General features: G+C 72.5%; 57 protein-coding genes and 3 pseudogenes (1 of these 60 only partly in view). 35 read left to right on the top strand and 25 right to left on the bottom strand.

What is annotated here, in order from left to right; all coding sequences use genetic code 11:
* A protein-coding gene (locus tag IE99_RS0127185) for an EAL and HDOD domain-containing protein (protein ID WP_051713376.1) crosses the window boundary here: on the top strand, positions 1-970 show its 3' portion. It extends 278 nt beyond the left edge of the window; only the last 970 of its 1248 coding nucleotides appear in the window; its start codon lies beyond the left edge, outside the window; it ends in the stop codon at positions 968-970.
* Positions 971-1223: 253 nt separating this feature from the next.
* On the top strand, positions 1224-1577 hold the full coding sequence (locus IE99_RS0127180; RefSeq protein WP_157610512.1) for a hypothetical protein: 354 nt from the start codon (positions 1224-1226) through the stop codon (positions 1575-1577).
* 94 nt (positions 1578-1671) lie between these two features.
* Here IE99_RS0127180 and IE99_RS0127175 read toward each other — a convergent pair whose 3' ends face one another.
* Positions 1672-2274, bottom strand: coding sequence for a DUF305 domain-containing protein (locus IE99_RS0127175; RefSeq protein WP_030176975.1), 603 nt, complete (start codon positions 2272-2274; stop codon positions 1672-1674).
* Positions 2271-3068 (bottom strand): lytic polysaccharide monooxygenase, encoded by a 798-nt coding sequence (locus IE99_RS0127170; RefSeq protein ID WP_030176973.1) that lies wholly within the window; start codon positions 3066-3068, stop codon positions 2271-2273. The genes IE99_RS0127175 and IE99_RS0127170 overlap by 4 nt, the downstream gene beginning before the upstream one ends.
* Before the next feature lie 163 nt (positions 3069-3231).
* Between IE99_RS0127170 and IE99_RS0127165 the strand changes: the two genes are divergently transcribed.
* A complete protein-coding gene (locus tag IE99_RS0127165; RefSeq protein WP_030176971.1) occupies positions 3232-3894 on the top strand; it encodes a sulfotransferase family protein in 663 nt (220 codons plus the stop codon).
* Positions 3895-3898: 4 nt separating this feature from the next.
* On the opposite strand, the gene IE99_RS0127160 is transcribed toward IE99_RS0127165, so the two are convergent.
* Positions 3899-6280 (bottom strand): putative bifunctional diguanylate cyclase/phosphodiesterase, encoded by a 2382-nt coding sequence (locus tag IE99_RS0127160; RefSeq protein WP_051713374.1) that lies wholly within the window; start codon positions 6278-6280, stop codon positions 3899-3901.
* 129 nt (positions 6281-6409) lie between these two features.
* Between IE99_RS0127160 and IE99_RS0127155 the strand changes: the two genes are divergently transcribed.
* Entirely contained in the window at positions 6410-6829 is a 420-nt protein-coding gene (locus IE99_RS0127155) for a CBS domain-containing protein (protein WP_030176967.1), read from the top strand.
* Position 6830: 1 nt separating this feature from the next.
* On the opposite strand, the gene IE99_RS0127150 is transcribed toward IE99_RS0127155, so the two are convergent.
* A complete protein-coding gene (locus tag IE99_RS0127150) occupies positions 6831-7073 on the bottom strand; it encodes a DUF7455 domain-containing protein (RefSeq protein ID WP_245623358.1) in 243 nt (80 codons plus the stop codon).
* A 73-nt stretch (positions 7074-7146) separates the two neighbouring features.
* On the bottom strand, positions 7147-8040 hold the full coding sequence (locus IE99_RS0127145; protein WP_169744494.1) for a class II glutamine amidotransferase: 894 nt from the start codon (positions 8038-8040) through the stop codon (positions 7147-7149).
* Positions 8041-8272: 232 nt separating this feature from the next.
* Here IE99_RS0127145 and IE99_RS0127140 point away from each other — a divergent pair, with 232 nt between their 5' ends.
* The gene (locus IE99_RS0127140; RefSeq protein WP_030176962.1) at positions 8273-8776 is read left to right on the top strand and encodes an FBP domain-containing protein; all 504 of its coding nucleotides are present in this window, start codon (positions 8273-8275) and stop codon (positions 8774-8776) included.
* Between the two features lie 7 nt (positions 8777-8783).
* On the opposite strand, the gene IE99_RS0127135 is transcribed toward IE99_RS0127140, so the two are convergent.
* The 5 genes from IE99_RS0127135 to IE99_RS0127115 form a co-directional block, all read right to left on the bottom strand.
* Positions 8784-9413, bottom strand: coding sequence for a class I SAM-dependent methyltransferase (locus IE99_RS0127135; RefSeq protein WP_030176960.1), 630 nt, complete (start codon positions 9411-9413; stop codon positions 8784-8786).
* The gene (locus tag IE99_RS0127130) at positions 9410-10069 is read right to left on the bottom strand and encodes an ArsR/SmtB family transcription factor (protein ID WP_030176958.1); all 660 of its coding nucleotides are present in this window, start codon (positions 10067-10069) and stop codon (positions 9410-9412) included. The genes IE99_RS0127135 and IE99_RS0127130 overlap by 4 nt, the downstream gene beginning before the upstream one ends.
* 231 nt (positions 10070-10300) lie before the next feature.
* Positions 10301-11917 carry a methyl-accepting chemotaxis protein gene (locus tag IE99_RS0127125; RefSeq protein WP_030176957.1) on the bottom strand — a complete coding sequence of 539 codons (1617 nt, stop codon included), beginning with the start codon at positions 11915-11917 and terminating at the stop codon, positions 10301-10303.
* 189 nt (positions 11918-12106) lie between these two features.
* Positions 12107-12541 (bottom strand): ATP-binding protein, encoded by a 435-nt coding sequence (locus IE99_RS0127120; protein ID WP_030176955.1) that lies wholly within the window; start codon positions 12539-12541, stop codon positions 12107-12109.
* Between the two features lie 50 nt (positions 12542-12591).
* Positions 12592-12786, bottom strand: a complete 195-nt coding sequence (locus IE99_RS0127115) for a hypothetical protein (protein ID WP_030176953.1) — start codon at positions 12784-12786, stop codon at positions 12592-12594.
* 313 nt (positions 12787-13099) lie between these two features.
* On the opposite strand from IE99_RS0127115, the gene IE99_RS0127110 reads away from it, so the two are divergent.
* The 11 genes from IE99_RS0127110 to IE99_RS0127060 are packed head-to-tail and all read left to right on the top strand — an operon-like array spanning position 13100 to position 23349.
* Positions 13100-13462, top strand: a complete 363-nt coding sequence (locus IE99_RS0127110) for a response regulator (protein ID WP_169744493.1) — start codon at positions 13100-13102, stop codon at positions 13460-13462.
* Between the two features lie 2 nt (positions 13463-13464).
* A complete protein-coding gene (locus tag IE99_RS0127105) occupies positions 13465-13839 on the top strand; it encodes a response regulator transcription factor (RefSeq protein WP_030176949.1) in 375 nt (124 codons plus the stop codon).
* A 20-nt stretch (positions 13840-13859) separates the two neighbouring features.
* Complete coding sequence (locus IE99_RS0127100) at positions 13860-14978, top strand: HEAT repeat domain-containing protein (protein ID WP_157610511.1); 1119 nt, start codon at positions 13860-13862, stop codon at positions 14976-14978.
* On the top strand, positions 14975-16447 hold the full coding sequence (locus tag IE99_RS0127095; protein WP_211258939.1) for a glycosyltransferase family 2 protein: 1473 nt from the start codon (positions 14975-14977) through the stop codon (positions 16445-16447). The genes IE99_RS0127100 and IE99_RS0127095 overlap by 4 nt, the downstream gene beginning before the upstream one ends.
* Complete coding sequence (locus IE99_RS30805) at positions 16444-18504, top strand: ATP-binding protein (protein ID WP_051713370.1); 2061 nt, start codon at positions 16444-16446, stop codon at positions 18502-18504. The genes IE99_RS0127095 and IE99_RS30805 overlap by 4 nt, the downstream gene beginning before the upstream one ends.
* Positions 18501-20531 carry a HAMP domain-containing sensor histidine kinase gene (locus IE99_RS30800; RefSeq protein ID WP_051713368.1) on the top strand — a complete coding sequence of 677 codons (2031 nt, stop codon included), beginning with the start codon at positions 18501-18503 and terminating at the stop codon, positions 20529-20531. The genes IE99_RS30805 and IE99_RS30800 overlap by 4 nt, the downstream gene beginning before the upstream one ends.
* A 58-nt stretch (positions 20532-20589) precedes the next feature.
* Positions 20590-21072, top strand: a complete 483-nt coding sequence (locus tag IE99_RS0127080) for a cation:proton antiporter regulatory subunit (RefSeq protein WP_030176939.1) — start codon at positions 20590-20592, stop codon at positions 21070-21072.
* A 6-nt stretch (positions 21073-21078) separates the two neighbouring features.
* Positions 21079-22323, top strand: a complete 1245-nt coding sequence (locus tag IE99_RS0127075) for a cation:proton antiporter (RefSeq protein ID WP_051713366.1) — start codon at positions 21079-21081, stop codon at positions 22321-22323.
* A gap of 46 nt (positions 22324-22369) precedes the next feature.
* Positions 22370-22609 (top strand): ribbon-helix-helix domain-containing protein, encoded by a 240-nt coding sequence (locus tag IE99_RS0127070; protein WP_169744492.1) that lies wholly within the window; start codon positions 22370-22372, stop codon positions 22607-22609.
* Positions 22606-22995, top strand: coding sequence for a hypothetical protein (locus IE99_RS0127065; RefSeq protein WP_030176933.1), 390 nt, complete (start codon positions 22606-22608; stop codon positions 22993-22995). The genes IE99_RS0127070 and IE99_RS0127065 overlap by 4 nt, the downstream gene beginning before the upstream one ends.
* 15 nt (positions 22996-23010) lie before the next feature.
* On the top strand, positions 23011-23349 hold the full coding sequence (locus tag IE99_RS0127060; RefSeq protein ID WP_030176931.1) for a hypothetical protein: 339 nt from the start codon (positions 23011-23013) through the stop codon (positions 23347-23349).
* A gap of 127 nt (positions 23350-23476) precedes the next feature.
* On the opposite strand, the gene IE99_RS30795 is transcribed toward IE99_RS0127060, so the two are convergent.
* Complete coding sequence (locus IE99_RS30795; RefSeq protein ID WP_051713360.1) at positions 23477-23770, bottom strand: hypothetical protein; 294 nt, start codon at positions 23768-23770, stop codon at positions 23477-23479.
* A gap of 141 nt (positions 23771-23911) precedes the next feature.
* Here IE99_RS30795 and IE99_RS0127050 point away from each other — a divergent pair, with 141 nt between their 5' ends.
* The 10 genes and pseudogenes from IE99_RS0127050 to IE99_RS0127005 all read left to right on the top strand — a co-directional run bounded on the left by IE99_RS0127050 (position 23912) and on the right by IE99_RS0127005 (position 32671).
* Positions 23912-25210 carry an NsdA family TPR-like regulatory protein gene (locus IE99_RS0127050; protein WP_051713357.1) on the top strand — a complete coding sequence of 433 codons (1299 nt, stop codon included), beginning with the start codon at positions 23912-23914 and terminating at the stop codon, positions 25208-25210.
* Positions 25207-25785 carry a GNAT family N-acetyltransferase gene (locus IE99_RS0127045; protein WP_030176925.1) on the top strand — a complete coding sequence of 193 codons (579 nt, stop codon included), beginning with the start codon at positions 25207-25209 and terminating at the stop codon, positions 25783-25785. The genes IE99_RS0127050 and IE99_RS0127045 overlap by 4 nt, the downstream gene beginning before the upstream one ends.
* 172 nt (positions 25786-25957) lie before the next feature.
* Positions 25958-26563: a dihydrofolate reductase family protein gene (locus IE99_RS0127040; protein WP_030176923.1), complete on the top strand. Its 606-nt coding sequence runs from the start codon at positions 25958-25960 to the stop codon at positions 26561-26563.
* A 205-nt stretch (positions 26564-26768) separates the two neighbouring features.
* Positions 26769-27218, top strand: coding sequence for a DoxX family protein (locus IE99_RS0127035; RefSeq protein ID WP_051713355.1), 450 nt, complete (start codon positions 26769-26771; stop codon positions 27216-27218).
* A gap of 68 nt (positions 27219-27286) precedes the next feature.
* On the top strand, positions 27287-27994 hold the full coding sequence (locus IE99_RS0127030; RefSeq protein ID WP_051713353.1) for a TetR/AcrR family transcriptional regulator: 708 nt from the start codon (positions 27287-27289) through the stop codon (positions 27992-27994).
* 231 nt (positions 27995-28225) lie between these two features.
* Positions 28226-29373, top strand: a pseudogene (locus IE99_RS29840) (FAD-dependent monooxygenase).
* A 94-nt stretch (positions 29374-29467) separates the two neighbouring features.
* On the top strand, positions 29468-30451 hold the full coding sequence (locus tag IE99_RS0127020) for an NAD(P)-dependent alcohol dehydrogenase (protein ID WP_030176916.1): 984 nt from the start codon (positions 29468-29470) through the stop codon (positions 30449-30451).
* A 50-nt stretch (positions 30452-30501) separates the two neighbouring features.
* A pseudogene (locus IE99_RS31515) lies at positions 30502-30609 on the top strand (DUF3073 domain-containing protein); the annotation flags it as partial.
* A 53-nt stretch (positions 30610-30662) separates the two neighbouring features.
* Positions 30663-30992 carry an ArsR/SmtB family transcription factor gene (locus IE99_RS0127010; RefSeq protein WP_030176914.1) on the top strand — a complete coding sequence of 110 codons (330 nt, stop codon included), beginning with the start codon at positions 30663-30665 and terminating at the stop codon, positions 30990-30992.
* A complete protein-coding gene (locus tag IE99_RS0127005; RefSeq protein WP_037560159.1) occupies positions 30989-32671 on the top strand; it encodes a SulP family inorganic anion transporter in 1683 nt (560 codons plus the stop codon). Before IE99_RS0127010 ends, IE99_RS0127005 begins: the two co-directional genes overlap by 4 nt.
* 13 nt (positions 32672-32684) lie before the next feature.
* Here IE99_RS0127005 and IE99_RS0127000 read toward each other — a convergent pair whose 3' ends face one another.
* Positions 32685-33410: a response regulator transcription factor gene (locus IE99_RS0127000; protein WP_030176910.1), complete on the bottom strand. Its 726-nt coding sequence runs from the start codon at positions 33408-33410 to the stop codon at positions 32685-32687.
* The gene (locus tag IE99_RS0126995; protein WP_030176908.1) at positions 33407-34486 is read right to left on the bottom strand and encodes a sensor histidine kinase; all 1080 of its coding nucleotides are present in this window, start codon (positions 34484-34486) and stop codon (positions 33407-33409) included. Before IE99_RS0126995 ends, IE99_RS0127000 begins: the two co-directional genes overlap by 4 nt.
* Before the next feature lie 213 nt (positions 34487-34699).
* Between IE99_RS0126995 and gsmA the strand changes: the two genes are divergently transcribed.
* The 3 genes from gsmA to IE99_RS0126980 all read left to right on the top strand — a co-directional run bounded on the left by gsmA (position 34700) and on the right by IE99_RS0126980 (position 38597).
* Positions 34700-35602 carry a sporangiospore maturation cell wall hydrolase GsmA gene (gene gsmA / locus IE99_RS30790; protein WP_169744491.1) on the top strand — a complete coding sequence of 301 codons (903 nt, stop codon included), beginning with the start codon at positions 34700-34702 and terminating at the stop codon, positions 35600-35602.
* A 52-nt stretch (positions 35603-35654) separates the two neighbouring features.
* Entirely contained in the window at positions 35655-38039 is a 2385-nt protein-coding gene (locus tag IE99_RS0126985; RefSeq protein ID WP_051713349.1) for a putative bifunctional diguanylate cyclase/phosphodiesterase, read from the top strand.
* A gap of 111 nt (positions 38040-38150) precedes the next feature.
* A complete protein-coding gene (locus IE99_RS0126980; protein ID WP_030176903.1) occupies positions 38151-38597 on the top strand; it encodes a GyrI-like domain-containing protein in 447 nt (148 codons plus the stop codon).
* Between the two features lie 24 nt (positions 38598-38621).
* Here IE99_RS0126980 and IE99_RS0126975 read toward each other — a convergent pair whose 3' ends face one another.
* Positions 38622-39608, bottom strand: a complete 987-nt coding sequence (locus IE99_RS0126975) for an endonuclease/exonuclease/phosphatase family protein (RefSeq protein ID WP_030176901.1) — start codon at positions 39606-39608, stop codon at positions 38622-38624.
* A 146-nt stretch (positions 39609-39754) separates the two neighbouring features.
* Here IE99_RS0126975 and IE99_RS0126970 point away from each other — a divergent pair, with 146 nt between their 5' ends.
* Together IE99_RS0126970 and IE99_RS30785 are read left to right on the top strand one after the other, a co-directional pair.
* Positions 39755-40450, top strand: coding sequence for a response regulator transcription factor (locus IE99_RS0126970; RefSeq protein WP_030176899.1), 696 nt, complete (start codon positions 39755-39757; stop codon positions 40448-40450).
* Positions 40451-40536: 86 nt separating this feature from the next.
* The gene (locus IE99_RS30785) at positions 40537-41832 is read left to right on the top strand and encodes a sensor domain-containing protein (protein ID WP_084219990.1); all 1296 of its coding nucleotides are present in this window, start codon (positions 40537-40539) and stop codon (positions 41830-41832) included.
* 61 nt (positions 41833-41893) lie between these two features.
* Here IE99_RS30785 and IE99_RS0126960 read toward each other — a convergent pair whose 3' ends face one another.
* Together IE99_RS0126960 and IE99_RS0126955 are read right to left on the bottom strand one after the other, a co-directional pair.
* Positions 41894-42778: a hypothetical protein gene (locus IE99_RS0126960; protein WP_030176894.1), complete on the bottom strand. Its 885-nt coding sequence runs from the start codon at positions 42776-42778 to the stop codon at positions 41894-41896.
* A 90-nt stretch (positions 42779-42868) separates the two neighbouring features.
* Positions 42869-43630, bottom strand: a complete 762-nt coding sequence (locus tag IE99_RS0126955) for an AfsR/SARP family transcriptional regulator (protein WP_030176892.1) — start codon at positions 43628-43630, stop codon at positions 42869-42871.
* A 60-nt stretch (positions 43631-43690) separates the two neighbouring features.
* Between IE99_RS0126955 and IE99_RS32190 the strand changes: the two genes are divergently transcribed.
* Positions 43691-43855: a DUF1059 domain-containing protein gene (locus IE99_RS32190; protein ID WP_157610509.1), complete on the top strand. Its 165-nt coding sequence runs from the start codon at positions 43691-43693 to the stop codon at positions 43853-43855.
* A gap of 83 nt (positions 43856-43938) precedes the next feature.
* Here IE99_RS32190 and IE99_RS0126940 read toward each other — a convergent pair whose 3' ends face one another.
* Positions 43939-44532 (bottom strand): TetR family transcriptional regulator, encoded by a 594-nt coding sequence (locus tag IE99_RS0126940; RefSeq protein ID WP_051713344.1) that lies wholly within the window; start codon positions 44530-44532, stop codon positions 43939-43941.
* Between the two features lie 75 nt (positions 44533-44607).
* On the opposite strand from IE99_RS0126940, the gene IE99_RS0126935 reads away from it, so the two are divergent.
* Positions 44608-45324 (top strand): molybdopterin-dependent oxidoreductase, encoded by a 717-nt coding sequence (locus tag IE99_RS0126935; RefSeq protein WP_084219988.1) that lies wholly within the window; start codon positions 44608-44610, stop codon positions 45322-45324.
* On the opposite strand, the gene IE99_RS0126930 is transcribed toward IE99_RS0126935, so the two are convergent.
* The 4 genes from IE99_RS0126930 to IE99_RS0126915 all read right to left on the bottom strand — a co-directional run bounded on the left by IE99_RS0126930 (position 45321) and on the right by IE99_RS0126915 (position 48334).
* Positions 45321-45527, bottom strand: coding sequence for a hypothetical protein (locus IE99_RS0126930; protein WP_030176885.1), 207 nt, complete (start codon positions 45525-45527; stop codon positions 45321-45323). The genes IE99_RS0126935 and IE99_RS0126930 overlap by 4 nt on opposite strands.
* A gap of 250 nt (positions 45528-45777) precedes the next feature.
* A complete protein-coding gene (locus tag IE99_RS0126925; protein WP_084219986.1) occupies positions 45778-46167 on the bottom strand; it encodes a dihydrofolate reductase family protein in 390 nt (129 codons plus the stop codon).
* A 230-nt stretch (positions 46168-46397) separates the two neighbouring features.
* Positions 46398-47075 carry a response regulator transcription factor gene (locus IE99_RS0126920; RefSeq protein ID WP_030176882.1) on the bottom strand — a complete coding sequence of 226 codons (678 nt, stop codon included), beginning with the start codon at positions 47073-47075 and terminating at the stop codon, positions 46398-46400.
* Positions 47072-48334 (bottom strand): sensor histidine kinase, encoded by a 1263-nt coding sequence (locus IE99_RS0126915; protein WP_030176879.1) that lies wholly within the window; start codon positions 48332-48334, stop codon positions 47072-47074. The genes IE99_RS0126920 and IE99_RS0126915 overlap by 4 nt, the downstream gene beginning before the upstream one ends.
* A gap of 267 nt (positions 48335-48601) precedes the next feature.
* Between IE99_RS0126915 and IE99_RS0126910 the strand changes: the two genes are divergently transcribed.
* The gene (locus IE99_RS0126910; protein WP_030176877.1) at positions 48602-50764 is read left to right on the top strand and encodes an MMPL family transporter; all 2163 of its coding nucleotides are present in this window, start codon (positions 48602-48604) and stop codon (positions 50762-50764) included.
* A 42-nt stretch (positions 50765-50806) separates the two neighbouring features.
* Here the strand turns inward: IE99_RS0126910 and IE99_RS0126905 are convergent, their stop codons facing one another.
* Both IE99_RS0126905 and IE99_RS32510 read right to left on the bottom strand, forming a co-directional pair.
* The gene (locus IE99_RS0126905; RefSeq protein ID WP_051713342.1) at positions 50807-51859 is read right to left on the bottom strand and encodes a GGDEF domain-containing protein; all 1053 of its coding nucleotides are present in this window, start codon (positions 51857-51859) and stop codon (positions 50807-50809) included.
* A 123-nt stretch (positions 51860-51982) separates the two neighbouring features.
* The gene (locus IE99_RS32510) at positions 51983-52120 is read right to left on the bottom strand and encodes a hypothetical protein (RefSeq protein WP_211258937.1); all 138 of its coding nucleotides are present in this window, start codon (positions 52118-52120) and stop codon (positions 51983-51985) included.
* A 12-nt stretch (positions 52121-52132) separates the two neighbouring features.
* On the opposite strand from IE99_RS32510, the gene IE99_RS32185 reads away from it, so the two are divergent.
* Positions 52133-52489 (top strand): hypothetical protein, encoded by a 357-nt coding sequence (locus tag IE99_RS32185; protein WP_157610508.1) that lies wholly within the window; start codon positions 52133-52135, stop codon positions 52487-52489.
* A gap of 433 nt (positions 52490-52922) precedes the next feature.
* On the opposite strand, the pseudogene IE99_RS29835 reads toward IE99_RS32185, so the two are convergent.
* Positions 52923-54455 (bottom strand): annotated as a pseudogene (locus tag IE99_RS29835) (ISL3 family transposase).
* Between the two features lie 76 nt (positions 54456-54531).
* A complete protein-coding gene (locus IE99_RS32180; protein ID WP_157610507.1) occupies positions 54532-54744 on the bottom strand; it encodes a hypothetical protein in 213 nt (70 codons plus the stop codon).
* Between the last annotated feature and the right edge of the window lie 114 nt (positions 54745-54858).

The raw sequence follows: 54858 nt of genomic DNA, 5'->3' as shown, positions 1-54858 counted from the left end.
GCCGTTCGACCCCGAGGGCACCGTCCTGGAGATCCTCGAGACCGTCGACGTGACCGACGAGGTGATCGAGGGGGTCCGGGACCTGGTGCGGCGTGGCTTCACGATCGCCCTGGACGACTTCGTCTTCGGCCGCGGCCACGAGCCCCTGCTGGAACTGGCGTCCTACGTGAAGCTGGACGTCCTCGGGGTCGAGCCGACCGACCTGGCCGCGCAGGTGCACGCCTGCCGCCGCCACCCCCACCTGAAGCTGCTCGCGGAGCGCGTGGAGACCCCCGAGGACGTCCGGCTGACCCGCGACCTCGGATTCGACCTGTTCCAGGGGTACGCGTTCGGCCGCTCCCAGGTGCTCTCCCTGGAGACCCTGGCCCCGTCCAGGCTCCGGTACCTGGAGCTCATCGACCGGCTCCTGCGGCCCGACATCGACATCGACGAGGTCACCGCCATGGTGCAGACCGACCCGGCGCTCGCCTACCGGGTGCTGCGGGCCGCGAACTCCGCGTCCGCGGGGCTGCGCCGCAAGGTCTCCTCCATCCACGAGGCCGTCATGCTGATGGGCCTGACCCGGCTGCGGCACTGGCTGATCCTCATGACGGTCAGCGACCTGACCGGCGCCGGCACCGAGACCGTGGTGTCGGTCCTGGTGCGGGCGCGGCTCTGCCAGACCCTCGCGGACCGCGCCGGGGTGGCCGGCGAGCAGGCGTTCACGGCCGGGCTCCTGTCCGGCCTGTCGGACATGCTCGCGGTGTCGCCCGCGTCGCTGGTCGCCCGGCTGTCCCTGGACAACGAGCTGGCGAGCGCCGTCAGCGGAGGGGGCGGCCGGCTCGGCTCGCTGGTCACCGCCGTCCGCGAGTACGACACGGGCGAGGAGCCGGCCGAGGCGCTGCTCCCCGTCGTGGCGGAGGACCTGGCGCGTTCCTATCTGTCGGCCGTCAGCTGGGCCATGCGCGCCACCGCAGCCGTCCGCGACTGACGAGCGCGCACCCTCCCCCGGCACCGCCCGCGGTGCCGGGGTGCCGCCATATCGTCCGCTCCGCAACGGAAAATCCCGGAGCCCTTGTGATGAAGGCGCTCCAGCGATGGCTGATTTTTCAAGGGTTTTGCGAACGAGGGTGGTGGCGGTGACTAATCTCCCTGGCCTATGAAGCCGGGTTGTCCGCACTTGGCGAACGCGGGATTACGTTGAGCATGAAGTACGGACGAACGATTCTCGGGGGGAAAAGATCGTGACTCATACTTCCGTACGCAAACTGGCCGCGGGGACCGTGCTCTGCGCCGCCGGACTCACCATCACCGGGATGACCGGGACGGCGCAGGCCGCCGTCCTCGGCGCGGACCGGGCCGCGGTGGAGCAGAGCACCGCCGCCGCTCCGTGGCCCAGGTGCGGGTTCGGCAACTGGAGCGGGTGCTGGCAGTACCACTCGCGGCACTTCTCGTCCTGGTCCTGCCACAGGACGGGGCGTCGCATCGTCTGGCGGTCCGACCGCTATGACCGCTACTACTGCGAGCGGAACTGGGGCCGCTCCTACTCGCTGTGGCTGTGGAGGGACCGGGGCGGCTGGGACGACCACGACGACTGACCGGAGGTAAGGCCGGGCGCCCGGCACCGCTCGCGGTGCCGGGCGCCGGTGCGTTCCCGTCCGCGTGCGCGGGGAAGGCGGACGGGCCGCGGGCTCAGCGGTTGAGCATGACCAGCATCTGCTTGATCTGGTCCTGGCGGGACGCGGTGAGGCGTGTCGCGAACGCCTTCGTCTCGCCGTTGACGCCCTTGCCCGTCTCCATCTTCGCCATTTCCACCGCCGCGGACTGGTGCCCGATGAACAGGTTGAGGAAGGCGTTCTGGAACCTGGCGCCCTTCGCGACCCGGAGCGCGCCGATCTCCTTGGCGCTCGTCGCGGGCAGGCCGCCGTGGTCGGCGTGGGCGCTCGGCGCGTGGTCGACCGTGAGCGGCTTGTTCCACTTCCTCAGCCAGGACGTCATGAGCTTCACCTCGTCGGTCTGCGTGAGGTGGACGGCCTTGGCGAGCCTGCGGACGTCCGCGCCGGGGGCCTTCCGCGCGGCGAGGCCGGCCATCTGCAGCCCCTGCCGGTGATGCGCGATCATCATCTGCAGGTACATGACGTCGGTGGCGTTGTGGCTGCCCGGCCCGGTCACGGCGGACGGGGCGCCCGTCGCGGCACGCTTGCTGCCCGTCGCCTCGCCGTCGCCGCCGCACGCCGCCGTGAGCAGCAGCGGAGCGGTGGCCAGCAGGGCGATCGCCCGGATGCGGCGGGTCACAGCGGGAGCCAGAGGGCCAGCGTGTACGGCGAGGGCTCCCAGCTGCGGATCGCCGTGTGGGACTGGCGGCAGCGGTACCTGGCGCCGTCGTACGTCACGACGGTGCCGGTCCGGTAGGTGACGCCGGGCGCCCAGGCCGCGCCGGACGCGGGGGTGCCGGCGGTGGGCTTGGCCGTCGGCGCGGTGGTCGGCTTCGCCGTGGGAGCGGTGGTCGGCTTCGGGGCCGTGGTGGGCGCCGTGGTCGGCGCGGTGGTCGGTGCCGGGGCCGGGGTTCCGCCGGAGCCGCCGCCGATGTTCAGGTCGATGCAGCTGTAGAACGCCGCGGCCGTGTCGCCGATGTTCCAGACGGCGAGCACGGTCCGCTTGCCGGGGAACCTGCTGAGGTCGAGCTGGTGGGTGACGACGGACGCGGGCTGCTGGTTGCCGCCGTCGAAGGTGCCGACGAGGGTGCCGCCGACGAAGTACTGCCAGTTGCTCGTGCGGTGCCGGGCGGTGAACGTCCAGCTGAACGGGACGGTCGTGCCGACGGACTTCGCGGGCCAGGCCCGGCTCTCGTCGGCGAGCACGGCGAACTGGCTCAGGCCGCCGTTGCAGCTCTTCAGGCCCTTGGGGCCCTCGACGCTCTGCGGCTCGAACTGGATGGGGCCGCAGTCCTTGACGGCGCCCTGCGCGCACAGCGCCTGGCGGCTCGGGGGGGACGAGACGTAGCCGTGCGCCGAGGCGGGGCCGGCGACGACGACCGTCGACCCGGCGGCCGCGAGGACGGCGAGGGGGTAGGCGACGGACCTGCGCATGGGGGTGCCTTCCTGACGTCGGTACGGCCGCCGGGGCGGCGGCCGCGATCACCGTCGGGACGCTAGTGCGGGCGGCCCTAAGCACTCCTTAAGAACCCGCGAAATGATCATGAAGCTCCGCCGGGGGTGTTCCGGACGGGCCGCGCCGGGAAAGGGGGCGGGCATGATCGAGGTCATCGGAGCGGGGCTCGGCCGGACCGGGACCAGTTCCCTGCGGATCGCGCTGGAGCGCCTCGGATTCGCGCCCTGCTACCACATGTTCGAGGTCGTCGGCAGCCGCGCGCGGATGGAGCAGTGGACGAGGCGCGCGGAGAGCGACGCCCCCGGCTGGGACGAGATCTTCGCCGGATACCGCGCCTGCGTGGACTTCCCGGCGGCGGCGTACTGGCGCGAACTCACCGCCCACTACCCCGAGGCCAAGGTCATCCTCACCCTGCGCGACCCCGACGAGTGGTACGCCAGCGCCCGCCGGACGATCTTCCGGCTGCCGATGCTGCTGCGGCATCCGGTGGCGGGGCCGGGGCTTCGCTTCGTGCTGCCGCTCTGGCCCGCGCTGGCGGAGTTCGTGCGGATGCTGGAGACCCTCAACCGCGACCGCCGCGACATCGATTTCGCGCGGGAGGCGTCCATCGCCTTCTTCGAGCGGCACAACGCGGCCGTGATGAAGGGCGTGGCGGAGGACCGCCTCCTGGTCTACCGGATCCGGGACGGCTGGGACTCCCTGTGCGAGTTCCTGGACGTGGCCGTCCCGCCGGAGCCCTTTCCCTGGGCGAACGACACGGCGACCTTCTGGCGGGACTTCCGCCGGACGCTCCGCACCGCCTGACCGGTCACGCGAGGCGGGCGCCGCCCCCGTCCAGGAAGGCGTCGATCTCGTCGGCGGGGACCGGGCGAGAGAACAGGTACCCCTGGGCCAGCGGGCAGCCCATCTCCCGCAGCGCCTCGGCCTGCTCCCGGGACTCGACGCCTTCGACGACGGCGCGCAGGTCCAGGCTGGACGACAGTGTCAGGATCGCCTTGGTGAACGCCCGCGCCTCCCGCTGCTCCCTGTCCTCGACGCCGGTCGCGAACGCCCGGTCGATCTTCAGGATGTCGACCGGGAGGACCCGCAGGTAGGCGAGGGACGAGTAGCCGGTGCCGAAGTCGTCCAGCGCGATCCGGATGCCCTGCTCGCGCAGCGCGGTCAGGGTCGCGACGACCCGGCGGGTCTCGGCGGGCGTCCCCGCCAGCAGCATGCTCTCGGTGATCTCCAGGATCAGCGCGCGCTCGGGCAGCCGGTGCCGGCGCAGCGCGTCCAGCACCGTTGCGCTGAACGCCGGTTCGCGCAGCTGCCGCCCGGACACGTTCACCGTGACCGAGACGCCGTGCCTGCGGTACCAGCGGCCGACGTCGGCGCAGGCCCGGTCGAGCACCCACGCGCCGATCGGGACGATCAGCCCCGACTCCTCCGCGATCGGGATGAACCGGTCCGGCGGGATGGCGGCCCGGCCGGGCGGCGTCCAGCGCAGCAGCGCCTCGACGGCGTGCGCCTCGCCGGTGTTCAGGTCCACGACCGGCTGGTAGTTCAGCGTGAACTCGTCATGGGTGAGCGCCCGCCGCAGCCCGGTCGTGAGCCGCGTCTGGTCGAGACGCGCCTGCCGCAGCCCCGGTTCGAACCGGACGAACTGGTCCTTGCCCGCGCTCTTCGCCGCGTACAGGGCGAGGTCGGCGTCCCGGAGCGCCTCCGACGCGCTCGCGGCCGGGCTGTCGGCGAGGACGCCCATGCTGACCGTCAGGTAGAACTCCCCGGCGGTGGTCGGATACGGGGCGCGCAGCGCCTCCACGACCCGGTCGGCGACACGGACGGCGCTCGGGGCGTCCGCGCGGGGCAGCATCAGCGCGAACTCGTCGCCGCCGAGCCGCGCCAGCGTCGCGTCCGGCGGGGCGATCTCCCGCAGCCGCTGCGCGACCTGCGTGAGGAGCTCGTCCCCGGCCTGGTGGCCGAAGGTGTCGTTGACGTCCTTGAACCCGTCCATGTCCAGCATCAGCAGCGCCGGCGGCCGGTCGTTCTCCGTCAGCGTCCGCTGGAGCGCGTCCGTGAGCAGGATGCGGTTGGCGAGGCCCGTCAGCGGGTCGTGCGTCGCCCGGTACGACAGCTGCTCCTGGAGCTGCTCCTGCTCCTGGAGGGTGGCGCTCAGCTCCGCCGCCTGCGCGGCGAGCTGCTCGGCCTGCCGGTTGAGGACGACGGCGCGGGACTCGGCGAGCCGCGCCGTCGAGCTGAGCCGCAGGACGAGCAGGACGGCGAGCAGCACGGTCAGGATCGGGATCACGAACGGGTCGTACGCCTGGTCGTCGGGGGCGCCCCGCAGCGCGCGCGCCGCCATGGCGCCGATGGGGCTGAGCAAGGCGAGCACCAGGTAGAACGTCGTCCCGGCCCGGACGGACGCGATCGGCGGCAGCAGCCGCTCCCCCGCCCGCCGGACGCTCGGGTGCAGCGCCGTGGCGCCGGCCAGCCCGCTCCACAGCATCCAGCCGATCGTCGCGACCGCCCCCGCCGGCCGGCCCGCGGCCTGATCGACGAGGTTGGCGGTGTCGCCCACGATGAGGGCCAGATAGGACCCCATGAACAGCAGCATCCAGGGCGCCCGCCCCCGGTAGAACGCGAGCCGGACGAGCATCCCCAGCAGGAACAGGTCCATGACGGGGACGATCAGGGAGAACAGCGGATCCTGGTCGACCTCCTGCAGGCGGTCGATCATGGGGTCGATGAACAGGGCCCAGTACGGCATGGCCACGGACGTGCCGATGATGGCGGCGTCCACGAGGCCGGACCAGCGGGCCCGCCCGGCCGGCGTGACGAGCAGGACCATCGCGACCGCGCCCAGCGTGTACGACACCATGATCATGATCTCGTAGACGTCGAGCGCGTCCCGGTTCCCCAGCGCGATGTAGCCGATGGCCCACGGGAAGGTGGTCGCGGCCCACGTCAGCAGGACGGCGGTGGTCAGGATCCGCCATGCCCGGATCCGATGCAGGCGGTGGCGGCGGAGCCCCGTGAGCACGGCCAGCGCGGCGCCGCTCTGCACCAGGATCCACGGGAGTATCGCGGTCGGCGCGAGCGCGCCGGTGGCGATCGCCACCACGGCGACGGCCACCAGGTATGCCGACCAGCCGCGCGCCGCCCCTTCCCGGGGCCGCGTCACGGCCGGCGCATCGGCGATCGTGTGGCTCATGACCGTTTCTCTTCTGGCCCGTGTCCGTGTGACCAGGGCATACAGCAGAAGGCTAGGGGTAGTTGTGTGACCAGCAGCACATCGAGCTCACTGAACGTATCGGTGAGGCCACACGACCGAGGGGGACCGGTGACCACCGCACGAGACGTGATGAACACCGGCGTGCACTGCGTCGGCGAGGACGAGACACTGACGCGCGCCGCCCAGATCATGCGGGACGAGCAGGTCGGAGCGCTGCCGATCTGCGACACCGACGGCCATCTGCGCGGCATCGTGACCGACCGCGACATCGTCATCCGGTGCGTGGCGTCAGGGCAGGACATCGGCTCCACCAAGGTGAGCGCGCTCGCCCAGGGCGAACCCTGCTGCGTGCAGGCGTCGTCCGACATCGACGAGGTCCTGGCCGAGATGGAGAGCCACCAGATCCGCCGGCTCCCCGTGCTGGAGGACGACCGGCTCGTCGGCATGATCAGCGAGGCGGATCTTGCTCACCACCTTTCCGACGAGCGGCTGGCGCACTTCGTGGAGCAGATCTACGCCGACCGGTGAGTCATTCGGCGTTGGCGGACACGCTCGGCCTGTGGTTGATCCGGTCGCGCTCGTCCCGGACGATGATCTCCGGGTGGTGGGTCAGCAGCGCGCTCTCGTGCCTGCGGAAGTGGTGACCGCAGAACAGCAGGTCCAGGGTGAGCCCGAACTCCACCCGGACGAAGGCCTGGGCGCCGCAGCGGTCGCAGCGGTCAACGAGCTTCAGCGGCTCGGCCGTCCGCACCCGTTCGGTCGTCATGGTCATCGCTCCACCTCCATAGCAGGGAATCGTCGGGGTTCACCGGTACATTCGGCCGTCGGCCGGTCCATCTGAGGGGTCACGCCGCCTCGGGCGCGATCGGCAGGGCCTCGGGCGCGATCGGCAGGGCCTCGACCGCGACGTGCCGCAGGGCGGCCTCGTCGGCGGCCCGGTCCGCGGCGGAGAAGCCGGCCCACACCGCGTGCCCCAGCGGCACGTCACTGACCCGGGCGGTGGGGGCGAAGTCGATCCGCTCGACCGGCTCGGGGTTCCCGGCCTCGAACGTCAGGGCGGTGCCCTCCGGCACCATCGTGATCTCGGTCAGCGCGACGTCGGTGCGCTCGGCCACGGCCCGCAGCCACGCCGGGTTCGACGCCCAGTACAGGGTGCCCGCGGCGTCCCGCCCGATCGACAGGGGGCTCATCGCCGCCCGGACCAGGTTGACCCGCCCGGGGCGCCCCGGCTCGGCCCACGCCAGCGCGGCGCGTCCGACCAGCGATCCCAGGACGTCCTCCAGGGGGGCGCCGCTCGCGATCGCCTGGTAGACGACCTCGGTGTCGGTCTCGCCCGCCCCCTGGGGGACGTCGAACCGCTCCCGCAGGACGTCGGCCTCGACGTCGCCGTTGTGGGTGCCGACCAGGTGCCCGACGGCCAGCGGGCTGGAGTTGACCAGCCGCCGCGGGTCGCCCTGCGTCGCGGCCCGGGTGTGCCCGAGGACCGTGCCGGCCCCCAGGAAGTCATCGTGGAGCCCGTCCTGCCACAGCTCCCGGAACAGCCCGGTCCGCTTGACGATCCGGGATCCGCCGAACCGGACGTCCTCCAGCGCCGACGCGCCCTCGGGCGCCGCCTGTGTGGCCTCCCGGCTCAGGAACGCCAGACCGGCCGCGTCCTGTCCGCGTCCTTCGGAGAGCTCTCCCAGCAGCCGCAGTGTCGCCAGCCCCTGCACGTCGTCCACCTGCGGTGCCCGAAGCATCCCGAAGATCCCGCACATGAGAGCCGCCCCCCGTAGTTTCGCTTACGGGTTCCATTTGGCCCTGCGGACGTTGCGTTCCCCGGTCACTCTGGGTGCAGAACGGTTGCGCTGGAAAAACCCACTCAGGTCCGGCGTAGAGGAGTTGGCAAAGCCTCGCCGAGGCCCGGCGGGGCGGGGCCGAAGGGGAAATCCCTTTGCCTGTGCCGCGAGCACGAACCTAGGCTTGCGCCCCATGCGCGCGATTACCGAAGGTGAGCTGCGGACGTGCTTCGTCAACTGCTCCAAGGGCGACGCCAAGCGCCTCAACCTCCCCAAGGACTTCGCGGAGTCGCCCTGGGAAGACCTCGACTTCCTCGGCTGGCGGGACCCCAAGGCCCCGGACCGCGCCTACCTGGTCGCCGAGAGGGGTGACGGGCTCATCGGGATCGCGCTGAGGTTCGCGTCCGCGCCCGGCAGGGCGCGCGGGTTCAACTCGACCAGCATGTGCTCGTTCTGCCAGACCGTGCACACCGGCGGCGGTGTCGCGCTGCTGGGCGCGCGGCGCGGCGGCGAAGCCGGCAAGCAGGGCAACAGCGTCGGGCAGTATCTGTGCGCCGACCTGGCCTGCTCGCTGTACGTGCGGGGCAGGAAGCAGACGCTGCTGGGCGATGGCCACGACGACGGCGTCCCCTTGGCGGACAGGGTCGAGCGCCTCAGGACGAACCTGGACGCCTTCATCGCCTCGGTCATCGCCTGATCGACGGTCACCGGGGGGTGGCGGTGCCGAGGATCTGGGGGGACGCCGGGAAGGGGATCCGGGTGTCGGCGCTGGTGAGGTGGTCGATCCGGTCGATGCCGAAGCCGGCCCGTTCGATCGCCGTCCGGGTGTCGCGGCCGCAGTGGCAGCCACCGCCGAAGAGCGGCCAGACGGTGGCGTCGAGGGCCTTCTGCGCGCGGCGGCGTCCAGGGGAGGCGGCCTGGACGTGCTCGAGGAAGCGGAGCCGTCCGCCGGGCCTGAGGACGCGGCGGATCTCGGCGAGCGCGCGCCCCTGGTCGGGGACCGTGCACAGGACGAGGCAGGCGACCGCGGCGTCGCACGAGGCGTCGTCCGCGGGCAGCGCGTCGGCCACGCCGTCCACGACCTTGATCGGCACTGGGACCGCGGCCGCGCACGTTTCGGCGAGGGCGCGCAGGTGCGGTTCGGGCTCGACCGCGATGACCTCGGTGACCGGCTCCGGGTAGTGCGGGAAGTTGAGGCCGTTGCCGGCGCCGACCTCGATCACGCGGCCGGACAGGCCGTCCAGGAGCGCGCGCCGGTGCGCCCCGAGGCCGGGTTCCATGAGGCGGCTGGTACGGGCGTAGACGCGGGCGAAGAGAGGGTGGCCGTGGCTCATGGCGCCGGGACGGTGGTGGGGTGGCCGGCGGCCCGCCATTCGGGGATGCCGCCGTCCAGGGGGCGGGCCCGGTGGCCGCGGGCGCGCAGCAGGCGGACGGCGTCCAGCGACATGAGGCAGAAGCGGCCGCGGCAGTAGGCGACGATGTCGGTGCCGTGCGGCAGTTCGGTCAGGCGGTCGGCGAGCCGGTCGGCGGGGATGTTCAGGGCGCCGGGGATGTGGCCTCCGGCGTATTCGGCGGGCGGGCGGACGTCCAGTACCACCACGCCGTCGGCGAGGCGGGCGGCGAGTTCGTCGCGGGTGACGGGTTCCAGGGCGGCGGGGTCGCCCAGCCAGTCGCGAGCGGCCTGCCGCACGTCCGGCAGGCGGGCGTGCGCGAGCCGCTTCGCGTCCTCGACCAGGACCGCCACCCGCGGGTCGGCGAGCCGGTAGCGCACCCGGGTCCCCGACCGCCGTGACACCGCCAGGCCCGCGCGGGTCAGCTCCTTGAGCTGGGCGGACGTGTTGGACGTCCGCATCCCGGTGGCCGCCGCGAGTTCCTCCACGCTCCGCTCGCCCTGGGCGAGGACGTCCAGCAGCTCCAGCCGGGACGGGTTGGACAGCGCCTTGCCGATCCGCGCGAACCCCTCGTACACCTGCGCCTTCGCCGACGTCACCGAACCTCCAATAGTCTTTGGAATATTGTAGGGCAAGCCGACGGCCTGACGGCCGGGCTGGGCGGCGGCTTCACGGTCACGCGGGCCGTCACCGACCGGCATCGGACGCCGTCCGGCGCCGTCCAGCCCTTCACCTGGGTCACCGCGCGGTTCCGCTGACATGGCCGTGGCCCGGCGCGCGTGCGCCGGGCCACGGAACGGGTGTTGATCTACATTGTAAAGGCGGGTGCCTCAGACCTGGAATCGCCCGACCAGGTCCCGCAGCGACTGGCTCATGTCGGCCAGTTCCATCGCGGCGATGCGAGAGCGCTCCACGCCCTGGGTGGTGGTGGCGCTGGCGTCCGCGACGCCGGCGATGTTGGCCGCGATGTCGCCGCTGGCGGTGGACGCCTCCGCGACGTTGCGGTTCATCTCGCTGGTGGTGGCGGTCTGCTCCTCCACCGCGGCGGCGATCGTCGCCTGGTAGTCGTTGATCCGGCCGGTGATGTCGGAGATCTTGTCGATCGCCTCGACCGCCGCGGCGGTGTCCGCCTGGATCGCCTTCACGCGGTTGGCGATGTCCTCGGTCGCGCGCGCGGTCTCCTGGGCCAGGTCCTTGACCTCGCCCGCGACCACGGCGAAGCCCTTGCCGGCGTCGCCGGCGCGCGCGGCCTCGATGGTGGCGTTCAGGGCGAGCAGGTTGGTCTGCTCGGCGATCGAGGTGATCGTCTTGACCACGTTGCCGATCTCGATGGACGACTGGCCGAGCTTCGCCATCGTCGAGTTCGTGGTGGCGGCGACCGTGACCGCCTCGCCCGCGACCGTCGCGGCCTCGGAGGTGCTGTTGGAGATCTCCCTGATCGACACGCCCATCTCCTGGCCGCCGGCGGCGACCACCTCGACGTTGCGGGAGACGTCTCCCGCGGCGGCCGCCACGACCGACGCCTGTGCGCTGGCCTCTTCGGCCGACGAGGCGATCTGCTCCGCCACCTCGGAGAGCTGCGTGGACGCCGTCGCCAGGGTCTCGCTGTGGGAGACGAGCGCCGAGACCGTCCCGGCGAGGGCCTCGGTCGTCTCGTCCAGCGCGTCACCGAGCTGACCGAGTTCGTCGCGGCGGTTCATGCGCGTCCGGACGGTCAGGTCGCCGGCGGCCACGCGGTGCAGGGCCGACACGACCGTGCCCAGCGGCCGCACGACGGAGCGGGTGACGGCGATGCTCATCGCGGCCGCCATGCCGAGGGCCAGGACGAGGGTGGCGCCCAGGATCCAGCGGCTCGTGCTCTCGACGTCCGCCATCTCCTTGCGCAGGGAGGCGATCCGCTTGCTGATGGACGCGGTGAGCGCGTCGCTGACCTCGACGCCCTGGGACCAGGCGTCGGCGGCCTCGCCGCCGTTGATGCTGTTCATCGCCTCGGCGCGGCCGGCCTGGGTGTCCTTGCGCAGCAGCTCCATGACCTTCTCGTCCCAGACGAAGAACTCGTCCCAGGCGGGGCGGAGCTTGGCGACCTGCTCGCGCTCGGCGGCGGTCAGGTACTGGACGTGCATCGCGTCGATCGCGGCGTAGAGGGACTCCTTCGACTTCAGCTCGCCCTTGCGGTTGTAGGCGTCGTCGGCGGCGGAGACCTTGCCGCCGAACGCGCCCGCGTCGGCGACGACGAGGCCCTGCCAGCCGGTGATGTCGGCGACGGTGTACGCGAACTTCTGGACGTCGTCCTCGACCTGCTCCAGATCGTCCAGGCGGGTGCTCAGGTCCTGCTGCTTGCCGATCTGCCACTGGCCCACGCCGACGGCGGCGGCGATGAGGAGGGTGACGAGCAGGAAGGACAGCCCGAGGCGCTTGCCGACGCCGGTGTTCGCGAAACGAGACATGACGCGTTTCCCTCGATAGGTAAGCACAGCCCGACATGGCGGTGGTGAACTCTCATCGGCAGCGCCTCCGCCCCATCTGAGGAACACGGCCGAAATCAGGCTCAGATTTGGAATCGGCCGACCAGGTCGCGCAGCGACCGGCTCATTCCGGCGAATTCCATCGCAGCGCCCGTGAAGCGCCGGCGATGATCACCTGGGCGGGTCGGCGAGGTCCAGTTCGAACCAGACGGTGCGGCCCGCGGCGCCGCCGTCCTGTCCCCAGCGGGCGGCGCAGCCCGCGACGATGGCGAGGCCGCGGCCGGATGTCGACCTGTCGTCGACGGAACGGGTGGAGGCGACGGAGTCGGCGGGTGCGACGGGGGCGGTGGCGCCGGGGCGGAGGCCGGACGCGCAGCCCTGGTCGCTGACCTCGACGCGGACGACATCGACGTCCAGGCGCACGCCGACCTCGAAGGTGCCGCCGTGGCCGCTGCGGGTGTGCAGGACGGCGTTGGCGGCGAGTTCGGACGTCAGGAGGACGGCGATGTCGGCGGCGGGGCGGTCGCCGATCTCGGCCGCGACGAAGCGGCGGGCGTGCCGGACCTGGTCGACGCGGCCGGTGAAGCGGCGGATCGCGTGCGTCATCGGGGCAACCCCTCGGGGATCGTCCGGGCCGCGGGGAGCGGCCCGGGGGGTTACATGAGGGCGATGTCCTGCTCGACGGTCGTCGCCATCTGGTAGAGGTCGAACCAGGTGTCGTCGTCCTCGGATGACGGTATCCAGGAGGCGCGGATCTCGTGCCGCTCCTCCTCGTACTTCAGGGCGTAGCTGCGCAGGTCCTGCGCCCATCGTGGATCCAGCAGCCGCACTATGGCGTTGAAGTCGGACACCGCCGTCTCCTCAGTCCGTTGATCACATCCCCGCCAGTCCGTTGGCGGGGCGATTCGCGCTCTTTGCCTTGCGGGGGTCCTCCGCGGGGGCGAGCGTTATGAATGTCGGCTCCGGGGGGAGCCCGGCCGGTTGCCACCCGGTGGTGGGTCGGTTGCGGATGGCCGGAGAGTGGTGACGAAACCGTCCGGAAACGGTATGGCAGCTCAGTGGATACTCAGAGTGATCGACTGGTAGCATTCTGGAATGACAGTTGGCCGCAGCCCGGCGACCTCCCCCGAGGTGGTCGGTGCGGGTGGCGGATCGGACGGGACCGTGACCGAACCGCGCGTGCTGGTGATCGAGGACGAACGGGACGTCCGCGACCTGCTCGCGCACTATCTCGAAGGTCTGCACTGCGCGGTCCGCACGGCCGACAGCGGAGAGTCGGGTCTGGAACTGGCCCGTGACGATCCTCCCGACCTGGTGATCCTCGATGTGCGGCTCCCGCATATGGGCGGGCATGAGGTGGCCCGCACGCTGCACGCCGATCCCCGGACGAGCCACTGCAAGCTGGTGATCACCTCGGTGCTGGACATGGAGGACATCTGTGACATCGAATCCGACGGCATTCTGCACAAGCCGTTCCGCCGCGCGGACGTCGAGCGCATCGTGAAGCTGCTGCAGGGAGGGAGGTGACCATGGCCATCGTGCTGGTCGCCGAGGACGACTCCGACATTCGCGATCTCATCGTCTTCAAGCTGGAGCAGGCGGGGCATACCGTCCTCCCTGCCGAGAACGGGCAGGTGGCGCTGCGGGTGGCCGCGGGCCGGACGCCGGACGTGGCGCTGCTGGACGTGATGATGCCGGGCATGTCGGGTCTTGACGTGTGCCGGGCGCTGCGGGAGCGGCCGGAGACGGCGCGCATCCCGATCATCATGCTGACGGCGCGGGCGCAGGAGAGCGATGTCCAGACGGGCCTGCAGGCGGGTGCCGACGACTACATCGTGAAGCCGTTCAGCCCGCGCGATCTCACGCAGCGGGTGGAGACGGTGCTGGCCCGGGCCGGGACGTGATCTTCGGGAACCTTTCGCAGGTGGTGCTGGGGGTCCTGCTGAACGGGCTGGGCCTGCTGGGGCTGGTCATCGTGACCGGGCGGGTGCGGCACCGGTGGCGGGCCGAGCGCGACGCGCGGCTGGCGGCGCAGGCGCGGCCGTGGCTGCTGGCCCTGATCGGCGGGGACGACGACGTCGCCGAGCCGCTGGACCGGCTGAGCGCGCTCGGCCGGCGGGAGTGGCGGGCGATCATGCCCAGCGCGCTGACGCTGCTGGCGCAGGTGCGCGGGCAGGGGCACGACGCGCTCGCGCTGCTGTTCGACCGGCGCGGCCTCGCCGGGGACGCGCTGCGGGGCCTGTCCGCCCGGGGCGCCGTGGCCAGGGCCGACGCCGCGTACGTGCTGGGGCTGCTCGGCCGGATCGAGGCCGTCCCGCGGCTGCGCAGGCTGCTGGGCGACCGCGATCCGCAGGTCCGGGCGGTGGCGGCGCGGGCGCTGGGGCAGATCGGCGACCCGGTGGCGGCGCCCGACCTGATCGGCTGCCTGTCGGGTGCGCGGCAGGTGCCGGCGCACATCGTGGTGCAGGCGCTGATCCTGCTGGGGCCGCCGGCGCGTCCGGCGCTGGTGGCGGCGCTCGCGCGCGGCGAGGCGCCGGTGCGGGCGGTGGTGGTGGACGTGCTGGGCTTCACCGGCGGGTACGCGGGCTCGGCGGAGGCGGTCCCGGCGCTCGCGCGGGCCGTGGCGTCCGATCCGGCCGAGGAGGTGCGGGCGCGGGCCGCGCGCGCCCTGGGGAAGATGGGCACGCGGGAGTGCCTGGACCCGCTGCTGGACGCGACGGACCCGGCGTATCCGGAGGCCGTCCGGGCGGAGGCGGCGCGCGCGCTGGGCGAGCTGGGCGCCGTGGAGGCCGTTCCGGTCCTGCGTGATCTTCTGGGGGCGCCCGGTTACCGCGTGCCCCACAGTGCGGCGGAGGCCCTCAGGGAGCTGGGCCCGCCCGCGTGGGAGGCCCTGCGCGTGGCGGCGGCCGATGCGGAGGGGCCTGCGGGCGGGGGGCCGGTGGCGGCTCACGCGCGGGAGGCGCTGGCCGTGGTGGAGTTGCGGCGCGGGGTGCGGCCGCCTGTCGGCGCCGTGGCACGTGTCCGGCCGCCCTCGGGGCATTGAGCGGGGTCGACGCGGACGCGCTGTTCGCGGCCGGGCAGGACGTGCTGGTCGCGGTCAACGTGGCGCTGCTGGCCTACTTCCTGTGCGTGAACACCAGCTACCTGCTGCTGATCGTCCTGGCCGCGCGGGACGCGGTGTACCAGCACCGGCGGGAGTCGTTCTCCGGGGACGAGTCGGTCTACGCGAATCCGCTGGTGGCGCCGATCAGCATGATCATGCCGGCGTTCAACGAGGAGGCGGGGATCGCGGAGGCGGTCCGGGCGATGCTGGCGCTGCGCTACCCCGGTTTCGAGGTCGTCGTGGTGGACGACGGGTGCACCGACGGGACGTTCGAGCGGCTGCGGGCCGAGCACGACCTGGTGGAGATGCCGCGGGTGGTGCCGGGCGACATCCCGGTGCGGGGGGAGATCCTGTCGGTGCACGTCCCGAGCCAGGGGACGGTGCCGCTGGTGGTGGTCCGCAAGCGCAACGGGGGCCGGGCCGACGCGACGAACGCGGGGGTCAACTTCGCGCGGCATCCGCTGGTGTGCATCGTGGACGCCGATTCGGTGCTGGATCCGGACGCGCTGCTGGCGGTGGCGCGGCCGTTCTCCGACGATCCGTGGCGGGTGGTGGCGGTGGGCGGCACGATCCGGATCGCGAACGGCTGCACGGTGGTCGCGGGCCGGGTGACCGAGGTGCGGATGCCGTCGCGGTGGCTGGTCCGGATCCAGGTGATCGAGTATCTGCGGGCGTTCCTGCTGGGCCGGACGGGCTGGTCGCGGCTGGGCGGTCTGCTGGTGATCTCGGGGGCGTTCGGGCTGTTCCGGCGGGACCTGGTGGTGCGGATCGGCGGGATGGACCCCGATTCGATCGGTGAGGACGCCGAGCTGGTGCTGCGGCTGCACCGGCGCATGCGGGAGGAGCGCGCCGACTACCGGATCGTGTTCGTGTCCGGTCCGGTGTCGTGGACGGAGGCGCCGTCGACGGTGCGGGTGCTGGCGCGGCAGCGGCGCCGGTGGCAGCGCGGCCTGGCGGAGCTGATGTGGAAGCACCGCGCGATGATCGGGAACCCGCGGTACGGGCGGATCGGGCTGTTCTCGCTGCCCTATCAGCTGCTGTTCGAGCTGCTGGCGCCGGTGGTGCGGCTCGGGAGCCTGCTGCTCCTGCCGGCGGGGCTGCTGATGGACGCGGTCGGGATGGCGTTCGCGGTGTGGTTCGTCCTGGCGTCCTACGGATACGGGGTGCTGGTGACGTTCACGGCCCTGGCCGTGGAGGAGTACGCGTTCCGCCGCTACCACCGGTGGAGCGATCTGGTGGTGGCGGCGGTGGCGTCCCAGCTCGAGGGGCTGGGATACCGGCAGCTCAACGCCTGGTGGGGGATTCAGGGAATCGCTGCGGCGCTGCGCCGTACACCCCGCGTTTGGGGGGTAATGACGCGGGAGGGGTTCAGCACGCCCGGCGGGGCCGGCGGGGACGGGGGACGATGACGAGGCGGTGGAACGGCAGTGTCGCCGCCCTGCTGCGGCTGACGTTCACGGTGCTGCTGGGCCTGATCGTCCTGATGGGGGTGCTGGCGGTGTCGGAGTCGCTGCGGCAGCAGGAGGCGCTGCAGCAGGTGACGCGGCACACCACCCCGATGCGGGTGGCGAACCTCCAGCTGCGCTCCACGATGGGCGACGCGACGCGGGGCGTGCGGAACCGGCTGATCCACCGTGACTCGGCGGCGCTCTACCTCGAGGCGCGGTCGCGGCACCGGGCGCTGCTGGAGGACATGGAGTCCTACGCCGACAACCGGCGGCTGCGCGAGGCCGTCCGGACCTGGCGGGGGCACGTCCAGAACTTCTTCGCCTATGCCGACCGGGCGATGCAGGGGCCTCCGGGCGGTCCGGACGCGCTGGAGCACGCCAACGGGACGCGGATGCGCTATGAGGTGCTCCTGCGGTACAGCGAAGGGCTGGAGAGGCGGCTGGCGCGGCAGGTGGAGGAGCTGTACGACAAGGCCGCGCGGCAGCGGACGGTGGGCCAGGTCGAGATCATCGCGGCGGTCCTGCTGGGGTTGCTGCTGGCGGGGTTCACGGCGCTGCGGACCTACCGGGTGCTGCTCGGCCCCCTCGGCGCGATGGACCGGACGCTGCGCCGCATCACCGCCGGCGACCTCGGCGCCCGCGCGCCGACGAGCGGGCCGGTGGAGATCCGCACGGTCGCGACCGCGATCAACACGATGGCGGAGGAGGCCGCGCGGCTGCGGCGCGCGGACGCGGAGCGCGCGCGGCTGGCGAAGGTGGCCTACGACGCGTCCGCGCGGATCCGGCGGACGCTGGACGGCGACGATGTCGTCCGGGAGGCCGCGACGGCGCTCGGCGCCGGGCTTCCGGCGGGCGCCGTGTACGTCCAGCTGATCATCGACGAGCAGGTCGGTCCCGCGGAGGTGGAGTGGTGCGACGGCGGGCTCGTGGCGGAGCCGACGGCGTTCCCGCCGGTCCACGCGGACATCCAGCGGGAGCTGTACCGGAGCGGCGCGACCATCGCGGGCAGCGCTATGGACCCGCCGGAGTACATGCCGGAATTCGTCCGGGAGGCGCTGCGGCGGCTGGGCGACGTGCAGTTCCTCATCGTCCCGTTCGGGGCGGCGGCGGTGTCGCTGGGCACCCTCATGCTGACCCGCCCGTCCGGCCGCGGCCCCTGGACGGAAGAGGAGATCGCGGTCGTCAAGGCGGTCGGCGCCGACGTGGGCCGGGGCCTGGAGCAGGCGCGGCTGTACGCGCGGGAGAGGGAGCTGGTGGACGAGCTGCGCGCGCTGGACGCCGCCAAGACCGACTTCATGTCGACGGTGTCGCATGAGCTGCGGTCGCCGCTGACCAGCATCGCCGGCTATGTGGAGCTGCTGCGCGACGAGGACGCCGGCGGTGTGAACCCCGTCCAGGACCGGATGCTGGACGCGATCGAGCGGAACACGACGCGCCTGCGGATCCTCATCGAGGACCTGCTGACGCTGTCGCGGATCGAGTCGGGCGCGTTCCGTAGCGTCCGGCAGCCCCTGGACGTGTGCACGATCGTGGAGGGGGCGGTGGAGTCGATGCGCCCGGTCGCGGCCAAGAAGGAGGTCCAGCTCACGATCGACTGCCCGCCGCCGGTGATCGTGGACGGTGACGCCAACCAGATCGACCGCGCCGTGGTGAACCTGGTGTCCAACGCGATCAAGTTCACTCCGGCCGGGGGCAGGGTCGGTGTGAAGCTGGGCGTCCAGGGCGAGGCGTGCGTCCTGTCGATCTCCGACACCGGCATCGGCATCCCGGCCGGGGACATGCAGCGGATGAACGACCGGTTCTTCCGCGCGTCCAACGCCACGGCCCAGTCGATTCCCGGTACCGGGCTCGGCCTGTCGATCGTCCGCAGCATCGTCGCCAACCACTCCGGCGCCTTCGAGCTGGACTCCGTCGAGGGCGCGGGGACCACCGTCACCGTCCGGATCCCGCTGACCGGTACCGCCGCCGACGCCGGCACCACCGTCGCGGCCGAGCCCGAGAGGGACAGCGCGAGGTGAGAGGGCGATGGAACGGCAGCGTCGCGGGCCTCCTGCGGCTGACGTTCACGGTGCTGCTGTCCCTGGTCGTGCTGGTCGGGGGCCTGGCGATCGCGGAGTCGCTGCGGTACCAGACGTCGCTGCGGCAGCTGTCGCAGCACATCACCCCGCTGCGGCTGACGAACCTCCAGCTGCGCTCCACGATGGGCGACGCGACGCGGGGCCTGCGCAACCACCTGATCCACGGCGAGCCCGACACCCTGTACCTCCAGGCGCGGTCGCGGCACCGGGCGCAGCTGGACCGGATGGAGTCCTACGCCGACAGGCCGGGCCTGTACGACGACGTCCGCACCTGGCGCCGCCTCACCGAGGAGTACTTCGCCTACGCCGACCGGGCGAACGCGATCCCTCGCGGCAGCGGGCGCACGCTGGAGTACGCCAACGGGGCGCGGCGGCGCTACGAGGGGCTCCTGCGGTTCAGCGACGGGCTGGAGGGCCGGCTGGAGGAGCGGGCCCGGGACCTGGACGAGCAGGCGCAGCGGCAGCGGCTGTGGATCCAGACCGGGGTGATCGCGGCCGTGCTGCTGGCACTGGCCTTGGCGGCGTTCACCGCCCTGCGGACCTACCGGGCCCTGCTGCCGCCGCTGCGCGCGATGGACCGGACGCTGCGCCGCATCACCGCCGGCGACCTCGACGCCCGCGCGCCGACCTCCGGGCCGGTGGAGATCCGCACCGTGGGGGCGACGATCAACACGCTGGCCGAGGAGGCGAGCCGGATGCGGCGCGCCGAGAAGAAGCGCGCACGGCTCGCGCGGGTGGCGTACGAGGCGTCCACCGTGATCCGGCGGACGCTGGACACCGACCAGGTCGTCCGGGAGGCCGCGACCGCGCTCGGCACCAAGCTCCCCGCGGGCGCCGTGTACGTCGAGCTGATCACCGACGAGCGGGTCGGCGCCGTGGAGGTGGAGTGGAGCGACGGCGCCCTCGCGCCGGTGCCGCGGACGTTCCCCTCGATCGACGCCGAGCAGGTCCAGAGGACCTACGACGCCGAGTTCGTCGCCTCGGGCAGGACCCTGGACCCGCCCGACTACATGCCCGAGGACGTCGTGGAGGCGTTCCGGGAGCTCGGCGACATGGAGTTCATGGTCATCATGTTCGGTGCGGGGACGGTGGCGCTGGGGGCGCTGCTGCTGACGCGCCCCGCCGAGCGCGGCCCGTGGACGGACGAGGAGATCGCGGCCGTCAAGTCGGTCGGCAGCGAGCTCGGCCGGGGGCTGGAGCAGGCGCGCCTGTACGCGCGGGAGAGGGAGCTGGTGGAGGAGCTGCGGGCCCTGGACGTCGCCAAGACCGACTTCATCTCGACGGTGTCGCACGAGCTGCGGTCGCCGCTGACCAGCATCGCCGGGTATGTGGAGCTGCTGCGCGACGAGGACGCCGGCGACGTCAACCCGGCGCAGGACCGCATGCTCGACGCCATCGAGCGGAACACGACGCGCCTGCGGCTCCTCATCGAGGACCTGCTGACGCTGTCGCGGATCGAGTCGGGCGCGTTCCGGACCGTCCGGCAGCCGCTCGACCTGTGCACGATCGTGGAGGGGGCGGTGGAGTCGATGCGCCCGGTGGCGGCCAAGCACGACGTCCGGCTGACCGTGGACCTGTCGTCCATGCCCGTCGTCGTGGACGGCGACGCCAACCAGATCGACCGCGCCGTGGTGAACCTGGTGTCCAACGCGATCAAGTTCACCCCGGCCGAGGGCCGGATCGTCCTGACGGTGCGGACCCGGGGCGACGCGGCCACCCTCGTGATCTCCGACACCGGCATCGGCATCCCCGCCGGGGAGATGCAGCGGATGACCGACCGGTTCTTCCGCGCGTCCAACGCCACCGCCCGCTCCATCCCCGGTACCGGGCTCGGCCTGTCGATCGTCCGCAGCATCGTCGCCAACCACTCCGGCGCCTTCGAGCTCGACTCCGTCGAGGGCGAGGGGACCACCGTCACGATCCGCATTCCCCTGACCGGCGCGCCACCGGCGGAGACGCCCGGATGAACCTGCGGGATGTCCGCATTAAGGTGATCGTTGCGGACGAGCTGAACGGAGCGGTGCCATGGACGTCGAGCGGACTTCGCTGCCGGGGATCGGGCTGCGGCACGTCTTCACCACCGAGCGGGGCCGGCAGGTCGGCGTGGTGTCGCACCACACCGGCCGCCGGGACCTGGTCATCTACGACAAGGAGGACCCCGACAGCTGCGTGGTGGCGGTGGCGCTGAACGGCGACGAGGCCGGCGCCCTCGCCGAGCTCCTGGACACCGGCCGCGTGGTGGAGCGGCTCGCCGAGCTGCAGCGCGAGGTCGAGGGCCTGATGACCGAGCAGATCCCCCTCGCCCCCGGATCCCCGTACGCGGGGCGCCCCCTCTCCGACACCCGGGCCCGGACCAGGACCGGCGCGTCCATCGTCGCCGTCGTCCGCGCCGGCCAGGTGATCGCCAGCCCCCGCCCCGACTTCGTGTTCAACGCGGCCGACGTGGTCGTCGCCGTCGGCACCGCCGAGGGCACCGCCGCGGTCGTCGACATCCTCACCCGGGGCTGAGGCCGCATGCCGACGGCCGCCCTGTACGCGTCCGGCGACCAGTCGCAAGCCGCGCTCCAGCTGATCGAACTCGGCGCGATCATCCTCGCGCTCGGCGTCCTCGGCGCGGTCGCCGTCCGGTTCGCCATCTCGGCGATCCCCCTGTACCTGGTGGCGGGCCTGGCGTTCGGGGCGGGCGGCATCCTGCCGTTCGGCGCCAGCGAGGACTTCGTCTCGATCGGCGCCGAGGTCGGCGTGATCCTCCTGCTGTTCACGCTCGGCCTGGAGTACACCGCCGGTGAGCTGGTCGGGACGCTGCGGACGTCCGCGCCCGTCGGGTTGGCCGACCTCGTCCTCAACGCCGCCCCCGGCGTGATCGCCGCGTTCCTGCTCGGCTGGGGCCCGGTCGCCGCCGTCGCGCTCGGCGGCATCACCTACGTCACCTCGTCCGGCATCACCGCCAAGGTCCTCGGCGACCTCGGCCGGCTCGGCAACCGGGAGACCCCCGCGATCCTGTCGATCCTGGTGTTCGAGGACCTGGCGATGGCCGCCTACCTGCCGATCCTGACGACCCTGCTGGCCGGCGCGTCCCTCATGGCGGGCCTGACGGCGCTGGGCGTCGCCGCCGCGACCATCACCGTGATCCTGTTCATCGCGCTGCGGCACGGCAAGCTCGTCGAGCGGTTCGTGTCCAGCCCCAACGACGAGGTGCTGCTGCTGAAGGTGCTCGGCCTCACCATGCTCGTCGCGGGCCTGGCCCAGCAGCTGCAGGTGTCGGCCGCCGTCGGCGCGTTCCTCGTCGGCATCGCCCTGTCCGGCCCCCTCGCGCACAGCGCCGCCGAACTCCTGGCCCCGCTGCGGGACCTGTTCGCCGCCGTGTTCTTCGTCTTCTTCGGCCTGAACACCGATCCCGCCGACCTGCCCCCCGTCCTGGCCGTCGCCGCTCTCCTCGCCGCCACCGGCATCGCCACCAAGGCCGCCACCGGCTGGCTCGCCGCCCGCCGCGCGGGCATCGCCACCCCCGGCCGCCTCCGCGCCGGCGCGGCGCTGGTCCCCCGAGGCGAGTTCAACATCGTCATCGCCGGCCTCGCCGTGACCGCGGGCCTCAACCCCCGCCTGGGCCCCCTGGCCGCCGCGTACGTCCTCATCCTGGCGATCGCGGGCCCCCTGCTGGCCCGCGCCACCGACCCCCTGTCCCGCGCCCTGCGCAACCGCCGCCCCAAGACCCCCGACCCGACCCGCCAAGAACACGAACACCCCGCCCAGGTGTGACCGCAGGATGCGCATTCTGTTGCTTTGGAGTGTGTATTCTGAGCGTATGGCGCGACTCAACATCACGCTCCCCGATGAGCTGGCCGAGACCTTGCAGGAGCTCGCCCAGGCCAAGAAGATCCCTTCGGTGTCGGGCTTCCTGGCCGACAGCGCCCGGCTCAAACTGGCCTATCTCCGGGACGCCTCCGCCATGGACGAGATGTTCGGCGCCCCGAGCCCGGACGAGCAGGCCCTCATCGGCCAGATGATCGATGGCGGCACCCTGCACGGCCAGGACGTGGCGTGATCCTCGGCCACGTCTTCGACACGACCGCTCTGGAAGACCTGGCCCTGGGCAAGACCATCTACGTTCGCGCCAGGCTGCGCGCCTCCATCGCCCAGCACGCCACCATCGTCATCCCCGCCGCCGCCCTCGCCCGCGCCTGGCAGCTCGTCCCCGACCATGGCCGCGCCGTGCTGGAGAGACTGCCGGACATGCAGGTCGTGCATGTCGACGACATGGACGACGTGATCGCCCGGCAGACCGGCCTCCTCACGACCACCGCACCCGACCTGGCGGTGGACGCCGCCCAGGCCGCCTGGTCCGCGCGCTGGCGCCGCTGGCCCCTCGTCACGGCCGCCCCCGAAACCTACGGAGCCGTCCGCGGCGTCCGCGTGGAGCAGATCCCCTGACTCGAAGGAGCCGAGATGATCTTCTCCGCCGACCTGGAGATCGGCGTCGACGAGGTCGACGACATGGAGTTCCCTGTCGAACAATTCCTGGTGGCACTGGCGAACCTCGAGGACTCCGACCCCGCCATCGAGGACGTCGACATCACCGCGACGCTGGCCACCGGCGACATCCTGATCACCATGTGCGTACAGGCCGACGACCTCGCCGAGGCCGGGCAGAAGCTCGTCGCCACGGTCCGCTCCGCGCTCCACGAGATCGGTGACGGCACGGCGGGCTGGGAGCAGATCGCCCGTGACATCCACGAGGCGTGCATGAACGTCCGAGCTCCCAGTCGGCACCTCGCGCAAACCTGAACCACCGCCGCGCGGGATGGAACAAGGCCCTCGCTCCGCTCGGACTCATCCCTGGGGCTCCGCCCCCGCACCCCCGAAAAGCCTCCAAGAAGGCGTCAAGAGCCGCTCGGCCCAGGGGCCGAGCGGGTCACCGCGGCCCTCCGGCCTGCCGGGCGTCCTGGACGAGCGCCTGCCGCTCCTGTTCGCGCTGCTCGGCCAGCCGGTCGCGTAGGCCGTCGCCGGTGTCGGCGTGGACGGTCTGCGCGCAGCCGTTCCACAGCTCCGCAGCCGACAGCAGGTGCCGCCGGGTGGCGTAGTAAGTCCCCTCGTCGCTGACCCACAGCGACCACTCGGCGAACTCCTCCCCCAGCCGAGCGCGCAACGCCCCGGTGAGCGCGTTCCGCGTCCGGCCGTCGAGTGGTCGCCGGCTGTTCGCAGCCATGTCCGTCTCCCGGGTTCGGTGGCGATTCGGTCACGTTCAGTGAATGGCGTGCGCGGGTCTCGCGGTAGGCGGACACTGAGGGGCGGAAGGCGGACGGTCGAAGGGTCCGCCCGTCCGGTCGGAGTGAACGGATCACCAACGATGACCGAGCGAGAACGCCCCCGATGGGCAGAGCGGCTGCAGGACGAGCGGGAGGCACGCGGCTGGTCGAAACCAGCGCTGGCCCGGCATCTGTTCACGGCTGCCGGGCAATCTCCCGCCGCCGGTCAGGTCGCATCGCTGGCCAGGCAGATCCGCCGTTACGAGGCGGGCGCGCACTTTCCCCGCGACTGGGCGGCCGCCTATGTCGCGGTTTTCGGTCTCCCGGACGAACGCGCCTTGTTCGGTGCGGAATCCGCCTCGGTCATCGACAATGAGGACGTGAACCGCAGAGCAATGCTCGGCCTGATGGCGGCCGGCGTGGCCGCCGGATCATTGAGCCGCGACCTCGAGCCGCTGCGCGGGGCGTTCGAGACGGCCGTCGCCGCCGAGGCCGGAGAGCGTGACGCGGACGAGTGGGAGCGCGTGGCGTACGACTACGCCCATGAGGTCGGTTTCGCGCCGTCCACGCTGCTGCGCCCCGAGCTGTCGACCGACTTCGGCGAGCTCATCACGTTGATCCCGGCGGCGCGCGGCCCGGCCAGGACCCGGCTGGTGCATGTGGCGGCGCAACTGGCCGCGCTCATGGCGATCACGCTGACCAGTCTCGGTGACTCCCGCGGCGCCCGCCGGTGGTGGCGGACGTCGGCGCGGGCCGCGGACCAGACCGGTGACCCTGTGATCGCCTCGTTCGTGCGGGGCCGCGCCGCCGTGTTCGGCCTCTACCTGACGGCACCCCGGGCCTCGGCGCTCGAGCTGGCGGACGAGGCGATCGCCCTCGGCCGCGGTACCGCCTGCGTCGGTGTCGTCAGCGCCCACGCTGCGCGCGCCCAGGGGCTCGCCGAGATGGGCCGCGACCGCGACGCGACCGCCGCACTCGACGATCTGCGGAGGGTGTTCGAGCGGCTGCCTGAAAGCGTCCGCGCCGACCGGAGAACCCAGTGGGGATGGTCGGATCAGCGGCTCCACCACGTCAGCAGCCTGGTCCACACGGTCTCCGGTGATGTCGCATCGGCGATGCGGGCCCAGGAGGACTCGCTGGCCGTGTATCCGGCACGGAACCGGCAGGCGCGAACGCAGATCGAGATGCACCGGGCGGGCGCTTTGATGAAGGCCGGGGACGTAGAGGAAGGGGCCGGGCACCTGATCGGTGTTCTGGAGCACCTGCCGGACAACCTGCACGGGGACGGATTGCTGTACCGGAGCGCGATGACGTCGCTGAAGCTCACGCCCCGCGATCTGGCGGGACGAGCCTGCGTCAGGGAGGCCCGCGCGCTGCTCATGACCACGGTGGGGCCATGACACCGGCAGGGCTTTCGTTCACGCGGCATGAGCCGTCAGCGGCTTTGGAGATCCTGGACGACGTCATCGTGCCGCTGTACGTCGCCAGCCACGCCGACGTGATCGACCGGCCGTTCTACTCGGCGGAGCGGTTCGCCGAACGGTTCCCCGGCTATGCCCGCGCGCCCGGGTTCGAGATCGTCATCGCCCACCTCGAGGGACGGCCCGTCGGGCAGGCGTTCGGGTACGCGCTTCCGGTCGGGGCGCGGTGGTGGACGGCGCTGACCACGCCCGTCCCGGACGGCTTCACCGACGAGACCGGGGCGCGGACCTTCGCGTTCAACGAGCTGATGGTCGTCCCGCGATGGCAGGGCCGGGGCGTCGCGCACGCACTCCATGACGCGCTGCTGGGTGGCCGCCGTGAGGAGCGTGCCACCCTGCTCGTGCGCAAGGACAACACCTCCGCGCGCCGCGCCTACGACAGATGGGGTTGGACGCCGATCGGCGAAGCCCGCCCGTTCCCCGACTCCCCGCTTTTCGACGTCCTCATCGTCCCCCTGCCCCTGCCACGGGACGCCGCGTCCGGCACGAGCTGATTCGGTCCGACCCCGACGGCGCCTTCCTCGACAGGTATGCCGCTGAACACGGCCCCACGGCTGATCGGAGAGCGTCCAATGCGCCGTGCGGGCCGTGCGTGCCCTTGATTCCCGATGAGTTCGGGGCGGGCGGCTGGTCCTATCTCGTGACACCTGAGGAAAGGACGCCGCCATGTCGGAGCTTCTCGTCGACTTCATCACCTCCCTCGACGGTTACGCGTCGGGCGAGGGCTGGCCCGGGTTCTGGGGGCTCGAGGGGCCGGAGTACCTCGCCTGGCTGGACGAGCAGCCCGAGGTCACCTACCTCATGGGAGCGAACACCTACCGGCTGATGTCGGGTTTCGCCGCCGGTGAGGTCCCGGGCGGCCAGGACGAGTTCCGCGCTGAGGAGGAGGCATCCGTCGACCAGCTGACGCAGGCGCCCAAGGTGGTGTTCTCCTCCTCGCTGGAGGAGCCGCTGACGTGGGCGAACTCCACCCTCGTGCGCGGTGACGCCGTCGAGACGGTCCGCGCCATGAAGAAGGACGGCTCGGGGATCCTCAGCACGATCGGCAGCCTCAGCCTGTGCCGGTCCCTACTGCGGGCCGGACTCGTCGACCGGTTCCGGGTCGGGATGTTCCCCGTGATCACCGGGGCCACGGGTGCGGAGCGCATCTACGACGGCTACCCGGACGTCGCCCTCGAGATGATCGAGCACCGGACGTTCGACGGCCGCATCCAGATGCTCGAGTACCAGCCGCGCGTGCTCGAGCACCCGCCGCTCGGCGCCCCCGCCTGACGTCGCCCCGGCGCCCGTGAGACGACGCGCGTGGACGTCTCGGACGATGGTGCGCAACGCCGGCGGCGAACGGTCCCCGGTCTGGAGCGGCTCGGGGAGCTCGGGCAGCGGATGGCGGAGGCCGGCTGAACGCTCCGCCGGCCGGGAGGGAACCTCGCCCGGCGGGTAGACCAGGGGTGGCGATCGCGGCGGGTTTGGAGGGGTCATGATTGCCACGATGGCGCGGGACGTGGCGCTGCTCGTCGCGCGGATCTGCGTCGGCGCGGTGTTCGCCGCGCACGGCTGGCAGAAGCTCGTCACCAACGGCATCGACGGCACGGCGGCGTTCTTCGACCAGGCCGGGGTGCCGCTGCCGACCGTGTCGGCCTGGGCGGCGGCGCTCATCGAGCTGGTCGCCGGCGGTGCGCTGATCCTGGGCCTGGCGATGCCGGTGGCGGGCCTGCTGCTGGTCTTCGACATGCTGGGCGCCTACCTGTTCGTCCACGCGGGCAACGGCCTGTTCCTCGACCAGGGCGGCGCCGAGTTCGTCATGACGCTGGGCGCGGCGAGCCTGCTCCTGGCGGTCTTCGGCTCCGGACGCTTCGGCATCGACCACCTGCTCGCCTCCCGGGCGCACGGCCGCCACGGGCACCACCGGGAACACGCCATGACCTGACCGGGCCGTCCGGCCGGCGCGGGCCATGATCCTTACCCTGTACGGATAGAGTTCGGCGGAGAGGATCCATGGCCCCACGAATCGACGACGACGAGGCGACCGAGCAGCCCCGCGTCCCGCTGAGCCGGCGGCGGGTGCTGCGCGCCGCCGTGGAGATCGCCGACCGCGACGGCCTCGGCCGGCTCACGATGCGCGGCCTCGCGCAGGAGCTCGGGGTCGAGGCGATGTCGCTGTACCACCACGTCGCCAACAAGGGGGCGGTCGTGGAGGGCGTCCTCGAAGTGGTCCTCGGCGAGATCCTCCGGGCGGCGGAGGAGGTCGAGGCGCCCGACCCGGCGGACGACTGGCGGGCGGCGCTGCGCGCCCGGGTCCTCGCGGCCCGGGAGGTCCTGCTGCGCCACCGCTGGGCGCCGCGGGCGCTGGAGGCGAGCACCACCACGAGCCCCGCGGTCATCGCCTACTACGACGGCGTGGTCGGGATCCTGCGCGCGGGCGGGTTCTCCTACGACCTGGCCCACCACGCGCTGCACGCCCTGGGCAGCCGGGCCATCGGGTTCAGCCAGGAGCTGTTCGAGCCCGGCGGCGAGGAGGGCCCGGCCGAGGCGCCGGACGCCGCCGCGATGGCGGAGCGGTTCCCGAACCTCGCCGGGATGGTGGGGGCGATCGCCCACGACGACCCGGACGGCACCCTGGGCTTCTGCGACGACCGGTTCGAGTTCGAGTTCGGCCTCGACCTGATCCTCGACGGACTGGAACGGCGCCGCATCGGCTCGTAAGCCCGAAAAGAAATGGACGCGGTGATGGCCGGCTTGTAGGGTCCGGTCGAACGTGACACCGCCCGAGGAGGTGAGACCCATGAACGCTGTATCGACGTGGGTGCTCCTTCTTCGCGTCACGGACGGCGACTGACGCAGGTGTCGCCGGGAGCGCCTCCATGAAGGCACTCCCGAAAGGCAACACCAGTGCAAGACGTCATCATTTCCGGGTGCGGGCCGACCGGCGCGGTCCTGGCCGCCGAGCTGCGGCTGCACGGCGTGCGGGTACTCGTCCTGGAGAAGGAGACCGAGCCCAAGTCGTTCGTCCGCATCGTCGGTCTGCACATCCGCAGTATCGAGCTGATGGCGATGCGCGGACTGCTGGATCGCATCCTCGAGCACGGACGGAAGCGTCCGGCCGGTGGATTCTTCGCCGCCATCGACAAGCCCGTTCCCAAGGGCCTTGATTCCGCGCACGCCTATCTGCTGGGCATCCCGCAGCCGGTCATCGAGCGCCTGCTCGAAGAGCACGCGATCGCCTTGGGCGCGCGGGTCCGGCGCGGTCGCGCGGTGACCGCCCTCCAGCAGGACGGCGAGGGCGTGACCGTCGAACTGGCCGGCGGGGAGCGGCTGCGCGCGCGCCATCTCGTCGGCTGCGACGGTGCGCGCAGCACCGTGCGCAAACTGCTCGGCGTCGGCTTCCCCGGCGAGCCCTCGCGGAACGAGAGGCTGATGGGCGAGATGAAGGCGGACGCGCCGCAGGAGGAGATCGCCGCCAGGATGGCCGAGATCGGCGACAGGCGATTCTGGCTCAGGCCCTTCGGCGAAGGCGTCTACAGCGTCGTCGTCCCCGCCGTGGACGCCGGTGATCGCGCGGGAAACTGGCCGCGCAGATCCGCGGCTGGGCCCCGGACGGCCTGCTGGACACCTACGAGGCCGAACGCCGCCCGGTCGCCGCCGACGTCCTGGACAACACGCGCGCCCAGACGGAGTTGTCGTCCCCCGGAGCGGGCCCGCAGGCCGTGCGCAGGCTGCTCACCGAACTGATGGACTTCGACGAGGTGAACCGCCATCTGATCGAGAAGATCACCGCGATCGGCGTCCGCTACGACGTCGGCGAGGGCCACGACCTGCTCGGCCGCCGGATGCGCGACATCGACGTGGCGCAGGGCCGCCTCTACGGCCTGCTGCGTCGCGGCCGCGGACTGCTGCTGGACCGCACCGGGCGCCTGACCGCGGGCGGCTGGTCGGACCGGGTGGACCACCTCGCCGATCCCACCGCGGCACTGGACGTCCCGGCCGTCCTGCTGCGCCCCGACGGCCACGTCGCCTGGGTCGGCGCCGACCAGCGGGACCTGGACGGCCGCCTCTCCCGCTGGTTCGGCCGTCCGGCCGGCTGAGCGATCGGGCGCGGCCCGCCCTTGACAGTCTTACGGCGTACGGTAGCCTTACGCGATAAGACAACCTTACGACGTACGACGAAGGGGAGACGCCATGAAGGCATGGACCTGGGCCCGGTACGGCCCGCCCGAGGTGCTGACCCTCCAGGACGTCGCGGAGCCCGCCGTCGGCCCGGACGAGGTGCTCGTCCGGGTCCGGGCGGCCTCCGTCAACCCCTACGACTGGCGCCACCTGCGGGCAGACCCGCACCTGGTGCGGATGAGCGCCGGGCTGCGGCGGCCGAGGGCGGGCCTGATCCTCGGCGCCGACCTGGCCGGGGTCGTCGAGCGGGCGGGGGCGGACGTCACCGGGTTCCGCCCCGGCGACGAGGTCTTCGGCGAGGTCGCGCTCGGGGCGTTCGCCGAGGCCGTCGCCGTCCCGCAGGACAGGCTCGCCGTCAAGCCCGCCGGCGTCCCCTTCGAACGGGCGGGGGCCGTGTCGATGGCCGCGCACACGGCGCTGCAGGGCCTGCGGGACGAGGGCCGGCTCCAGCCCGGGCAGCGCGTCCTGATCAACGGGGCCTCCGGCGGCATCGGCACGTTCGCCGTCCAGATCGCCAAGGCGCTCGGCGCGGAGGTCACCGCCGTGTGCAGCGCCCGAAACGCCGAACTGGTGCGCTCCCTCGGGGCCGACGACGTCGTGGACTACACCCGCGAGGACTTCACGGACCGGCGGGGCCGGTACGACCTGCTGATGGACATCGTGGGGAACCGGTCGCTGCGCGGGCTCCGCCGCCCGCTCGCCCCCGGCGGGACGCTCGTGCTCGTCGGGGGCATCGCCGCGCGCGGGCGCCTGCTCGGCCCCATGGGGCAGGTGCTGCGCGGCGCCCTGGCCACGCGGTTCGCCGGCCACCGCATCACCACCGTCCGCTGGAAGCCCAACGCCGGGGACCTGCGCTATCTGGCCGGTCTCATGGAGACGGGGACGATCACGCCCGTCATCGACCGGACCTACCCGTTCGCCGACGTCCCCGAGGCGCTGCGGTACGTCGAGCGCAAGCACGCCCGCGGCAAGGTCGCCATCACCCTGATGGCTTGAACAATTCTTCAATTTGCTAGTATTGCAATCCTTCGGCGAGGGAGGGCGATATGGGACGCGGACGGGCCAAGGCCAAGCAGACGAAGGTCGCGCGGAAGCTGAAGTACGACGGCGGCGGCACCGACCTTGAGCGGCTGCGCCGCGAACTGGGCGCCGCGCCCGCACCGGCCGCCGGCGGGGCGGAGGAGCCGCGGGCGGACGGCGAGCGCTGATGCCCCTCCCCCTGCACCAGGCGAAGGCGGAGCTGTTCAAGACGCTCGGGCATCCGGTGCGGATCCGGGTGCTGGAGCTGCTGTGCGACGGGCCGATGCCGGTCCGGGACCTGCTCGCCGCGATCGAGGTCGAGGCGTCCAACCTGTCCCAGCAGCTGGCGGTGCTGCGCCGCGCCGGGATCGTCACCGCGCACCGCGAGGGCTCGACCGTCGTGTACGAGCTCGCGGGCGGGGACGTCTCGGAGCTGATGCGCGCCGCGCGGCGGATCATCACCGACCTGCTCGCCGACCAGGGCGTCCTGCTGGCCGAGCTGACGGCCGACGCGTGAGCGCCGCACGGCTGCTGCCCCGGCGGGCGGACTGGGCGCCCGCGCGCCGCTCCCCCGTCCGCGACCTGACCGCCGGGCTGATCGTCGCGGTGGTGGCGCTGCCACTGGCGCTGGCGTTCGGCGTCAGCTCGGGCCTCGGCGCGCAGGCGGGCCTCGTCACCGCGATCGTCGCGGGCACCCTCGCCGCCGTGTTCGGCGGGAGCAACCTGCAGGTGTCGGGGCCGACGGGCGCGATGACGGTGGTGCTCGTCCCGATCGTGGCGCGGCACGGCACGGGCGGCGTCCTGATGGTCGGGCTGATGGCCGGGATCGTCCTGGTCGCGATGGCGGCGCTGCGAGCGGGACGGTTCGCGGCGCTGCTGCCGATGCCCGTCATCGAGGGCTTCACCGCCGGGATCGCCGTGGTGATCGCGCTGCAGCAGGTGCCGGCCGCGCTCGGCGTGACCGGCGTCCACGCGGAGAAGGTGTGGCGGGGCGCGGCCGACGCGGCCGTCCGGTTCATGGACGCGCCGACCGTCGCGGCGCCGGTGATGGCGGTGGCGGTGGCGGCGCTGATGCTGGCGGGCGCGCGGATCCGGCCCGGGATCCCGTTCTCGCTGGCCGGGATCGTCCTGGCGACGCTGGCCGCCGAGGTCCTGCCGCTGGACGTCGCGCGGATCGGGGCGCTGCCGGAGGGGCTGCCCGCCCCGTCCCTGGCCTTCCTGGACGCGGGCGCCGTCGCGGCGCTGCTGCCGTCGGCGCTGGCGGTGGCCGCCCTGGCGGCGCTGGAGAGCCTGCTGTGCGCGACGGTCGCGGACGGGATGAGCGTCGGCGAGCGGCACGACCCGGACCGGGAGCTGTTCGGGCAGGGCGTCGCGAACATCGCCGCGCCGATGCTCGGCGGGGTGCCCGCCACCGCCGCGATCGCCCGGACGGCCGTGAACGTGCGGGCCGGGGCCCGCTCGCGGCTGGCGGCGCTGACGCACGCCGCCGTCCTGGCCGTGATCGTCCTGGCCCTGGGCGGCCTCGTCGGCCGGATCCCGCTGGCCGCGCTGGCGGGGGTGCTGCTGGCCACGACCGTCCGGATGGTCGAGGTGGGGTCGCTGCGCGCGATCGCCCGCGCCACCCGCGGCGACGCCGCCGTGCTGGTCTTCACGTTCGCGGTCACGGTGGTGTTCGACCTGATCACGGCGGTCGCGGTCGGTGTCGCGCTGGCGGTCGTCCTGGCGCTGCGCGCGGTGGCGCGCACCGCCCAGCTGGACCGGGTGCCGCTGCGGGGCGGCGACCACACCGCCGAGGAGCAGCGGCTCCTGGACGAGCACATCGTCGCCTACCGCTTCGACGGCCCGCTGTTCTTCGCCGCCGCGCACCGGTTCCTGCTGGAGCTGTCGGAGGTCAGCGACGTCCGCATCGTCATCCTGCGGATGTCGCGGATCTCGACGCTGGACGCGACGGGCGCGGGCGTCCTGGGCGACGCGATCACCCGGCTGGAGGAGCGCGGCATCACCGTCCTGATCTCCGGCGTGAAACCGGGCCACGACCAGGTCCTCGCCGCCCTCGGCGTCGCCGACCACCTCCGCCGCGACGGCCTGGTGTTCGCGACCACCCCGGAGGCGATCGCGCACGCCCGCGCCCACCTGCACCGCGACGGCGTCCTCCCCGCGGCGCCGCCGGAGCCCGCGGCCGGCGTCACGGCGTGACCCGCCCTGCGGGTCAGCGGCGGCCCGAGGAGAGGCGCCCCTTCGCGCCGGTCTGGGTCGTCGGGGGGCGGTAGCGGTAGCCGACGCCGCGGACGGCCTCGATCGGTGACTCGGCGACGTCGGTGAAGCCCATCCGGCGGCGCAGCCGCAGGATCGCGAACTTCACCCGGTCCGGGCTGAGGCCGGTCGGGTCGTCCCACACCAGGGACAGCAGCTGCACCGGGCTGAGGACGTGCCCGGCGTGCCGGACGAGGGTGTTCAGCAGCCGGAACTCCGTCGGGGTCAGCTGCACCTCGTTGCCCTGGACCAGGACGGCGCGGGTCGCGGGCTCCAGCCGCACCACGCCGTCGTCGTAGACGTCCTCCGCCCAGGACGCGGTGCCCACGCGCCGCAGCAGCGCCTCCACGCGGGCGGTCAGCTCCCCCTTGGAGAACGGCTTGACCAGGTAGTCGTCGGCGCCCGCGCGCAGGCCCCGGACCTTCTCGGTCTCCTGGCCCCGGCCGGTCAGGATCATGATCGGCAGGTCGCTGATGTCGCGGACGCGCTCCAGCACCTCCCAGCCGTCCATGATGGGGAGCCCGATGTCCAGGATCAGGACGTCGGGGCGGACCTCGTGGAGCAGGCGCAGGCCGGTGCGGCCGTCGGACGCGGGGACGACCTCATGGCCGCTGTGCGCGAGGAGCGTCTCGATGACGGTCAGGGTGTCCGGATCGTCTTCGACGACGAGCAGGCGGCTCACGGGTTCTCCTCCTGGTCGAGGGGGGTCGGGTCGAGGGGTGGTTCCCAGGGCAGCCGTACCTGTGCGGTGCGCCGCCCGTCCCCGATGTCGATGCTGAGGGTGCCGCCGTGCATACCGGCGATCACCCTGGCGGTCGTGTGGCTGGGCCACTGCGCGCGGGCCTCCCCGCCGTCGCTGTAGGCGGCCTCGCCGTTCTCGCCGGCGGGCCCGCAGCCGGCGACGGTGTGGGTCATCTCGATGCACCAGCCCTCGACGGTGGGGCGGGCCGCCACCTCGATCGCGTCGCCCTGGGTCGACCCGGTCAGCGCGCCGGTCAGCAGGATGTCGAGCATCCGGCGGATCCGGATCGGGTCGCAGGTCAGCGCGGGGCCGGGGCGGGCCTGGAAGCGCAGCGACACCCCCGACCGCAGCGCGCCGGGGCGGAACTGCGCCACGACGTCCCGGACCATCGTCATCGGGTCGGTCCGCTCCGGCCGCAGCTCCAGCTCCGGCGAGACGGGGTCGGCGAGCAGCGGCAGGTCGGTGAGCAGCTCCGACAGCCGCAGCGCGTTCCGCTCGATCACCTCGATGAACTGCTGCTGGGACGGGGTGAGCGGTCCGGTGTCGGGGTCGGCGAGGAGCCCCGCGTACGCGACGATCGGGGTCAGCGGGGTGGCGAGGTCGTGCACGACGGTCGCGATGAACTCCGACTTCTCGGCGTCAAGGCCCGCGTCGGCGGGGACGGGGCGGGCGGCGCTGTCGGGGCGGGACGACGCGTCCAGCAGCGCGGCCAGGCAGGCGAGCGCCTCGGGGACGCCGCACTCGTCGAGGTCGTCGTCCAGGACGACGCCGAGCCGGCGGCCCGGTCCCGCCGGCCACGTCCGCTCCCCCGGATCGGTCGGGTCGGCGGCCGGGCGCAGCGCCGCCTCCGTCACACCCGGCATGCTGCGGAGCCCGGCGGGGACGATCGCGTCGCTGCGCGCGTCCAGGCCGGTCCTGAGCCGTTCCTCGACCAGCGCGAGGACGGCGCGGAGGAACTGGCAGGAGCGGGTCCCGGACGGTTCGTCCCGTCCTGGCCGCTGACCGTTGTCCGGCACGTCCCGTCTCCCCCTGGCCCCTGTGCTGCCCGCGAACCCTGCGCTGGAGCGTTCCATCACCTTAGGTGACGTTCCCTCTACGAAAAGTTATCAACACAGGTCGGATGCTCGGGACCGAGGGTTTCGGGAGGTAGCGACCACCCCAAAACGCCGCAACCCCCGGGCAACCCATGCGCACCGAGAGCGCATCTCCCGTAACCGAACGTTATGGACATGCGGGAAATCAAGCGCTCCGTCGCGACTCTCATCCTCACCGGTGGCACCCTGGCCGGCCTGGCGACCACCGTCGCGACGGCCTCCGCTGCTTCCGCCACCCCCAAGACCTACAGCTCGTCGTCGGCGAAGGTCGACGCGAAGGCGAAGACCCTGGCCGTCCGGAAGACCCCCTCCACCAAGGCCGGCAAGGTCAAGACCGTCAAGAACCGAAGCACCGTCACCGTCATGTGCTGGACGCAGGGCACCAAGGTCAAGGGCAGCACCACGTGGGTGCGGGTCAAGGGCGGCGGCTACGTGCCGGACACCCTCGTCGACCGCGCCCGCCCGGTCTCCTACTGCCCGCCGGCCAAGGCCAAGACCAAGGCGAAGTCGACGGGCCCCCTCGCCCCGCGGCCCGCCATCGTGCCGGTCTCCGCGACGGCCAGGCGGCTCCCCTCGAACGCCGTCGCCTTCCTCGCCAAGACCTCCAAGGCCGCCCAGGTCAGCCAGGCCGACTGGGGCGTCCCCGCGTCGGTCGTCCTCGCCCAGGGCATCCTCGAGTCCGGCTACGGCCAGTCGGCCCTCGCCACCAAGTCGAACAACTACTTCGGCATCAAGTGCAGCAGCGTCAAGTCCCCCTACCAGGTGGCCTGCCACAAGTACCCGACGACCGAGTGCACCAGCAAGGGCTGCCACAAGACCACCGCGACGTTCCGGGCCTACGCCTCCCCCACCGGGTCCTTCGAGGACCACGGCCGCTTCCTCGCCCTGAACTCCCGCTACAAGACGGCGTTCAAGTACAAGAGCAACGCCGACCAGTTCGCCAAGGAGATCGCGAAGGCCGGCTACGCCACCGACCCGGCGTACCCCGGCAAGCTCATCAAGCTGATGAAGGACTTCGACCTCTACCGGTACAACTGACCCCCCGCCGCCGCGCCCCCTCCGGGTGCGGCGGCGCGGTCCATGGAGAGCCATGCAGGATCACACGGCCATCACGCCGGACCCCGCCCCCGGGTCCGGCGTTGACCGTCCCCCCGCCGGGAGGGAACCGCGGCACGCGCCGTGGCTCCTGTTCCTGCTGTCCGGCTGCCTCCTCAGTGCCGCCGCGGTGATCATCCCCGACCCCGTCGGCAGGATCTTCTGGGAGGCGGTGCCGCTCTCCGCCGTCATCGCCATGATCGTCGGGATCCGATGGCACCGGCCGTCCCCCGCCCGCCCCTGGTGGCTCATGACCGCCGGGCTCGCCGTCTGGGCCGTCTCCGACATCGTCTGGACGACCATCCTCGTCACCACCGGCGCGGACGCCTTCTGGACGTCCGCGCTCTACATGCTCGCCTACCCCTCGATGGCGATCGGCCTCGCCCAGCTCGCCCGCGGCCACTCCCGGCGGCTCAGGAACGGCGCCAACATCGACGCCGCGTTCGTCACGATCAGCGCCGCCTACCTGTGCTGGACACTGGTCTTCAACCCCCACTCCGGCCGGACCTCCCTCACCGGCGGCCTCCTCGTCGGCGCCGCGTTCTACCTCGCCTTCGACGCCCTCGTCATCTTCATGACGGCCCGGCTGTGGATGCTGCACGGCTCCCGAAACCCCGTCTACCTCATGCTCGGCGTGGGCTTCTGCGGCCTCATGACCGCCGACACGTCCTACCTCATGACCCAGGCCGGGACGGGATTCGGCCAGGGCAACGCCCTGGAGGACATGGGCTGGCTGACCTGGGCCGTGCTCATGGGCGCCGCGGCGCTGCACCCGTACATGAACCGGACGGGCCCGGCCGCGGGCACCGGCCGCGTCACCCTGCTGCGCGGCGCGGTCTTCCTGGCGATCACCTGCGCCACCCCGCTCACCGCGCTGATCACCTTCAGGTCGGGCCGGGTCGACCGGGTCGACATCGCCCTCCAGCTGATCCCGCTGATGTTCCTGCTCGGCTTCCTGATCGTCCGGCTGATCGGCCTGACCAGCGTCGCGGTGCGCCGCGCCCGCGAGCTCGACCGCCGCACGGCCGCGCTCACCGCGTCCCTGCGCGAACAGGAGAAGCTCCAGGAGCTGCTCACCTACCAGGCCCTGCACGACCCGCTGACCGGCCTCGCCAACCGGGCCCTGTTCAACGACCGGCTCGGGCAGCTCACCGCCCGCCGCGGCCCGGCCGGGCACGCCGTCCTGCTCCTCGACCTCGACGGGTTCAAGGACGTCAACGACACCCGCGGGCACCCCGTCGGCGACGCCCTCCTCGTCCAGACCGGGCACCGCCTGCGCGACCTGCTCCGCGAGGCCGACACCCTCGCCCGCCTCGGCGGCGACGAGTTCGCGATCCTCCTGGAGGACGTCACCCGCGACCAGGCCGCAGACATCGCGTCCCGCGTCGTCGACGCGCTCGCCGTCCCCTTCACGGTCGAGGGCCACCACCTGCAGATCACCACCAGCGTCGGCCTCTACCTCGTGGACGGCCACGCCCAGGCCGCAGACGTCATGCGCGACGCCGACCTCGCCCTCTACGCCGCCAAGGCCGCCGGGAAGGACCAGATCAGCGTCTTCCACCCGGACCTGCGCGTCGAGCAGCTCGACCACGCCCGCATCGTCGCCGGCCTGCGCCGCGCCCTCGACGACGACTCCCTCACCCTCGCCTACCAGCCCGTGGTGAACATGGACGACGGCCGCATCCGCGCCGTCGAGGCCCTCCTTCGCTGGAACACCCCAGACGGCCCCATCCCGCCCGACGCGTTCATCGGCATCGCCGAGGAGACCGGGCTGATCGTCCCGATCGGCGAGCGCGTCCTGCGCCGGGCCTGCCACGAGGCGCGCCGCTGGCACGAGGACCACGGCATCGCCGTCACCGTCAACGTCTCCAGCCGCCAGCTCCGCCGCGCCGACTTCACCGCGACCGTCCTCGCCGCCCTCCGCGACTCCGGCCTGCCCGGCGAGGCCCTCATCCTGGAGATCACCGAGACGGCCCTGCTCGCCAGCGGCCCCAAGGAGACGGCCCGCATCACGGCGTCCCTGTCGGCGCTGCGGGAGCACGGCGTCCGCGTCGCCATCGACGACTTCGGCACCGGCTACTCGTCCCTGGCCTACCTGATGCACCTGCCGGTGGACGTCGTGAAGATCGACGGCGCGTTCACCGCGTTCGACCCCTCGTCCGCCCGCCAGAACGCGTTCGTCCAGGCGATCCTGCACCTCTGCGAGAGCCTGCGGCTGCCCGCGATCGCCGAGCAGATCGAGACCACCGAGCAGCACGAGTTCCTCCGCGGCCTCCGCTGCCCCCTGGGCCAGGGCTACCTGTTCGCCCGCCCCCTCCCCGCCGAGGCCCTGGACGCCCTCCTCAGCGGCGACGACCCCCTGACCCGCCAGGCCGTCTGACCACGGCGAGGCCCCCACCGCCCGACCGGTGCCGGCTTCGTGCTCATGCGCCGAGAGGAGCATGAGAGCCGGAGCCCCCAGGCCGGTCGGATGTGCTGGGAGGATGGTCCGATGACCGTTGTCGAGCGAGAAGAACTCCAGGTCGTCGGCATCGCCGTCCGCACGACCAACGAAGCCGAGGCCGACCCGTCCCGCGCCCTGCTCGGCGGCCTGTGGGCCCGCGCCGGCGCGCCCGGCGCCTTCGACCGCGTCGGGTCCCGGGCGGACGACCGGCTCTACGCGGTCCTGACCGACTACGAGAGCGACGAGCGCGGCGCCTACACCCAGATCGTCGGCGTCAAGGTCACCGAACTCACGGGCCCGCCCGAAGGCATGGTGGCGGTACGCGTCCCCGCCGCCCGCTGCCTGAAGGTGGAGGCCCGAGGCCCGATGCCGCAGGCCCTCATCGAGGCGTGGCGGCAGGTCTGGAAGCACGCCGACCCGCCTCGCGCGTTCACCACCGACCTCGAGGTGCACACCGCCGAGGGCGCGGACCTGCTCATCGCCGTGCACGACTGACGCACGCCGGCCCCGGACGGGTGCTCACCAGCTGATCCCGGCCGCCACCGGCAGGTGGTCGCTGCCGGTGGCGGGCAGCACCCACGCGCTCTCCGCCTTCACGCCGCGGACCAGGATCTGATCGGCCCGCACCACCGGGAACTCCACCGGCCAGGTGAAGCCGAAGCCGTCGCCGGCGACGTCCTGGGCCGAGCGCATCGTTGCGGTGACGCCGCCGAGCGCGCGGTCGTCGGTGCTGCCGTTCAGGTCGCCGAGCAGCACCACCCGCGCGTTCCTCTCGGCGGCGACCGCCTCGCCGAGCGCCCGCACCCCGATGTTGCGTGAAGCCGTCCAGAAACCGGCCCTGGGATTCACCCGCACGGAACCCAGGTGCGCCACGTACACCGTCAGCGGCCCGCGGGCGGTGGCCACCGTGGCGCGCAGCGCCCGGTTCGGGGCGGCCTTCCCCTCGGCCGTAATCGTCCGCGCCAGCGGCCCGAAGTTCATGATGTCGATCGGCCGGGCGTCCGACAGCGGCAGCCTGCTCCACAGCCCGACCGTGCCCAGCACCGTGCGGTGCGGATACGTTCTCGCCAGTTCCGTCTCGTACACGCCCGTCGCCTGGGGGGTCAGTTCCTCCAGCGCCAGCACGTCCGCGCCGGAGGCGGCCAGGGCGCGGGCGGTCCCGGCCGGATCGGCGTTGTCGGCGCCGACGTTGTGGCTCACCACGATGAAGCCGGCACCCGGATCGGACTTGTCGAGGAGCCGCCCGCCGAAAAGGTGCGCCCACACCACGACCGGCAGCAGCAGCGCCGCCACCGCGGAGGCGGAGCGGCGCCACAGCGCCCCGGCGAACAGCACCGGAACGCCCAGGCCGAACCACGGCAGGAAGGTCTCCACCAGGCTGCCGAGGTTCCCCGCCCGGTTCGGGATCCACGCGTGCAGCAGCAGGAGCAGGCCCAGCAGCAGCGCGAGCGCCACGAGGACCGGGCCGCGCCTCCAGGGCTCCGGCCGCGAGGCGGCGCCGACCATCCGGCCGATCATCCGGCGGACGCCCGCGCTCCGGGCCGTCGATGGCGGTGTTCGGGACATGCCGCCAGTACAGACGGCGTGACGTTGCCGCCGCGTATGCGGTTTCCGATACGGGGACGATATGCGCCGGCTCCTACCATGAGCGCATGCGCGTGCTGATCGTCGAGGACGAGCCCTATCTGGCGGAGGCCGTCCGCGACGGCCTGCGCCTGGAGGCGATCGCGGCCGACATCGCCGGTGACGGCGACACCGCCCTGGAACTGCTGGGCGTCAACTCCTACGACATCGCCGTCCTCGACCGGGACGTCCCCGGCCCGTCCGGTGACGAGATCGCCGAGCGCATCGTCGCCTCCGGCAGCGGCATGCCGATCCTGATGCTCACCGCCGCCGACCGTCTGGACGACAAGGCCTCCGGGTTCGGACTCGGCGCCGACGACTACCTCACCAAGCCGTTCGAGCTGCGCGAGCTCGTCCTGCGGCTCAGAGCCCTCGACCGCAGACGCGCCCACAGCAGGCCGCCCGTGCGGGAGATCGCCGGCCTGCGGGTGGACCCGTTCCGCCGGGAGGTCTACCGCGACGGCCGCTACGTCGCGCTGACCAGGAAGCAGTTCGCCGTGCTCGACGTCCTCGCCGCCGCCGAAGGCGGGGTCGTCAGCGCCGAGGAACTGCTGGAACGCGCATGGGACGAGAACGCCGACCCGTTCACCAACGCCGTCCGCATCACCGTCTCGGCGCTGCGCAAGCGCCTCGGCGAACCCTGGATCATCGCCACCGTGCCCGGCGCCGGCTACCGCATCGACGCGCCACCCGGCGCCGGACGCGAGGAAGCGGAGCGCGCCTAGGCCGCCGGCCGTCTCCGCGGGGTGACGTGGGTCTCTTTGGCAAAATTCTCCTCAAATCCACTCATCCGTGGCCGATATAAGCGGGTATGAGCGATGATCTGACGGGGTCGCGGAGTGCGCTGATCACGCTACTCCGCGCAGCGGGCGGCACCGTGTCCGAGCGCATCACGCGCGCACTCGACGTGGTGGTCGAGGCCCTGCACATGGAGGCCGCCTTCGTCGGCGAGTTCCGTGACGGGCGGCGCGTCGTGACCCACGCGGTGGGCCCGCTGGTGGAGGTCGGCATGAGCCAGCCGGCCGAGGAGACGGTGTGCCATCTGATCGCGTCCGGCGAGGTGGGGCCGCTGGTGCCCGACACGGCGGACGACGCGGTGCTCGCCGCGCGTTCTGACCTCCCCCTGCTGGGCCTCCGCAGCATCGCCGGCGTGCCGCTGCGCGCCCGCGGCCAGGTGGTCGGCACGCTGTGCTGCCTGTCCCAGGAGTCCGGCGCGCTGCTGAACGAGCGGGACGCCGCGACGCTGCAGGCGGTCGGCGGCTACATCGGCGAGATCCTCGAAGAGGCCCCCGAGGCGTCCGCCGCCCCCCGGCAGGTGGACCTCCTCCAGCTCTCCGCCGCCGTCGCGGCCGGCCATGACCTCGAGGGCATGGCGCGTCCGCTGCTCCATCTGATCCGGCAGGTGACGCAACTCGACTCGGCCTTCCTCTCGCTCGTCGACTGGGACGTGCCCCAGCAGCGCGTCCTTTTCGCCCTGAACGAGGGCGAGCTGACCATCCCGGAGGGCATCAGCGCCCCCTGGTCCGACACGCTGTGCCGGCGGGCGCTCGACGAGGGGCGGCCGCTCACCACCAACGTCCCCGAGGTCTGGGGCGACTCCCAGGCAGCCCGCATGCTCGGCATCGTGACCTACCTGACCGTCCCCGTGGTCGACTCGACCGGCTCCGTGATCGGCACGCTCTGCGGCGCGGGCCACCGGGAGCAGGAGGTCGACCCGCGGCACGTGGCGTCCATGGAGATGTTCGCCCGCCTCGTCGCCGGCCAGCTGGAGAGCGAGGCCGCCCGCAGGGCGGAGCTGGCCCGCATGGCCGCCATCGAGGAGCGGATGGGCCGGCTGCGCGACCTCGCCGAGCGCGACCAGCTCACCGGCCTGCTGAACCGCGGCGGCATCCAGGGCTGGCTCGCCACCGCCCTGAACGAGCTGCGGCCGGGCACCGAGCAGCTCGCCGTCGCCTTCATCGACCTCAACGAGTTCAAGCCGATCAACGACACCCACGGCCACGCGGTCGGCGTCGGCGTCACCGAGCCCGACCTCACGATCACCGAGGTGCTGCACCGCGCCGACGAGGAGATGTACCGCGTCAAGGCCGACCGCAGGGCCGCATAGCGCCCGGCGCGGCGGTTCGCCCCCCGAGCTCGAACCGCCGCGTCAGGCCCGGCATCCCCGGTCAGTAGGCGCAGATGGACGCGGCTCCGACCGTCCAGGTGCGCTGGACGGTCTTCCACAGCCGGGTGTCCACGACGCCGCTACCGGTGGTGGTCGGCTTGTACGGCCACATGCTGTAGGCGTGGGCCGCGCCGTTGCTGCCATTGAGGAGACCCACCCCGAGGATCTTCCGGCTCCCCTCGCAGGGGGAGCTCGACCCGACACCCGAATCGGAGGTGCGGGTGGAGTAGTTCCACCGGATCTGGTGCCCGGCCGGCTCGGCGGCGCAGACCGCCCAGGCACCGACGCCGAAGTCCGGCGGGAGGGGGAAGGAGTCGGTGGGATCCTCGATCCCGATCACCCTGACCTCCTCCTCCGTCGGGGTCACCGCCTCGAACGTCACCCCCCGGTTGACATCGGACACCACGCCTCCGGTGCCGAGCACGACCTTTCCGGCCGAGCAGCGGACGGTGGCCGGCTTCCTGCGCTCGCCGATCGGCAGGCTGGTGCCCCCGGAGTAGCGGATCTCCCAGCCGGACGGCCGGTCGCCGCAGACCGCGTAGGCGCGCAGGTACCAGTCACCGCCGAATCCGGCGGAGCTCTCCAGCGCCTGCGCGGCGTATCCGTCACCGGCGGATCCGGAGAAGGGGTACAGCGACTGCAGCGCGACGCTCTTCTCGCCGTTGAAGAGCCGTCCGCCGCCGCCGAGGACCTTCGTGCCGGCCGGGCAGGGGGCCGTCACGAACCGGTAGGACTCGGAGTTGATCAGCGAGTCCCTGCTGTAGACCTGCGCGTTGAGCGCCGCCGCGGCCGGCGGTGCGGTGGACACCTGGACGCCGACCGCCGATCCCGCCGCGACGGCGGCCGCGCCGCCGACCGCGGCGAGCCTTCGCCTTCCCGTGAACATGTCGCCTCCCTGCTCGCGCCCCCGTCCGGGACGATCCCCACATCCTGCGAGGGCGGCCTTGGACGATGGTTGGCGCGACCTTGGCGTCCGCTATCCGAGCAGTTCGGTGTAGGCGTCCCGCACCGCACGGCAGGGGTCGACGCCCAGTTCCTCGCGCAGGAGGACCCGCAGGCGCTCGTACGCCGCGAGGGCCTCCGCGACATTTCCCCCGGCCGCGAGCGCGCGCATCAGCAGCAGATGCCCGGTCTCCCGCAACGGCGCCGCCTCCAGCAGCTCCCGCGCCGCCCGCTCCGCCCCCGGCAGCTCCGGACCGCCCAGCTCCAGGCACGCCGTCGCGTAGCACTCCAGGGACCGGACGCGCATGTCGTCCAGGCGGCGGCGCCACGAGTCCGCCCACGGGCCGTCGGCCTCCGGCAGCAGCGGCCGGCGGGCGACGAACTGCGTGGCCAGCGACGATGACCAGGCCCGCCGCCACTCTCCCAGCGCGACCGCGGACTCGGCCGTGTGCAGCGCCGAGATCGCCACCTCGACGTCGACGTACGCCGGATCGGGCAGCCGCAGCGACAGCGTCCCCCGGCCGCGCAGCACGTCCGGCCCCACCACCGCGCGGACCTTCGAGATCAGCGCGTTGAGCGCGGCGTCCGCCGCCCGCGGCGGCGACCCGCCCCACAGCGCCTCGACCAGGGCCTCCCGCGACACCTGCTGCCACCGGCAGAGGACCAGGTGGCCGAACACCAGCCGCCCCTGCCGGCCCGGCAGGACGTGATCGACCCGCCGGCCGCGCAGCTCCACCGCGAACGCGCCGCACAGCTGCACGCGAGTGGGGTCCTTCGGCTCCGCTGACCCGGCCACGTTGCCACCTCGACCCGCTGCACTGATCCTGGAGACTACCCGCAGCCGAGGAGCGCCCTCATGACCCGTCAGGTTCGATGCGAATGCGGCTACACCGCCCGCGGTGACACCGACGACGCCGTGATCTCCCTGATCCTCGCGCACATCACGACGGACCACCCGGATCTCGTCGGCGTCGAGACCGCCGAGGACATCCGCACCTGGATCGAGTTGCTCCCCGACTGAGGCCGTGTCAGGCGTCGGCGTCACCGAGCCCGACCTCACGATCACCGAGGTGCTGCACCGCGCCGACGAGGAGATGTACCGCGTCAAGGCCGACCGCAGGGCCGCATAGCGGGGAGCGGGGCGGTGGCCAGGAGGGTGGCCGCGGCGTCGGCGGCGAGCGCCTCCGCGCGCTCGGGGATCTCCCCGGTCGCGAGCAGGTGCCGCCGGACGACGGCGTACGGGAGGTCGACGGTGACCATGGTGAGGCGTTCCACGTCCCCGGAGGTGTGCCGGGCGGCCGCGTCGGCGAGCGCGGCGGCGACGCGCGCGTTGTCGGTGGTCAGGCGCTGGCGGGCCTCGGCGGGCCAGTTCGGCTCATCGAACGACGCGGCGCCGTGGAGCAGGATGCGCGCCTCCTGCGGATGGGCCCGCGACCAGGCGACCACGTACCGGGCCGCCGCGTCCGGGGCCTCGGCCATGGCCGCGAGCCAGCCGTCCTGGAAACGTTCGAGCGTGCGCAGCCACAGCGCGGCGAGCAGCGCGGCCAGTCCGGGGAAGCGGTGGTAGACCGAGCCGCTGGGCGCCCCGGCGGCGCGCGCGACGGCCGCGACGGTCACGCCGCGCGGCCCGCTCCCGGCCGCGAGACCCGCGGCGGCGTCCAGCAGCCGGTCCTCGTCGAACCGCGATGGTCTCCCCATGGACGCGAGGGTATAGTCTCAACTCTATTAGAGAGCATCCTCTAATACAGCGTCCTCGCGATCCGTGGAGGAACCATGCGTCTGGACGAGACCGCCACCACCCGATCTGCCGCCACCCAACCCGCCGCGCCGCACGCGCTGCCGCCCGGTCAGCGGCCGGCGCCGCTCGAACCGTTCGGGCTGACCCCCTTCGCCTCGGTGCACCCGCGCGTCCCGGCGCGTCCGAGCGTGACGGTCGGCGGCGCCGTCCGGCGGCCCACCCAGTTCGACGCCGCCGAACTGCTCGCGCTGCCCGGGCACGGCGACCGGCGCGCCGACCTGCACTGCGTCACCACCTGGACCGCGGTCGGCCTGGAATGGCACGGCGTGCCGTTCAGCGCCGTCCACGAGGTGATCGCCCGCGAGGTGGAGCCCCGAGGCTCCGCGCGGTGGGTGACCTTCATCGCCCTGGACGGCTTCCGCGCCACGATGCTGCTCGACGACGCCCTCACCGGCGACGTGCTGCTCGCCGACACGCTCGGCGGCGTCCCGCTCACCCCCGACAACGGAGCGCCGCTGCGGCTGGTGGCGCCCGCGCACTACGGCTACAAGAACGTCAAGCACGTGTGCGCCATCGAGTACGCCACCCGCTACAAGGCCGGCTGGAGAGGCTGGATGAGCCACCCCCGCGGCCGCGTCGCCATGGAGGAACGCAGCCGCCTCCTGCCCGGCCGCGTCTGGCGCCTGTTCTGGCGCGCGCTGCTGCCGTCCTCGCGCAAGGCGTACACCGCCCTCAGAGAACGGACGCGCTAGGTGCCTGCAGTGGAGAGGACTCGGTGCAGGGACCAGGCGGTGGCCAGGGTGGCGATGAGGCCCCCCGCTCCGGCGGCGATGAAGACCACCGGTGCGGTGGTGAGGTCCAGAAGCAGTGCGCCGCCGAGGTAGGAGAGGGCGGCGGCGACGCCGATCGCGCCGTAGAGGCTGCCGAAGACGCGGCCGAGGAACTCGGGGGGCACGGTCCGCTGGATGAGAGTGTTGGTGGCGACGTCGGATCCGTGCTCGAGGTCCCGGGGGCCGGGATCCCGACTGCGGAGGGGGCCGGCATGCTCATCGTCGCCTGTGACCCGATTGGATTCCCCGCAATGAGGTACGGGCCCTGTCCCCAGCCGAGATCCGCTGGAACATCCCGCCGAGCTCGTGTCTCCCCGCGGACGGCGTCCGGACACGGCGTGATGTCCGGCCGCGCCTGGAGTCCGGGACGGATGGTCAGGAGCCGTTGGGCCGGTATGTGAGGACGGTGACGCCGGAGTCGAAGGTGGTGGCGCCGGCCGGCTCGATGCCGGTGGTGCTCTCGGGGCGGAACAGGGGCTTGCCCTCGCCCTCGAGCACGGGGTAGATCCAGATCCGGTACTCGTCGAGCAGGCCGTTGGCGGCCAGGGCGTCGGTGAGGCGGCCGTTGCCCCAGATCAGGATGTCGTCGCCGTCCTGCTTCTTGAGGTCGGCGACCTGGGCGGCCAGGTCGGCGCCGTCGATGACGACGGTCGGGTTCCAGGCCGAGGTGTCGACCGGCTGGGACGCGACGACGTACTTGGTCATCCTGTCGTTGACGTGGTCGGCGTAGGGGTTGCCGCCCATGCCGGGCCAGGCCTGGGCCATTCCCTGGTAACGTCACCCGCCTGCTCTCACCCCTCCAAGCCCAGGAACTGACCACCCTCGACAACCTTCTCCGCAAACTGCTACAGGCTCTGACCCCAGAGCAGGACCCCGAGGCCAAGGGCAAATGATCTCCACGCCGGCGCGATGGTCCCTGCCGCGGCTTCGCGCGCATCGGTTCCTGGCCCGGCGCATCCCCGCGGCGGCTCGCAGGTCGTTGGCCACGGGCGGGCTCAGTGGCCGATGTCGCGGTCGCCGGCTTCGATGAGGCCGCTCTCGTAGGCGAAGATGACGATCTGGGCGCGGTCGCGCAGGCCGAGCTTGGTGAGGATGCCCGAGACGTGCGACTTGACGGTCGCGGGGCCGATGAAGAGGTCTTCGGCGATCTCGGAGTTGCTGGAGCCGCGGGCGACGGCGGCCATGACCTCGCGTTCCCGGTCGGTGAGGCGTTCCAGGCGGGACGCGACGGCGGTGTTGACGGTGAGGCGCTGGGCGAACCGGCCGATGAGCCGCCGGGTGATGGAGGGGGCCAGCAGGGCGCCGCCGTCGGCGACGGTGCGGACGGCGGTGGCGAGCTGGTCGGGCGGGATGTCCTTGAGGACGAAGCCGCTGGCACCGGCGTGCATCGCCCGGTAGACGTACTCGTCGGGGTCGAAGGTGGTCAGGATCAGGACCCGGACGGTCCAGTCGGATTCGGCGAGGATCCGCGCGGTGGCCTCCAGGCCGTCCATGTCGGGCATCCGGATGTCCATGAGGATCACGTCGGGCCGGTGCCGGCGTGCGGCGTCGATCGCCTCGACGCCGGTTCCGGCCTCGGCGACGACCTCGATGTCGTCGTGGATCTGAAGGATCATGGCGAAGCCGCCGCGGACCAGGGCCTGGTCGTCGACGATGGCGACACGGATGCTCACGCGGGCTCGCCTCCGGTGGGCAGGTGGGCGACGACTTCGAACCCGCCGGACGGGCGGGGCCCGGCGTCGAGGGTGCCGCCCAACAGTAGTGCCCGTTCGCGCATCCCCACGATGCCGTGGCCTCTCGTGCCGTGCTGGGCGTCGGACGGCTCCGGGAGGGCGGTGGTGCCGCCGCCGTCGTCGCGGACGCCGATGACGATCTCGTTCCGGGCGCCGGCGCCGAGCCGCACCTCGGCGCGGGTGCCGGGTCCGGCGTGCTTGAGGACGTTGGTGAGCGCCTCCTGGACGATGCGGTAGGCGAACAGGTCCACGCGGGCGGGCAGGCCGTCCGGTACCCCGTTCATCGACAGGTCCACGGCGACGCCCGTCCCGCGGATCTGGTCGGCGAGGCGGGGGATGTCGGCGAGGCCGGGCTGGGGCTCGGGACCGGCGGAGCCGTTGTCGGGGCGCAGGACGCCGAGCAGGTGGCGCAGCTCGGCCAGCGCCTGGCGTCCCTCCTCCTCGACCGCCCCCATCGCGCGCAGCGCCTGTTCCGGCACCGGGCCGTCGGCGGCGTGCGCGGCCATCGCCTTGGCGGCCCCCGCCTGCACCGTCATGACGCTCACCCGGTGGGCGACCACGTCGTGGAGCTCGCGGGCGATGCGGGTCCGCTCCTCGGCCACGATCCGGCGGGCCTCGGCGGCCTGCTCCGCCAGGAGGCGGGCGGCGTGCTGGGCGCGCAGCCGCAGGCGCCGTCCGACGTACCACACGACGAACATGACCACGAAGCCGAAGGTGACCTCGCCCCACGTGGCGGGATCGGTGCGGCTGTCGATGACGATCAGGACGTCGGCCGCCGCGACGCCCGCCAGGCCCCGCCAGGTGGCAGACCGGAGCGGGCGGCGGGACGGCTCCTCGGCCGCGTACCGGCCGGTGCTGTACAGGGCGATGAGCACCGGGATGCCGATGAGCGTGTCCGGGGTCGTGAACATCAGGACCCAGCCGGTCAGGGTGACGCCCAGTACGGCCAGGGGCGCGCGGCGGCGCAGGTACAGCACCGCGCCGACCACGACGAAGACCGGCACGGCGGCGATCTTCAGGTCTCCGGGGGGACGGAGGACCAGCTCGCCGCGGGGGGTGTCCGTCACGAGCACCAGCGCAAGGACGACCACCGCCGCGAGGACGGCGTCCGCGGCGCGGGGCCAGCGGGCGAACGGGCCCCGGAACCTGCCGGGGACGGTCCCGGCCGGCGGGGAGGGCGGCGCTGTGCGGTTCACCATCGCTCCACTGCGAGAGGCGGCGGCCCGCCGCAGGTCAGCGGGGGCTCCGGGGTCACCGTAGGCGGTGCCGGGCACGCGGTCATCCCCCTGGAGACGGAGGCGGTGCCCGCACCGGGACGGGGAGGGCCCCGCGCACCGCCCGTCCCGCGGGGGAGATCCGTTCCCGCCGGGGGGCGGGCGACCGCGCGGGGGTCCGGCGAGCACGGTTGGAGGGACGCTCGGCCGGCGCGTTCGATGCCGGATCCGCACCCCCCGAAGGAGCACGTCATGCATCGCGTCATCCGCCGAATCGGCGACGCGGCAGCCCGCCGGCCATGGGCGACGATAGGGCTGTGGGCGGTCCTCGCCGTCCTGGTCGCCGGGCTGGCGGGGACCGCCGGCGGCGACTTCGCCGACGACCTCGTCGCCCCGGGCAGCCAGAGCGAACGGGCGATGGAGCTGCTGGAGGAGCGCTTCCCGCAGGCGGCGGGCGGCAGCGCCAAGGCGGTCTTCGCCGCGCCGGACGGGGAGCGGCTCGACCGCTACCGGCCCGCCGTCGAGGCGGCCCTGGCCCGGATCGCCGGCGTGGAGCACGTGGCCGCGGTGGCCGACCCGTTCGCCGCCGGGACGGTGTCGCCCGATGGGCGCATCGGCTACGCCGAGATCACCTTCGATGTGCCGTCGGCGGGCCTCGGCCCGGAGCCGATCACGGCGATCGGCGACGCCATCGAGCCGGTGCGGACGGCCGGTGCGGTCGCGGAGGTCGGCGGCGACGCGGCGTTCATCAACGCCGAGACCGAGACGTCGGGCACCGAGGCGGCCGGGCTGCTGGCCGCGCTGGTCGTGCTGCTCGTCGTGTTCGGGACGGTCGTCGCCGCGCTGGTGCCGATCGTGATCGCCCTGGTGACGGTGGCCGCCGGGCTGGGCGGCATCGCGCTGCTGGCCCACGCGATGGACGTCACGAGCGCCGCGCCGAGCGTCGGGGCGCTGATCGGGCTGGGCGTCGGCATCGACTACGCCCTGTTCATCGTGGTCCGGTACCGCGAGAACCGGGCGGGCGGCCAGGGCAATCCGGTCGCGCTGTCGAACGCCATGGCGGCGGCGGGATCATCGGTGCTGTTCGCCGGCGGAGCCGTCATCGTGGCGATGGGGGCCCTGCTGCTGACCGGGCTGGGCCTGCTGGCCTCGGTCGGCGTCGGTGCCGCGCTGGTCGTGCTGTTCGCCGTGGCCAGCGCGCTCACGCTGCTTCCCGCGCTGCTGTCGCTGCTCGGCGACCGCATCGACGCCGGGCGCGTCGACCGCCGCAGCCGTCCCGCCGTCCGGCCCGAGGACACGGCCTGGTGGCGGCTGGCCCACCGCGTCTCGGCCCGCCCGTGGCCGTACCTGCTCGCCGCGGCGGCGCTGCTGCTCACGCTGGCCGCCCCCGCGCTGTCGATGCGGACCGGCTACCCCGACGCGGGCGACGACCGGCCGGGCACCACCCACCGCCAGGCCTACGACCTGCTCGCCGAGGGCTTCGGCCCCGGCCACAACGCCCCGCTGCTGCTCGTCGCCGACCTGCGCCGGCCGGGCGTGGACGCCGGGACGGTCGCGGCGCTGTCCGAGCGCCTCGCCGCCGATCCCGGCATCGCCGCGGTGGGCCCGCCGCGCACGTCCCCCCAAGGGGACACGGTCGTACTGCCCGCACTCCCCACCGGCGGACCCTCAGATCCGCAGACCTCCCGGACGCTGGAACGCGTCCGCGATCTCGTCCCCGGCAACGTCGCCGTCTCCGGCATGACCGCCATGACCGACGACCTCACCCGGCAGCTCGACCGGACCCTCCCGATCTTCGTCGCCGCGGTCCTGGCCGCGTCGTTCCTGCTGCTGATGGTGCTGTTCCGCGCCGTCGTGGTGCCGCTCAAGGCCGCGGTGATGAACCTGCTCTCGATCGGCGCCGCGTACGGCGTCGTGGTCGCGGTGTTCCAGTGGGGATGGTGCGCCGAGCTGTTCGGCCTGGACCGGACGTACGTGATCGCCTCCCCGCTGCCCACGATCTTCTTCGCGGTCCTGTTCGGGCTGTCCATGGACTACGAGGTGTTCCTGCTCTCCCGCATCCGCGAGAACTACGACGCCACCGGGGACGCCACCGAATCGGTCGCCCGCGGCATGGCGGGCACCGGCCGTGTGATCACCTCCGCCGCGCTGATCATGACGGTGGTGTTCCTCGGCTTCCTCGCCCACCCCTCGCCACTGGTGAAGATGCTGGGCCTGGGCCTGTCGACGGCGATCCTGCTCGACGCCACCGTCGTCCGGATGATGCTGGTCCCCGCGACCATGGCCCTGCTCGGAAAGGCCAACTGGTGGCTGCCCCGCCCCCTGGAGCGGCTGCTCCCCCACCTGGGCACCGAGGGCACCGGCAACCCCCGGCGGCTACGCGAACCGGAACCCGCCGCGTCCGGACGCGGTTGATGAACGAGGCCGGTTACCGAGTGGCTGCGCGCCACCGCCGCGTCAGGCGGCGTCCGGCTGGGATGCGGCGCGGACGACGCGGCCCTTGCCGCCGTGCTTGGCCTCGTACATGGCGGAGTCGGCGGACGCGAGCAGCTCGGTCGGCGCCATGCCGGCGCCGATCGCGACGCCGATGCTCGCCGACAGGGGGCCGCCGTCCGGGCCCCGGAGGCCGGAGAGGCGGGCGGCGATCCGGTCGGCCAGCGCGGGGGCGGCCCGGCGGGCGTCCGGCTCGGTGACCAGGACGACGAACTCGTCCCCGGCCAGGCGGCAGATCATGTCGCCGGGGCGGGTGGCCGTCTCGGTCAGCGCCCGGGCCACGTCGATGAGAAGCCGGTCGCCGGCGGCGTGCCCGTACCGGTCGTTGACGGCTTTGAAGTCGTCCAGGTCCACGAAGATCACCGCGGTGTCGGTGCCGGACGCGCAGCAGGCGGCAAGAGCGCCGTCGAAGGCCCCCCGGTTGGCGAGGCCGGTGAGCGTGTCGTGGGTGGCGAGGTGCCGCAGCCGCACCTCCATCGACCGCAGCCTGGAGGCGTTGTAGGCGAGCACCTCGCCGACCAGGATGTAGAGCGGGATCGCGTAGGTGAGGGAGGCGTAGTCGGACGGCCGCGCGTCGGTCATGATCAGCGGGACGACGTAGGTCGCCGCGGCGAGCGGGGCGCACAGCAGCGACAGGCCGCGCGGCTGGGTCAGTCCCACCCACATGAACGCCACGACGTAGAACATCCCGTACCGGAAGGGGTCGACGCCGCCGAGCAGGTTGTGGACCGCGATCAGGACGTACGACACCGGGATCTGCACCAGCGCCAGCCATCGCGGCAGCCGCTCCCACGGCAGCATCAGGTCGACGGCGCCGAGGACGAGGGCCAGCAGGCCGACGGCGAGCACGCCCGCGCGGTGGAATCCGGCGGGGGTCGGCATCAGCACCGTGAACATGGTGAACACGCCGGACATGGCGAACAGGAAGCCGAGGATGCGGCCGGCGTGGCCGATGCCGGGCAGCTCCCTCGACGGCTGGCGCCAGAGCCGGGCGGCCTTCGCAGATCTGATGTCCACTGGCGGGTACGGCTTCCTCGTGTCGACGCGACTCACAGCACCCATCGGTGATCGCGAGCCCGGGTTGAGGGATCCGCGCGCAAGTCTCGCGCCGGTGGAGAAAGGGGGGCGCGGCGGGACCGACTAGACGCTCCGCACCCGGGCGGGCGGCCGCCCCTCGCGCCGGAGCCGTGCCGGCTCCGGCAGCGCGGGCCGGTAGTGGTCGGTGAACAACCGGGCGACCAGCGCGCCCCGGCTCGAGACACCCGCCTTGATGAACAAGGGTGCGATTCCATGGCGGGATTCGGTTTCAGCTATGGCGGTCACGACTGGAAGATCCCTGCGGGCCTCTCCTTCTGCTATCACATTGAGGGCGACAAGCGAACCTATACGTCACAAAAGGCATATATCGCCCGGGATCTTGCCGGACTGTTCTGGCCAAAGTTCTGGAACTGGTCGATCAACTTCGCCTACTACGACGACCGTGGGCGCCGCTACTACTCCACCTACGGCAAAATCCACAACGATGGCGCCTACAAGCCTAGTCGCAGTCTGGGCAGGGGAACCTTCCCCAAGTACGGGAAAGCCTGCGCAAACTTCAATGTCGTCGGAAAAGAGCGGGCAAAACAATGCCATTACATCCACGCCTGACGTGAGTCACTGACGACACCAGGGCGGGCCGGGACGCAAAATAGCGCGGCCCGCCCTGGCATCACCCCGCCAAATATAAATGCATACCACTATATGAGATGAGATACGCAAATGCCGATGGAGACAGGATCACCCTTCTTTGACTGGGCCTACAAAGTGCTTTTCGTGCTTCTGTTCCTATCGGCCGTCCCGCTTCTTGTCACCACTGGGGTCCGCTGGTCGAAGAGCTCGACGCCCAAGCGGGATATGCTGGCCCGAATTCGGTTCTGGTTGCTCTGTACGGCAACCATCAGCTTTATAACCCTGATGATTCTCGTCTTTGTGCAGCCTTCGTGAAGCAGATCAAGATCGATCAAGGTACGCCCGTTCCAGAACGGAGGGGACTGTACGGTTTTCGGCTCTGTCGCATATTCGGTGGTGACGGACAGTGGTGTCAGCCGAGCAGGATCCTGTGCCGAAGGAGCGAGAAGCCCGCGCGTCCGTACATCTGACGTTTGATCATCTTGGTCTTGGTGTTGACGCCTTCGGTGCCGCCGTTGTGGAAGGGCAGGGTCAGGGCGGCGTTCACGGCGTCGCGGTCCAGGTCGAGCCCGCGGGTGAAAGCGTGCAGGTGAGGCAGGTCTTCGGCTCTTGCCCGGGTGATCCAGTCGGTCAGGTGTTCAGCGTTGCCATCGGCGGGGGCGAGCAGTGCGGCGAAGGAGCGCACGAGGCCGGCGAGGGAGGTCATCTCCGGGCAGCCGGCGACGCACGCGTCGAGCCGCTCGGTCTGGTGGTTCTTGAGCCGGTCGGGGGCGGTGAGCAGGTCGCGGGTGAGGCGGCGTGGTGAGATCGCGGGACGGTCGGCCTCGACGCGTCCCTGGGTGATGTAGCGGTAGAGCAGGTTCTGGCTGCCGGTGTAGCCGAGCTGCTTGATCTCTTCCAACAGTTGCAGCACCGGGACCGCCGGATCCTGCTCGCGGCGTCGGCGCAGGTGGTCGCGGTAAGGGTCGACCAGAGTGGGTCGGTACTGCGGCGCGCGGACCAGCCGTTCGGGCTCGGGAACGCGCGCGTAGCGTTTGACGGTGTTGAGTGCCAGTCCCAGGCGGCGGGAGCACTCCAGGAGCCCGACACCTTTGTTCAGCAGGTCGTGCACCTGTTGCCAGCGCTCGCGGGTGGTGGCGGCGCGTTTGCCCTGGTGCGGCGGCGGCCCGGCTTTGGCCCAGCACGCGCTGTGCGCCGCGACCTCCTTCAACACTGCTTCGGCCAGGTTGTGCCAGATGTGCCACCGGTCGCCGACCTGCTGCGCGTCGGGAAGGGCACGGCGGACCGCCTCGGCATAGGCGCCCGAACCGTCCCGGCACACGACCTGGACGCCCGGGTGCTCGCGCAGCCACGCCTCCAGGGTGTCGGCCTTGCGGTCGGGCAGCACCTCGACGCGCTGCCGGGTTTCGGCGTCGATCAGCACGGTGGCTTAGCTGCGGCGCTTGCGCAGGGCGAAGTCGTCCACGCCAAGCACCCGCGGCACCGGCCGCTCCGGCAGCGCAAGCCTCAGCAGTACGCGCAGCGCGGTGTGCCGGGACAGCAGCACGCCCAGCGCCGATAGCAGGCGTGTGCCGGCGCGGCCGGCCAGCTCTCGTACGACCGCGCCGATCTGCGAGGTCAGCCGGGGCGTGCGGCGCTGGTAGCGCTCCAGGACGCCGGGCAGCTGTTCACGGAAGGTCTGGACACAGCTGCGGATCGGGCACACCAGCCGGCGTACTCGGACCCCGACCACGACCCTGCGGGCATCGATCGGAACGTCGGCGACCGTCCGCCACTGATAGCCATGCACCTTCATCGCCTGGGTGCCACACCCTGGGCATGCCGCCGGACCGTTGGGTGTCCTGGCCCGCACCTCGATCAGCTCGCCCTGGTCCACCACGTCCTCGATGACCAGCGGAGACAGTCCGGAGAACACCAACTCCACAAGATCGTTGATCTTCTGCATGACCGATCGTGATACCACGAGCCCAGGGCGTCACCACCGAATATGCGACAGAGCCGAAAACCGTACAGTCCTAGCCTCAGCACTTCGCTACGGACGTCGCGTAGGTGAGCTGTTCGCGGTCGGCGTCGTCGGCGATGGCGGTGAATTGCTGGCGCAGCATCCGGCAGGCCTGGTCGGCGACCTGGCGGGCGGCGGCACGTTCATCACGTCGAGCATCGCGGGCGTCGCCGCGCAGGCGTCCCGCACCGCCGTGGCGCTCCGGGCACCTGACCGTGAGAGGCCCCGGCACCAACCCCGCGTCCGGTCAGGCGGAGCGAGGTTCCTGCCGGGCTTGCCGGACGATGAGTGCGTCGATGTCGTCTGCCGGGAGGGGTTTGGCGAAGTGGTAGCCCTGGGCGAGGCG

Origin of the sequence: Spirillospora albida, assembly GCF_000718255.1 — a bacterium.
Classification (GTDB): domain Bacteria; phylum Actinomycetota; class Actinomycetes; order Streptosporangiales; family Streptosporangiaceae; genus Spirillospora; species Spirillospora albida.
This window is presented reverse-complemented; position numbering and strand designations above follow the sequence as displayed.

What these genes read in the sequence shown, in the direction of transcription:
- IE99_RS30785 (WP_084219990.1), top strand. Translation starts at nt 40,537, where the DNA reads ATGAGCGATGATCTGACGGGGTCGCGGAGTGCGCTGATCACGCTACTC.
- IE99_RS0127035 (WP_051713355.1), top strand. Translation starts at nt 26,769, where the DNA reads ATGATTGCCACGATGGCGCGGGACGTGGCGCTGCTCGTCGCGCGGATC.
- IE99_RS30795 (WP_051713360.1), bottom strand. Translation starts at nt 23,770, where the DNA reads ATGGCTGCGAACAGCCGGCGACCACTCGACGGCCGGACGCGGAACGCG.
- IE99_RS0127140 (WP_030176962.1), top strand. Translation starts at nt 8,273, where the DNA reads ATGCGCGCGATTACCGAAGGTGAGCTGCGGACGTGCTTCGTCAACTGC.
- IE99_RS0127050 (WP_051713357.1), top strand. Translation starts at nt 23,912, where the DNA reads ATGACCGAGCGAGAACGCCCCCGATGGGCAGAGCGGCTGCAGGACGAG.
- IE99_RS0126975 (WP_030176901.1), bottom strand. Translation starts at nt 39,608, where the DNA reads ATGGTCGGCGCCGCCTCGCGGCCGGAGCCCTGGAGGCGCGGCCCGGTC.
- IE99_RS0127120 (WP_030176955.1), bottom strand. Translation starts at nt 12,541, where the DNA reads ATGACGCACGCGATCCGCCGCTTCACCGGCCGCGTCGACCAGGTCCGG.
- IE99_RS0127125 (WP_030176957.1), bottom strand. Translation starts at nt 11,917, where the DNA reads ATGTCTCGTTTCGCGAACACCGGCGTCGGCAAGCGCCTCGGGCTGTCC.
- IE99_RS0126960 (WP_030176894.1), bottom strand. Translation starts at nt 42,778, where the DNA reads ATGTTCACGGGAAGGCGAAGGCTCGCCGCGGTCGGCGGCGCGGCCGCC.
- IE99_RS0127040 (WP_030176923.1), top strand. Translation starts at nt 25,958, where the DNA reads ATGTCGGAGCTTCTCGTCGACTTCATCACCTCCCTCGACGGTTACGCG.
- IE99_RS0127150 (WP_245623358.1), bottom strand. Translation starts at nt 7,073, where the DNA reads ATGACCATGACGACCGAACGGGTGCGGACGGCCGAGCCGCTGAAGCTC.
- IE99_RS0126935 (WP_084219988.1), top strand. Translation starts at nt 44,608, where the DNA reads ATGCGTCTGGACGAGACCGCCACCACCCGATCTGCCGCCACCCAACCC.
- IE99_RS0127135 (WP_030176960.1), bottom strand. Translation starts at nt 9,413, where the DNA reads ATGAGCCACGGCCACCCTCTCTTCGCCCGCGTCTACGCCCGTACCAGC.
- IE99_RS0127160 (WP_051713374.1), bottom strand. Translation starts at nt 6,280, where the DNA reads ATGAGCCACACGATCGCCGATGCGCCGGCCGTGACGCGGCCCCGGGAA.
- IE99_RS32185 (WP_157610508.1), top strand. Translation starts at nt 52,133, where the DNA reads ATGGCGGGATTCGGTTTCAGCTATGGCGGTCACGACTGGAAGATCCCT.
- IE99_RS30805 (WP_051713370.1), top strand. Translation starts at nt 16,444, where the DNA reads ATGACGAGGCGGTGGAACGGCAGTGTCGCCGCCCTGCTGCGGCTGACG.
- IE99_RS0127080 (WP_030176939.1), top strand. Translation starts at nt 20,590, where the DNA reads ATGGACGTCGAGCGGACTTCGCTGCCGGGGATCGGGCTGCGGCACGTC.
- IE99_RS0127070 (WP_169744492.1), top strand. Translation starts at nt 22,370, where the DNA reads ATGGCGCGACTCAACATCACGCTCCCCGATGAGCTGGCCGAGACCTTG.
- IE99_RS0127060 (WP_030176931.1), top strand. Translation starts at nt 23,011, where the DNA reads ATGATCTTCTCCGCCGACCTGGAGATCGGCGTCGACGAGGTCGACGAC.
- IE99_RS0127010 (WP_030176914.1), top strand. Translation starts at nt 30,663, where the DNA reads ATGCCCCTCCCCCTGCACCAGGCGAAGGCGGAGCTGTTCAAGACGCTC.
- gsmA (WP_169744491.1), top strand. Translation starts at nt 34,700, where the DNA reads ATGCGGGAAATCAAGCGCTCCGTCGCGACTCTCATCCTCACCGGTGGC.
- IE99_RS0127020 (WP_030176916.1), top strand. Translation starts at nt 29,468, where the DNA reads ATGAAGGCATGGACCTGGGCCCGGTACGGCCCGCCCGAGGTGCTGACC.
- IE99_RS0127170 (WP_030176973.1), bottom strand. Translation starts at nt 3,068, where the DNA reads ATGCGCAGGTCCGTCGCCTACCCCCTCGCCGTCCTCGCGGCCGCCGGG.
- IE99_RS0127145 (WP_169744494.1), bottom strand. Translation starts at nt 8,040, where the DNA reads ATGCTTCGGGCACCGCAGGTGGACGACGTGCAGGGGCTGGCGACACTG.
- IE99_RS0127075 (WP_051713366.1), top strand. Translation starts at nt 21,079, where the DNA reads ATGCCGACGGCCGCCCTGTACGCGTCCGGCGACCAGTCGCAAGCCGCG.
- IE99_RS0127045 (WP_030176925.1), top strand. Translation starts at nt 25,207, where the DNA reads ATGACACCGGCAGGGCTTTCGTTCACGCGGCATGAGCCGTCAGCGGCT.
- IE99_RS0126910 (WP_030176877.1), top strand. Translation starts at nt 48,602, where the DNA reads ATGCATCGCGTCATCCGCCGAATCGGCGACGCGGCAGCCCGCCGGCCA.
- IE99_RS0126985 (WP_051713349.1), top strand. Translation starts at nt 35,655, where the DNA reads ATGCAGGATCACACGGCCATCACGCCGGACCCCGCCCCCGGGTCCGGC.
- IE99_RS0127165 (WP_030176971.1), top strand. Translation starts at nt 3,232, where the DNA reads ATGATCGAGGTCATCGGAGCGGGGCTCGGCCGGACCGGGACCAGTTCC.
- IE99_RS32190 (WP_157610509.1), top strand. Translation starts at nt 43,691, where the DNA reads ATGACCCGTCAGGTTCGATGCGAATGCGGCTACACCGCCCGCGGTGAC.
- IE99_RS0126970 (WP_030176899.1), top strand. Translation starts at nt 39,755, where the DNA reads ATGCGCGTGCTGATCGTCGAGGACGAGCCCTATCTGGCGGAGGCCGTC.
- IE99_RS0127105 (WP_030176949.1), top strand. Translation starts at nt 13,465, where the DNA reads ATGGCCATCGTGCTGGTCGCCGAGGACGACTCCGACATTCGCGATCTC.
- IE99_RS0126980 (WP_030176903.1), top strand. Translation starts at nt 38,151, where the DNA reads ATGACCGTTGTCGAGCGAGAAGAACTCCAGGTCGTCGGCATCGCCGTC.
- IE99_RS0126940 (WP_051713344.1), bottom strand. Translation starts at nt 44,532, where the DNA reads ATGGGGAGACCATCGCGGTTCGACGAGGACCGGCTGCTGGACGCCGCC.
- IE99_RS0126925 (WP_084219986.1), bottom strand. Translation starts at nt 46,167, where the DNA reads ATGGCCCAGGCCTGGCCCGGCATGGGCGGCAACCCCTACGCCGACCAC.
- IE99_RS0127030 (WP_051713353.1), top strand. Translation starts at nt 27,287, where the DNA reads ATGGCCCCACGAATCGACGACGACGAGGCGACCGAGCAGCCCCGCGTC.
- IE99_RS0126915 (WP_030176879.1), bottom strand. Translation starts at nt 48,334, where the DNA reads ATGGTGAACCGCACAGCGCCGCCCTCCCCGCCGGCCGGGACCGTCCCC.